We start from the raw sequence: 48499 nt of genomic DNA, 5'->3' as shown, positions 1-48499 counted from the left end.
GATTGGGCGGGCAGGGCAGTGGCGGCCGCGGGCATGGGCGCCGTCGGCCTGCAGGAGCTTGTGGAGGGCGAAGGTGCCCTGGGACGCGGGTGAGGCGGCCGTCCTCGAGGCCGGCCGGCGACGAGGTAGGGCTCGTCGGCCCCGCGGGGTGTTGCCCGGCCCCGAACGGGTTCCGTCCTGATGAGCGGGAGGGTCCGCACTCCAGGCCGGAACCGGGGTGCAGGCCGAGGGGAGTTACTCGGATTCTTCCTGCGGAACAGCACGGCCGTTGATCGCATCGGCGATGACGTAGGCCGTGCGGACGAAGGACTCCGCTTCCTGCGCCGACAGGTTCAGCGCGGAAGTCTCCTCCAGGGCCCGCCACATGGCGGTCAGAGGCTCGCGCATCGCCCGGCCCTTGTTGGTGAGGTGGACGACCATGACACGCCGGTCGTGTGCGGCCGGCTCCCGCACGAGCAGACCGGCGTCCTGCATGCGGCGCAGGGACTTGGAGACGGTGGAGTGGTCCAGGCCGACGCTCTCGAGCAGTTCGGACTGAGTCTGGCCGTCCCGGTCGAGGAGTTGCATGAGCAGCAGCTCCTGTCCGGGGTGCAGGTCCATCTCGCGGAGCATGACGGCGGCGCGGGCGCGGTGGGCGCGGGCGAGCTGGAAGATCGCGTAGCTCATCGGCCCCTCGCCGGCCGTGGAGGGGGTGCGGTGTGTGGCGGGCATGCGGTTCCTCAGACGGTGTGGGTGGGGTAGTCGGTGTAGCCGGCCACTCCGCCGCCGTAGAAGGTCGCCGGGTCGGGGGTGTTCAGCGGCGCGTCAGAGCGTAGCCGCTCGACCAGGTCCGGGTTGGCGAGCGCGAGGGCACCGACAGACACGAGGTCGGCGGTGCCGTTGTCGACGTCCTTGGCGCGGGTGGGCAGGTCGGTGCCGGCCCGGTTGAGGATCAGCGTGGTCGGCCACAGCGTGCGCAGGGTGCCCAGCAGCTCCTCGTCGCCCGCGTGCATCACGTGGAGGTAGGCGAGACCGAGCGGGCTCAGGGCGCGCAGGAGTGCCGGATACAGCTCGGCGGTGTCGGACTCGGCGATGTCGTTGTAGGGGTTGCCGGGGGAGATGCGCAGGCCGGTGCGGTCGGCGCCGATCTCGTCGGCCACGGCGGCGACGACCTCGACGGCGAAGCGGATGCGGTTGTCGAGGGAGCCGCCGTAGCTGTCGGTGCGCTGGTTGGTGTTGTCGGACAGGAACTGGTGCACCAGGTAGCCGTTGGCGCCGTGGATCTCCACGCCGTCGGCGCCTGCCGCGATGGAGGCCGCCGCGGCGCGGCGGAAGTCGTCGACGGTCTCCGCGACCTCCTGCGTCGACAGAGGACGGGGCACCGGCATCTCCTGGGGCCCGGACATGGTGAACATCGCGCCCTGCGGCCGGATCGCCGAAGGGGCGACGGGCTGACGGCCGTGGGGGGTGTTGTCGGGGTGGGCGATACGTCCGGTGTGCATCAGCTGGATGACGATCCGGCCGTCGGCCTCGTGCACGGCGTCTGTGACCTTGCGCCACCCGGCGATCTGCTCGTCATTGTGGATGCCGGGGGTGAGGAGGTAGCCCTGACCGTCGGCGGAGGGCTGCGTGCCCTCGGTGATGATGAGCGCGTGCGAGGCCCGCTGGGCGTAGTACTCGGCGTTCAGCTCGGTCGGTACGCCTTCGGGCGTGGAGCGGTCGCGGGTCATGGGGGCCATGACCAGGCGGTGCGGGAGGGAGATGTCACCGACGGTGGTCGGTGTCCACAGGGCGTTCAGCATGAGGGGTCCTTCGGTGCGGTGATGGTCGAAACAGGGGGGAGGCGGGCGTGGTCAGTCGACGGTGAGGACGAGCTTGCCCCGCACGTGCCCGGCGTCGCTGACCTGCTGGGCCGTGGCGGCCTCGGCGAGCGGGTAGGCGGTGACAGTGGTGACGACCTTGCCGCTCGCGGCGTCCTGCGCCAGCGCGGCCAGGCCGGCGGCGGAGCGTTCCCGGGGACTGCTGGAGAAGGTGATGCCGAGCTGGTGTGCGCGGAAGTCGGAGATGGTGACGATGCGCTCGGTGCCGCCGCGCAGGGTGATGGAGTCCTCCAGGGCGCCCTTCCCGGCCAGGTCGAACACCGCGTCCACGCCGTCGGGGGCGAGCGCCCGGACCCGTTCGACCAGGCCCTCGCCGTAGAGAGTGGCGGTGGCGCCGAGCGAGGTGAGGTAGTCCTGGTTCGAGGCGCCGGCGGTGCCGATGACACGCGCTCCGCGGGCTGTGGCGAGCTGGACCGCCAGGGTGCCGACCGCTCCGGCCGCGCCGTGCATCAGTACGGTCTCCCCGGCGACGACGCCGAGCAGGTCCAGGACCCGCTCGGCCGTCGCGCCCGCCACCGGCAGCGCGGCCGCGTGCTGCCAGTCGAGGCCGGCGGGCTTGGGGGCCACGGTGGTGGCCAGCGCGTACTCGGCGTACGAGCCGGTGTCCGACCAGCCCAGCACCTCGTCACCCACCTGCACGTCCCGCACGCCCTCACCCAGGGCGTCCACCACGCCGGCGAGCTCGCCACCGGGGGCGGCGGGGAGGGCCGTGGGGAACGCGGCCTCCATGGCCCCGGAGCGGATCTTGCCGTCCAGCGCGTTCAGTCCGGCCGCCTTGACGCGGACGCGGATCTGGCCGGGGCCGGGCTGCGGGACCTCGATGTCCGCCTCGTGCAGCACTTCCGTGCCTCCGAAACGGTCGAACAGGATGGCTTTCATGATGACTCCTCTCGTATCGCCACCCATTTAGGTGGCTGGACACATAATCAACGTAACAGCAAACATGTGGCTAGCCAAGTATTTGCTGTCGCTCGCGCTGTGCAAGATCGGCCGCGGTCGCATCGGTCTCCTCGGGGTGGCGGTCGAAGCGGGAGGCGCTCCGTCGGAGCGCGCCTTCCGCGGCCAAGGGCTACGTCGGCTGGAAGGTGGACGACCGGGCCGGCCAGTCCCTAGCGGTGCGCGGCTTCCTTCTGGTTCGGGCCCGGGTCGGCTCGCGGTTGGCCGCCCGGGCGGCCTCCAGCTCCGCGTCCCTCTCCTCCGGCCGCGCCAACAGCTCGGTGTTCGCCTGTTCCGGGCGGGAGACCTGGCGCCCCCGTACGGCCCGACCTGGTTGCGGAGTGCCCTGCCGATGAGCAGTCGTCCAGGGTCAGTACCGCCACCCGTCCGCTTCCTGTGCTCGTGTGGCGACCTCACGGGCCACCAGGTTTCGCCCTTCGGTAGCTGGCAGAACTCGGGTCGCCCTTCTCGTGGAGCATGTGGCCGAGCGCCTGAACGGTTCCTCGGCCAGGAAGGGCAGCAGCGCGTCGTCGGCCTCTCCGTGTAAGTCCACGGCGGCCCGCGCGTCCTCGATTGCCACGTACTCGACACGGTAGCGGCGCACAGCACAGCCGCCTCTTGGCGTCGAGTGGCGGGAGGCGGTCGTCGGCATCGTGCATGATCAGCGGTGGTGCGTCCGCTGCGAGAACGGTAGCCCTCTCCAATTATGATGTCAGTGGTGTATGCTGTAAGTGTAATAAGTGCAGATGGGGGACGTGCCTATGGCTTGGAAGATTGTCGTGGTCGAGCCGGCTCTGTCCTGGCTTCACGGCCTGCGCCGCACTGACCGCGACACCCTGATCCAGGTCAGTCAGGCTGTCACTGCCCTTCAGGAGGAAGGTCCCGCGTTGGGCCGGCCTCTGGTGGACACGATCAAAGGTTCGGCGCTGTCGAACCTCAAGGAGCTCCGACCCGGCTCGGCAGGGGCCACGGAAGTGCGGTTGCTGTTTGTGTTCGACCCGGACCGCCAGGCCGTGATTCTGGTCGGCGGCGACAAGGCGGGCAACTGGTCCGGCTGGTACGGCGTCGCGGTGCCCCAGGCGGAGCAGGCATACGCGGAGCATCTGAAGCGAATCGATGGAGAGGACGGGGCGCGATGACTGATCACCTCAAGGACCCGCAGGCTGTCTCCTGGGGAGACCTGGCCGAGGATTTCGCCTTCACCGATGCCGAGAAGGATCAGATTCAGAAGGGGGCGCAGGCGATGGTTCTGGCCTCCCGTGTGCACCGCCTCGCCGAGTTGCGGAAGCGGCAGCACACCACACAGGTCCAGGTCGCCGAAGCCATGGGTGTCACCCAGGCTCGCGTCTCCCGCATCGAGAAGGGCCAGCTGGAGCGCAGCGAGGTCGACACCCTCGCCGCCTACGTCAAGGCACTCGGCGGCAAGCTGAAGATCGTCGCTGACTTCGGTGATGAGTCCTATGTCCTCGGCTGACCGGTCGACGCGCTGCGACCCACGTCGATGATCGGTCCGGTGGACAAGATCGCGCCTTGACGTCAGGGATGGTGCTCCACTCCGGACAAGGGGTGGAGCACCATCTCGTCGGTAAGGGACTCCGCTGTGCGCAGGTTCCATCCTCTTGGCTGAATTGGGTGGACGCGGTCGCTGCTGTGGTAAACGTCGAACTCATCGGCGTCCAGGGGCCATTGAGGGGCCACAAGGACAGGAACAGACCGACAAGCACTGCACAGGGCTGACACTGATCAGCACGTCTGACCTGCAAGAACGGCGTGAATCGGCAATGATCGGCAAGGGCCGCCAAGATCCCCAAAGGACTCATAATCCGTCGGCCGTGGGTTCGAGTCCCACCCGCCTCACCTGTGTAGGTCTCTGACCTGCGGAAACCTTCCTTGTAAGGTGCCGGAGCGTCAACTTTTGCTCAGCGGACTGAATCCGCTGCTCGTAGGTTTGGTGCCAGGTTGGTCTGCCTCGACTGATTCTCGTCTGACCTGCACGGATGTGCGCGGACGTGCAGCCGGTGAGGCGTGTTCTGGACGGCTCGGCTGCGGTAGAGCCATGTGTTGAGGCCATCCTGAGGCCGGAGGCATCGGGGGATTGCTCGGGAGGTGTTATCCGATGGGTCGTCTTTCGACCGACTCCATCAACGGGCGAGATGCGCGCCGGGGCGCCGCGAGCCGTCGCGCCAGACATGGGGAAGGGGTCGGCGCCGTCAATGAGGATCGTGGGGGAGCCGGTCATGCCGAGCCGTGCGGCCTGCACCTGGTCGGCGACCTCGACCATCTCCACCACGGCGGCCCTCCCGCCGAGCGCCTGGTCGATCCGCTCCAGTGCCTGCTGGGCGTGGGGGTAGTCGGGCACCGTCAGAAGCGTGTGATACGCATGGCCGCCGTCCTCCCAGGTCACTGTGGATGCGACCGACGTCAGACCTTTCGGTGCACTGGAAGGTCAAGGCGTAGCCTCGGCTGCATGCGCATCGGAGAACTCGCCGCCGTGAACTGGCTGACGCCCAAGACGATCCGCTTCTAGAGCAGGCCGGTCTGCTTCCCGCGCCCGCCCCGCACGGCAGGCGGCTACCGCGACTACCCGCCGCAGAGCGGCGCCCGGCTCGCCTTCGTCCGCGACGCCCAGTCGCCCGGACCGACACTCGCCGAGATCCGCTCGATCCTCGCTTTGCGCGACTCGGGCGAGGCCCCGTGCGCCCACATCACGGACCTGATCCAGCGGCACCTCGACGACATCGAGCGGCGCATGGCCCAGTTGCGCAAGACCCGCACCGCTCTGCGTGGCCAGCTGAACGCGCCGCCACCACCGACCCGAGCGTGTGCGGGGACACAGACATTGCACAGGGTCGTCCGGCTCCTGCTCGGCGGTGGAGTCCCTGTCGGCGCGGAAGGCGTCCAGAGACATGTCGGGGGCGGTGCGGGACATGGCGGCGAATTCGCCGCGGGGGACGAATCCCCGGCGTCGGCGCAGGGGGATCAGCTCGCCGATGCGGTGGCCGTCGCGGGTGACGGTGAAGGACTGGCCGCTTTGGACAGCGTCCATGATCTCCTTGGATTTGGTGCGCAGGTCGCGCTGGGCGATCTCGGGTTGGGTCGGCTTGGCTCCACGGTAGCCATCGCGTGCTATCGGGTGCCGCCCTGTAGCACTCCAGGCTTCTGGTGACGTCGGCGGGCGGAGCTTCAGCGCGTTGGAAAGGGAATCCGCTACCGACGCATTGTTCTGGAGCGCGCTCGTGTTCGACGGGATCGGCGACGGGGGCGTCGCGGCGGCGACCGCTGGTCCGGTGGGCAGCCAGACTGTGGGGCTCTTAACGACGTTCATGGGCCGCGCAGTTGCTCCAATCCTGCAGAGTTTGACCTTCCTCTGGTCGTTTTCTTCGCCATTCTGCGTCTGAAGGGAGTCTGGCCTGACTCTGATGACTGTCGTGGATCAGTCTCGTTGTGAGGAGGACTATGAGCAGCCGTACGGTGGGGCCGTATCCGACGCAGCATTACGTGCACCTGGCATCGATCGAGAGCAGTTTCCTGCGCAACGAGGTGCGCAAGACCTTCCACGCCTATCCCATCGACATCCGGCGGCCGGAGCGGGGATACCGGGTGGAGGCGCTGGAATGCGGGACCTGCGGACAGCCCCTGGCCTTCACGGTCCTCAGCATCCCGTCCGCCAAGCGGGCCCGAATGCGGTGGGCAGGTCTGGCCCTGCTGGGCATGGCGACCGTCTTCCTCGGCTTCGCGCGCCTGGCGGAGAGCGATCAGGTGGTCCACGCAGGCGGTCCCGATCTGTCCGCCGTATGGGGGCTGGCCGGCATGGGCGGCATCCTCCTTTTCTTCTACGCGCTCATGAAGCTCGCCGGCGAGGACGGCGTACGTGGTCCGGGATGGTTCTTCGGGTACGGCAAACACGGTCTGCGCTGGCCGCCGAGGGGAGGCCGCGAGGGCGCCTGACCATCACCAGACGCCGCCCTGGCAGTCGACCTCCCCGGTGTAGCACTTGTCCCAGGAACCCATGAGGAACCACAACAGGGCGATACACGCCGCCCAGAACAGCCCCAGCCCCACGATCGGCATGAACAGCCAGCCGGCAACGGAAGGACCGTGATCGGCGAGCAGCCGGATCCAGGGCCGGTTCACATCACGTCCCCGCGTCAGCCACACGGCCCCGCGCAGCACGGCGATGAGTATCCCCAGGACAGCCAGCGTGACGCCTCCCCAGACCAGAAGGAGTCGGTAGCTGAGGCCGAAGAGCCAGCCCAGGTCGTACGGGGCGCTGACACCGGGCAGCCGGGCATCACGCAACAGCCAGGCGATCGCCACAAGCACACCCTCGGCGGCCAAGAGCACCAGGGATGTGAACACGGCCTCCGCAAGCCCGTCGCGCAGGCTCTCGGGTCCCGGCCGCCCGGTCGTATCCCTGCGCGCTCCGGGCTTGTTCTCGGCGCCGGGCATGGCAGGTACCTCCTCGATACGGAGATGGCACGGGGTACGACGGACAGCACCTCACGTTGAAGCAGCGCGGCGCCTTGCGTTGAAATACCGCAGAAAAGGTTGAACAAGGGGGCGGTCGTGCAGGATCCGTTCATCCTCGACGAGATCGACCTGGCGTTGGTGAACGCCCTTCAGGTCGCTCCTCGGGCTTCCTGGTCCGTCGTCGGCCAGGTGCTGGGGATCACACCGACCACGGCGGCACGCCGCTGGGACCGGAATGCCACCTCGGGGGCGGCGTGGGTCACGGCCTACCCGTGGTTGAGCACGTGGGCACGCCACTACTGCCTCGCCTTCGTCGATGTCGACTGCCGGCCTGCGGCGGCGCACAGGGTGGTCCAGCCGCTGGCGGCTCGACGCCCTGGCCCCCGCACAGCGGGCGCAGCTCGCACGGCACGCGCCGCCGCGTACCGGCGAGGGTGTCCTGCCCTTCGCATACCGCCCGTTGCTGGTCGGACTCGCCGACGGCCGCCGGACCGCGACCGAGCTCGCCGCCTTCACCTCGACCAGCGTCTCCACCGCGAGGCGCCGGCTCAACCGGGTCGTCGACGAAGGACTGCTGTCGTTCCGGTGCGACGCGGCCCCGAGGATCACGGGATGGCCCGTCTCGGCGACCTTCCGGGCCACGGTGCCGCCGGAGCAGCTGGACCGGACGGCGTGCGCACTGGCCAGGCTTCCCGGCCGGTCACCCGGACCGACCCGCGTTCACGACCGCCCCGGCCCCGGAAGTACTCCGGGCCCGGCCCATCGATCACACCTGGGTGCGAGCCGGCGACCATCGAGATCCGGAAGTCGATCACCGCGGCCCGTCCACGCCCACGGGAATGACCCGGACGTCCGGGCGAAGCGGTGGTGGCGTCCCGCCGACGGGTGGTGACGATGGTCCGCCCGGCCTCTCCCACAGGCAAACGGACGCCGTTCGCGTGGACGAGGAGCCGTCAGGCGCGACAGGGACGCTGCGGGACACGGGTATTGCGCAGGGCTGCCTTGAGAGATCATCCCGGCCGATTCCACTTCGGCTCCGTGCCTGTGTGGGCTCAGTCCGCGTCGGCGACGATGGAGCCGACGCGTTCGGCCAGGGCCGGGTCGCGGCGGACCAGCAGGGCCGCGTAGCCGACGGCGGCGAGCAGGGCGGCGATCGCGGCGTAAGGGAACCAGTTGTACGGAGCGGGCTGGCCGGGCTTGGCGAGGTAGTACAGAGGGACCAGGATGGCCACCGTGCCAAGCGCGGGCAGGAGGAGGTGCCGGATCACCCGGAACTCCTGCGGGCGATACCTGCGGTAGTACAGCGGCAGGGCGATGTTGGAGGCGAGGTAGACCAGCAAAATCAGGATGGCGCCGAGCGTCGAGGACTCGGTGAAGAAGACCACCGGGTTCATCGGGCCGCCGTCCGGGTCCAGCAGGTGGCCCACGCACCAGCCGCCGATGATCAGCAGCGCCATGGCGGTGAAGGTGATGATCGCGTTGTTCGGGGTGCGGCGGGTGGGGTGCACGTAGCCGAAGAAGGCGGGCAGCAGACCCTCGCGTCCGGCGTTGAACACCAGGCGGGCCTGGGAGTTGATGCCTGCGATCAGCACGCCGAGGGTGGAGGTCAGACCGCCGAGGTAGGCGAGGAACGCCAACGCGCCGAGGGTGTGGTGGGCGACGTCGATGAAGGGGATGCGGGAGTCGCCGAGCCGCTCCACGTCGTAGCCGAAGCCGGTCACCGTGGCGTAGGCGAAGAGGATGTAACTGATCGTCATGATGGCGACGGAGGAGAACACGGCGCGGCCGACGTTGCGCCGCGGATTCTCCGTCTCCTCGGCGAGTGCCGCCGAGTTCTCCCAGCCGATGAACAGGTACACACCCAGGGGGAAGCCCGCTGCCAGACCCTTGAAGCCATCGCTGATGTGGCTCGGCAGGAACGGGTCGACGGACAGCTCACCGCCGTGCTCCACCAGCGCCGCCACCGAGACCACGACCAGCACCAGCATCTCCACGCCGAAGAAGTAGCCGGCCCACTTGGTGGAGACCACCACCCCACGCAGCATCAGCACCACGGCGAGCCCGGTGAGCAGCAGTGTCCAGATGATCCACGGCAGGTCCACGCCGGTGTAGTGGTACAGGGTGATCTGCACGAACCCGCCGGAGATCGAGATGACGCCGGACATCGCGACGATGTAGCCCAGCGTCGCCAGCAGCGCGGTGGTCACCGCGCTGACCGGTCCGAAGGTCTTGCCGACGAAGGTGATGAAGCTGCCCGCCGAGGGGTGCGCCCGGGAGAACTCCGCCAGCGTGTTGCCGAGCAGCGCGACCGCGACGCCCGCGGCGAGGATGGTCAGGGGAGACGCCTCACCGGCGGTGGCGGCCAGGAAGGCGAAACCGAAGAAGAAGCTCATGGCCGGGCCGACGTTGGCCATGGTGGCGGCGGCGATGTCCGCCATGCCGAGGACGCCGCCGCGCAGCCGCTGGGGCGCGCCGCCGACGGGACCGGGCGGAGACAGCGGACCGGCTCCGAGGTTGGGCATGGCGGCAACTCCTCGTGCGGTGTGGAGGCGTGGTGGGTGCGCGGGCTGTTGAGGGTCGGACGGGGACGGACCGGGCGTCAGCGGTGCCGGGAACGCTGGTGCGCCTTCACCGCCTGCACGGCCGGATCGGTCGCACCCCGCCCGAGTTCGGTGAGCAGTTCGGCGTGGCAACCGTTCTGCGCCCGTACCACTTCGGGCTGGGGTGCGGGCAGCAGCAGGCACAGGCGGCCGAGCAGGTCGGCGGCGAACTCGCGGATGCCGGGACCGCCGAGCGCCTCCGCGAGGTCCAGGTGGAAGCGGGTCTCCAACTCGGCCAGGCGCGCCGGGTCGTCGGTCCGTGCCGTTTCCTCGACCAGTACGCGAAGTCCGTCCAGCCGCTCGGCCGGCACCTCTCCCGCACCGTGCGCCACGAGGCCGCACTCGAGCAGCAGATGGAAGGCGTCCAGTGAAGAGGCCTCCTCGGCGTCGTGCATCAGGGCGACGACGGTGTCCCAGCCCTGCGCGACGAAGGTTCCGCCCGCCCGTCCGCGCCGGCGGTCGAGCAGGCCGTCCTGGCACATACCCTCCAGCGCGCGGCGCACGGTGATCTCGCCCACCCCCAACTCCTCGGCGAGGACCCCGGCATCCGGCAGACGGTCCCCCGGCTGCACGGATCGCAGGCGTATCCGCAGCGCGATCCGTGACCGGACGAGATCGGATCCGCTCTGGCCTCCCAGGGACGCGCGGGCGTGTCCCACGCCGATGACCGAGGTCGTAGGAGCGGGGCCTGGCTGGTTGTAAGGCCCGAACTTGCCCGCTGCGTTCACCACGACGCCACCCTAACGGCCTGCTGATCGCGGTCGTGGCCCGGCACGTGACGTCGTCCGGCTGACCGGGACCGGCAGCGCGGGCTCGGCATCACGCCGATCGGCATGCCATGCCGGCTTCCCGGCGTGCGCCCCGCCGAGGGCGGGCTCGTGCTCGGTGAGCGGGCAGGCCGCGGGTGGTTCCCGGGACGACGCCGCGGTGTGGTGCATGGGGGCTCCCAGGATGAGGGAACGTCGGGAGGAGGTTCCGAGTCGGCTCGGAACAGCCGGGGACGGCACTGTGCAGGCGCCGCGACGGGAGTAGCGGTTCGCGATGGAGGAAAAAATTAGAGCAAGGTGAACAGTTAAGCAAGGCCTCGCCTCGACCGGTCCGGAACCAGGGGGGAGGGTCAGGGTCGGCCAGGTAGCCATGGGCCTGAGCAGGGAATTCGCACACGTTGTCGGGATCTCCGTCGGCAGGGTGCGAGGGATCATGCGCGGGGTGCCCTGGGGGCGTACGGATGTCACGGGGCGAACGACAGGACCCCTTGTTCTTAGATCGTCGTGAACTATTTTCCTGACCGTCGGCGGCGCGGCCGGTCCAACAGGCGTCGGGCGCCGCGGTCCGGTCGGCCGCGATGCCGCCGGCCGCCTGCTCGATGGCGCGCACCAACGCCATGACGGCCTCGAACTGGCGGGGCACCGACCGCCCGCTGGTCCATTCGCCGAGCCGATGTGCGTTGACCGCGACCCGGCGCCCTGAAGGCGGCACCACCGGGCCGGCCCGACTTGCCAGGGCCTCGTCCTGCACGTCCGGCAGTCGGTGGCGCGGCCAGGTGGGCTCCGCGGCGAAGACGAGCCGAGGATCATCGGTTCCGTGCCCGCCCGTCTTCGCTGCCCCTTTTCAATCGGAAGGGTGGTCACCTCACGAACGTGGTCAGGCCGTTGCCCAACGACCAGTTCTCTATCGGCGTCTCCACCAGGTTGATGAACACATCTGCGGGAGCGATGCCGGGATCGTCCTTCAGGACCTCGACCATCCGGGCATAGAGGGTCTGCTTCTGCTCGATCGTGCGGCCGACACCGAGATAAATCTGGACGATGACGATGTCGTCGGTGCGCTGGATGCCGAGGAACGTCGGGTGGTAAACGAGTTCGGCGGCCGAGTTCTCGGTGATGATCTGGAATTCATCGGCCTCCGGCACGTTAATGGTCTCCACCATGGCCCGGTGCACTGAGCGGCTCACGGATCGAACGAATTCAGTAGGCTTTCCGGAACGCAGTGCAATCTTTACCAGTGGCATGGCGAGTCCTTGTTCGTCGGAAATTGGTAGTTGAAATCAATGACTGGTTCTAGCTGGTGGAGGCCGGTCCAGATTCGCGGAGCTCCACCTCGACAAACCCGAATTCGTACTCGTTTGTGTTGATGAGATTATGTGCGACACCGGCGGGGCCTGCGTATGAAGCTCCCGCGAGCATCTCAACTTCGCGCTCGTCTCCCGACGGTTCCACCACTCGTACGACGCCGGTTGCCAAGGGGACCACCACGTAATCGTGATCATGTACGTGGTAACCCGTTTCCGCGCCCGGAGTGAAGCGCCATTCCGTGACGATGACCCGACCCGTTTCGATTTGGCGATTTGATGATGCTTCCATTGCGCTCTTTTCTCGCGGCTGCAATCAAATCCCTTTTTCTCGCACAAGCTATAGCCACCCTGGCTACATTGCCTGTGTGCCATTGTGGCCAACTTGCCTGGGTGGATCTGCCGGTTTGGACAGTTCACGGTTGTGCACCTGGACGGCACGCTGCTGGCGGCGTCCACCCGTGGCGCGCCCGGCGGAGCCAGTGAGGTGCGAGGGGGTGTGCGGGCGGCATCCGGAAGACGACCGACGTGCACCCCTTGTTTTTTCTGATCAGGGTGAACTATTTTCCTGTCGGTCAGCCGTCGCTGCTCCCGCAGTACCGGCCAGGAAGCCGCTGCCCGCCATGCCCTGACGGCAGCCATGTTCGCGACCTGCGACGCACCCCGGCTTCCATGCCCGTCCCTCTTCGGCGGAACCTACGCGGTCATCCCCGCACAGGCCCACCGGCGCATGTCCTCGTCCGAACTCCCCCTGGATGTCGAGATGACCACACGTCCCCCTGTCTCCACGACAGATCCACTCACCACCCCGTCGGGCACTTCCTCGGAAGGTTCCGGTCTGCAGGCCGGGCTGAAGAACCGCCACCTGTCGATGATCGCGATCGGCGGTGTCATCGGTGCCGGCCTGTTCGTCGGTTCCGGCTCCGGTATCGCCGCCGCGGGCCCCGGCATTCTCATCTCCTACGCGCTCGTCGGGGTCCTCGTCGTCCTGGTCATGCGCATGCTCGGCGAGATGGCGGCGGCCAACCCCACGTCCGGCTCGTTCTCCGCCTACGCGGACCGCGCGCTCGGCCGCTGGGCCGGATTCACCATCGGCTGGCTGTACTGGTTCTTCTGGGTCGTGGTGCTCGCGGTCGAGGCGACCGCCGGGGCCAAGATCCTGGCCGGCTGGATACCCGCGGTCCCACAGTGGGGCTGGGCCCTGATCGTCATGATCGTCCTCACCGCCACCAACCTGGCCTCGGTCAGCTCCTACGGCGAGTTCGAGTTCTGGTTCGCCGGCATCAAGGTCGTCGCCATCGCCGCGTTCATCGTGATCGGCGGCCTCGCCATCTTCGGTCTGCTGCCCGGCTCCGACCACCCGGACTCCGGCTTCTCCAACTTGACCGCGCACGGCGGATTCCTGCCGAACGGCGCCGGCGCGATCCTCACCGGCGTTCTGATGGTGGTCTTCTCCTTCATGGGCAGCGAGATCGTCACGCTGGCGGCCGGCGAGACCGCCGACCCGCAGGCCGCGGTGACCAAGGCCACCAACAGTGTGATCTGGCGGATCGCGGTGTTCTACCTGGGCTCGATCCTGATCGTGGTGTCGCTGCTGCGCTGGGACGACCCGGCGATCCTCAAGGACGGCTCGTACGTGGCGGCGCTGAGCTCGATCGGTATCCCGCACGCCGGGCAGATCATGAACGCGATCGTGCTCACCTCGGTGCTGTCGTGTCTCAACTCCGGCCTGTACACGGCCTCCCGCATGGCGTTCTCGCTGGGTCGGCGCAGTGACGCCCCGGCCTCGTTCGGGCAGACCACCGGTCGGGGTGTGCCGCGGGCAGCCATCCTGGCGTCGGTGGTGTTCGGGTTCGTCGCGGTCGCCTTCAACTACCTGTGGCCGGACACGGTGTTCCAGTTCCTGCTCAACTCCTCCGGAGCGATCGCCCTGTTCGTGTGGCTGGTGATCTGCTTCTCCCAGCTGCGGATGCGGAAGATCCTGCAGCAGGAGGCGCCGGACAAGCTGATCGTCAGGATGTGGCTCTACCCGTACCTGACCTGGGCCACCATCGCGGTGATCACATTCGTCCTGGGCTACATGCTCACCGACACCGCCGAGGGCGGTGGCCGCGACCAGGTGCTCCTGTCCACCCTGGTGGCTGTGGGCGTGGTGGCCGTCGCACTGGTCCGCGACCGCCTGGGCCGCAATCGGTCGCACGACGCCGTCACTCCGTCCTAGCGGCCGGGCTCGGTAGGGCGACAGCCTGCCCTCGACCGGCGGCGGTGGTGCGCTCCCCCTTCCCCGCACCGCCGCCGCCCCATATGGCCCGGACCGCTGATGCAGAACTGCACCCCGGACCCCTCCATGCCCATCACGTAAGGATTCACCGAGCAGGTCGTGCCCGAGCCCCAACTCTCTTAGGTGGTTATGCATGTCATTCCTGTCGACTCGCCGCAAGGCCTCCCGCATCATGCTGGAGCTTGACGACGTCCACCTCGGAAAGCTCCTCAAGTCGCTGCGCACGACGATGCGATCGGGCGCGATCGCCAGCACGGACCTGCGCGCGGTGCAGATCGCCGACTTCCTGAAGCACCACTCCCAGGACTGGGATCGCCGCACCTTCCGCCTGGCGGTCCTGGCGCACTTCCTGGCGGATACGCCGGTGCCCTCGAGGTGGGCTGAGCGGGAGCCGGACAACGCCACCGCCCTGGCTCTGCACGCATGGTCCGAGCTCTTTCGGGCACGTGCAACGGGAAATGCGGAAGGCGTCCCGAGAGCGAGGAGGAACTGTCTGCGCGCTGCGGACCTCGCCCCGCCGGACCCCACGCCGTGGATTGTCCTGCTGGAGACATCCCGCCTGGAGCGCCACCGCGCATCTGAAACCTTCTACGTCTGGAACGAGATACTGCTACGCGACCGCTGGAACCGCGAGGCCTACCTGAGCATGATGCGCTACCTGACTCCGGACGAGGCCGGTTCGCGACTGCAGGTACTGGAGTTCGTCGACTCCCTCCGGTCGCGCATGCCCGTGAACGTGCCCTGCACGGCGACGGAACTCACCTCCCAAGTGCTGCACTATCGATCGATCCGGACCCGGCGAGGACTGGAGGGCCTCATGGCACGCAACTACTGGACCGATGTACATGTCACGGCGGCGCTCGACCGCGCCTTGCACCACTGGACACAGCCCTCGTTCCTCAGCCATGCCGCTGCGCTTGCCGACCTCAACACGCTCGCCTACGCACTGACGTCCGCCGACCGCCACCGCGAGGCCCTTCCCGTCTTCCAAGCCATCGGCGGTGCGGTCACCACCTGGCCCTGGCGGTTCGAAGGAGACCCGCTGATCGCGTTCCAACGGGCGCAAAATCGTGCCCAAGCCAGCCGGTGACACCATCTGGAGATCTTTGACGGTGCGGGTTACGTGACGGCTGTCCTGGGCACCGCTGTGCCGGGAGGAGCGGGTATCCCGATGGCGGTGAGCGTTGGCTTCCGGGCGGTCGGCAGGCCCTGGCCTCCAAGGGCCCCGGCGGCGCCCGATGCAGGCAGCCAGTGCAGAGGGCTGCACGTCCTACCTCGGCTCACTGGCGACCGAACCTTCCGCGCCCACCCTTCGAAGCCGGCCAGCCGCCATCGCAGGGCAGGAGGAACGGCAATCCGGCGCCGGGCCAGGCGCGAGATCGCCGACCACACCGTTGGGACTCGGAGTGACTGCTGATCAACCCGTTAGCTCGATGCCGCCAAAGCAGGTTGCGCCTCGCGCGCTCTCGGCCACCGGGGCGGAGATCCTGCCCTTTGGAACGGGGATCCGCTGCGCGAGGTTCGAGACTCGTGCTTGAGCTGGCCGGTCGTCCCGCCTGCCTCCAGCTGGATCGTGACGGGCCTCATTGAGGCCGCGTTGAGGCCGCAAGGACAGGAACAGACAGACAAGGGTTGAGGGGCGCCGACACTGCTCACCCAACCTGACCTGCGAAAACGCCATAGGCCGACGTTGATCGGCAAGGACCGCCAAGATCCCCAAAGGACTCATAATCCGTCGGCCGTGGGTTCGAGTCCCACCCGCCCCACCAGGCGCTGGTCAGGGAAAAACGTTCTGACCTGCGCAATCTTGGCACGTCGGCATGACGTCGCGTCAGCTTCGGCGGGGCTGGAGTGGCCTGTGAGCCCGATGTGAGCCCGGAGCGGTCTCACGCGCGTCGCGGGACGACACGCGCGGTGGCCTCGGCCGCGTCAAGGGACAGGTCGTCCAGGACCGACTGGTAGATGTCCTGAGTGATCAGCACGGTGCTGTGACCGAGCATCTCGGACACGATCTTGATGTCGACGCCGGCGGCGAGCGCGAGGGTCGCGGCACCGTGACGCAGATCGTGAAGTCGGATCGGAGGCAGCCCGATCTCGGACACGATCTTCTCGAAGGCCTTCGAGACCCGGTCCGGGTGCAGCCACGAGCCGTCGGGTTCGGTGAAGACACGGTCGGTGTCCACCCAGGCTTCGCCCTGCTGGAGGCGTTCGGCGGCCTGGCGGGCGCGGTGGGCACGCAGCGCGCTGACCGTCTGGGTATCGAGGGCGAGGGTACGGAAGCCCCAGTCGGTCTTGGGAGCGGAGTCCTCCAGAGCCCAGCCATCGACGACGATGGTCTGGTTGGAGATGGTTACGCGCTGGGCGTCGAGGTGGGTCTCGGACCAGGCCAGGCCACAGACCTCGCCGCGCCGGGGGCCGCGGTAGGCGAACAGGTGCCACATCGCGTAGAGCCGGTCGGTGGCGACGTGGTCGAGGAACTGACCGGTCATCTCCGGAGTCCAGACCATCACTGGACTGGGCCTCTGGCCGGTCTTGCGCCAGCGCTCGACGCGCTCGGGTGTCCAGACCAGGGCCCGGGGTCTGCGGGCGGAGTCGAGCTCGACATGGGCGGCCGGGTTGAAAATGATCAGCTGCTGGGCCATAGCGCTGTTCAGGGTGGCGCGCAGGGTCGCGCGTATGCGCTGGCGGGTGGTGGCCTCCGTCGGGCGCCGGAACGGCGGCATCTGCGCGATGGACTCCCGGATCGCGGCGCGTCGGGCACGGTTGCCGGCGCCCTCGGTGGGGATCTCCTTCAGCAGGGCGAGAGCCTGGTGGCGCCGGGCGTTCTGTTCCCGGATCTCCACGTTGGCGTCGGCGATTGCCTGGAACATCTCCGACAAGTCAGCCACACGCAGCTTATCGAGGCGGATATGCCCTATTCGGGGTGCCAGGTGGTTGCGGATGTGGCCGGCGTAGCTGCGGTGGGTGCCCTTGCCGACCTTCTTGCCGGCCAGCCACTCCTCCAGGAACCCGCCGACCGTCAGGCGCATGACGAGCGCCTGCCCAGACTTCAGGCGGCGGGTGGTGTCCTCGATGCTGGGAAACGTTTCCTTATTCCGCACCGCTGCCTGGAGCATGTCGGCGACAGTGCGCTGGCCCTCGATGTCGGAGGCGTCGGGCAGGGCGAGCAAGGACTGAGCCAGGCGGAGATCGTCCTGCGCGTCGGTCTTGGACGCGTAGCCGCCTCGCCTCAGAGTCTGGCGTTCGCCGTCCGCGGTGTCGGGCAGCTCCTGGCGCAGATACCACTTGCCGTGCTTGCGCTGCTTAAGCCTTTCGCTCGAACGAGCGGGAGTGGACCGTACTACTGCCGCTGCGTCCGCTCGGCCAGCGGCCCTTCCTGCCAATGCGGGGGAAGGACCGCTGTGGAGGGCGTCGGTGATGAAGAAACGCCGGAAGCCGTCGCGCCGCGCAGCAGCGAGAGCAAGAGCGGTAATGCGAGCATCCGTCGGACCCTGGGTGAACGTGGTGGCGCGACGGGGCTGCATCGCCAGCCTTTAGTGGCTCTTGAGGAACGCCTCGATCTCGGTCGCGAGTGCTACGGGAACCTCGTCCATCGCGTAGTGCCCGGCGCTCGGGAGTACCTGGAGCTCGAAGTTCGGGTACCACTTGCCGAACGTCTGCGTCATAAAGTCCGAGTTGAGATCCGGGTCGTTGGCGCCGATGATGACCTTGACTGGCACACGATTGCCGGCGATCTCGCCGTGGAAGTCGGTCTTGGACCAGGAGTGCAGGTAGTCGGAGTACGCCTCGAGGTCGGACTCGTCCACGGAGCGCTGCGTCATCGCGTCGAGCCAGGTGCCGGTCAGGTGGCCGCCGGTGGATCGGTCGATGATCGCTCGCCGCAGGCTCGGGTCGTGGACTGCACCGCTGAAGAACTGCCAGGTGGCGTCGTCGAAGGGTACGCCGCAGGCCGGAACCGGGGAGACACCCACAAGTGCGCGAACGCGGCTGGGGGCTTTCAGCAACGCCTGCTGCATGACCGATCCCCCCATGGAGTGACCGATGATGGAGAAGGTGTCCCAGCCGAGCTTCGTGGCGAGTTCCAGCACGTCGTCTGCAGCCTCGGCCACAGTGTGGACTCCCGCCTCATCCTTCCGGTTTCCGTATCCGCGGTAATCCGGGAAGACGTACTGGAACGACTCGCCATCCAGGTGGGGAAGCAGCGGTCCCCACGACTCGGCACAGCCGAACCAGCCGTGCAGCACTATGACAGGGTGATCGCCGTGCCCAAGCAGATAGGGCCGATCGTTCTGGGTGCTCATCGTCGCGATCTCCTCAGGTCTTTTCTCCGCGATCCGGCGGTATACGGACTGCGACTCGGGTGTTCTGCCGGGTAGATCTCAGCGCCGTCGAGCGCTGCAAGGTTCGCGTGTATTCACGGCGTTCCTGGCCGGTGCTGTGGCCGGTCGGAACGTAACCCGGACATGGATTGATCGTCATCACGCTATTCCGATAGACGAACACGCGTCGCAGTCTTTCTGTCTGCGGGGGCGCGGACCGCTGGTCAGTCGGCGATGACCGCTGAGGGGCGTGTGGCAAGGGCGGCTTCCGCGGAGAAGAGCGACAGTTCGATGCGACTGGCGGCGTTCTCGAGCGCTTGGGCGACCTTCGGGATGCGGGCGGGCGGCATCCGGGCGGCTGGGGCTGCGATGCTGAGCCCGCCGATCGGCTGTTTGAAAGAGTTGAGGATCGGCTTGCCTACAGCGTAGACGTCGGGGGTCAGTTGGCCTTCGATGTAGGCATATCCCCGCTCTCTGGAGTCGGCCACCATCTGCCGCAGCTCAGCCTCGTCGATACCCCGCTCTGCGGCCAGAACGGGAGCGACGTCGTTGATGGCGGCCTCGCGCTGGGTTTCGTCGAGGAAGGCCAGGATCGCCAGGCCGCCGGCGCCGAGACCGAGTGGCCGCCTGCTGCCGATGCGCAGGGTGACGACGCGGACGGGGGCGGGCCCGAAGACGCGGTCGAGGCAGACCGCCTCAGAACCGCTTCGGAGAAAGAGATAGGCGGTGTCGCCCATCTCGTTGGCCAGGCTGGTGACCGCCTCGCGACTGCGCCCCCTGATGTCGAACTGCTGAGCTGCGGCTACACCAAGCTCGAAGGCCAGGGGGCCCAGAGCGTACCGACCATCCGGTGCCGTCTGGCAGACGAGTTGGGCCGCGCGCAGTTGCTGCAGCACCCGGTGTACCGATGAGTGGGGCAGTCCGCACCGCTGGCTGATGTGTGTCAGGGCCATGCCGCTTTCCCCGGTGCTGGCCAGGGCTTTGAGGATGACGACTGCGCGATTGAGTGAACCAGCGGGTTCCTCTGTGACCATATTCCGGATAGTGGACCGCGTCGTCACGTATGTCAACCCGGTGTCATCAAGACCTCGGGGAGCTGGGTAAATGCCGAGCTTAGGGGCCGTTCAAGAGGGTGAAGACGGCGCAACGTGGCGGTGCCCGCGCCAGAGGTGATGTCCGGTTATCGGAAATGGCCGGTGACGCGGTGCTGTGGCGGCCCTTGAATGTGTGTTTCGACGCCGCCTGACCGAGACCGGCTGGGCTGCTTGAACCGATCCCGGAAGGAGCGTGGCGACGTTGGTGTCCTACGACCCGCTGGTGTCACGGAGCACGCCCACGACTGTGGCGCTCCAGCAGTGGTCCGCACTCCCGAGGCCGACGGCCGTCGCCGTGCGGCCTGGAGCTGAGGAGGTGGCTCGGCCATGACTCGGCGTACGAGCATCGACCTGCCCGGCTTCAGCCACGCCAACCCGATACCGGCAGCCAGCCGCGTCGGCCCCTTCCTGGCCTCGGGGGCGATCACCGGTCGCGATCCGGAGACCCGCGAGATGCCGCCCGGTCTCGATGAGCAGTGTGCCCACGTCTTCCACCACGTCCGCACGTTGCTGGATGTCGCAGGTGCCACGACCGACGACATCCTCAAGATGACGTTCCACCTCGTCGACTATCGCGATCGCGACGCGCTCAACCGCGAATGGCTCGCGATGTTTCCCGACCCCGCGAGCCGGCCCGCCCGGCAGGTGATCGCGACACAACTCGACGGTGCCGCCCTCGTCCACTGCGACCTCCTGGCCGTCCTCACGGACACGCCGGAACGACCGTAAGGAAGCCCGATGACCCGTACCGACCCGACCCCGACCGACGAGGCCGGCCTCCTGTCGTCAGTGCGTGACGGTCTCTACATCGGTGGCCAGTGGCGACCGGGTTCCGAAGGCGCCCGCCTCGACGTCGCCGACCCGGCCACCGGAGAGATCCTCAAGACCGTCGCGAGTGCTTCTGTGGCCGACGGCACCGCCGCACTCGACGCGGCCTGCGAGGCGTTCCCCGCCTGGGCCGCTACCCCGTCGCGGGAGCGCGCCGAGCTGCTGCGCCGCGCCTTCGACCTCCTGATGGAGCGCAAGGAGGCCTTCGCGCTGCTGATGACCCTGGAGATGGGCAAGCCGCTCGCCGAGGCGCGCGGTGAGGTCGCCTACGGCGGGGAGTTCCTGCGGTGGTTCAGCGAGACCGCAGCCCATGTCCAGGGGCGCTACGGAGCCAACCCCGAGGGCACCGGCCGGATGATCGTCACCCAGCATCCGGTGGGTCCCTGCTACCTCATCACTCCCTGGAACTTCCCGCTGGCGATGGCCACGCGCAAGATCGCGCCCGCGCTGGCGGCCGGATGCACCGTGGTCATCAAGCCCGCGGCCCTCACACCGCTGACCACGATCTTCTTCGCCCAGCTGCTGGAGGACGCCGGCCTTCCTCCGGGTGTCGTGAACGTCGTGACCACCACCGCCTCCGGGCCGGTGTCGGACGCGATCATCACCGACCCGCGCCTGCGCAAGCTGTCGTTCACGGGTTCCACCCCGGTGGGGCAGCAGCTGCTCGCGCAGGCCTCGACCGGCGTGCTGCGTACCTCGATGGAGCTGGGCGGCAACGCCCCGTTCGTGGTCTTCGAGGACGCCGATCTCGACAAGGCGGTCGACGGCGCGATGCTGGCCAAGTTCCGCAACATCGGCCAGGCGTGCACCGCCGCGAACCGGTTCATCGTGCACTCCTCGGTGGTCGAGGAGTTCACCCGCCGCGTCACGGAGCGGGTCGACGCCCTCGGGGTCGGTCGCGGTACCGAGGCGGGCGTGACGATCGGCCCCCTGATCGACGCCAAGGCAGTGGCGAAGACCGATGAGTTGGTGCGTGACGCGCTGGACCATGGCGCGACCCTCCAGACCGGTGGCAAGCCGGTCGAGGGGCCCGGCACGTTTTACGCGGCGACGGTGCTCTCGGAGGTGCCGGCGGACAGCGCGCTGCTGCGCGAGGAGATCTTCGGTCCCGTGGTGGCCATCGTTCCCTTCGACGACGAGGACGAGGCGGTCGCCCTCGCCAACGGCACCGAGTACGGCCTGGTGTCCTACGTCTTCACCGAGTCCCTGGCCCGAGGTCAGCGCATGATCGAGCGGCTGCAGACCGGAATGATGGGCCTCAACGTCGGCGTGGTCTCCAACGCGGCGGCCCCCTTCGGCGGCTGGAAGCTCTCCGGGCTCGGCCGCGAAGGCGGAGACGAGGGCATCCACGAGTACCTCCAGACCAAGTACACCCTCACGCCCGACCCGTTCGGCCGCTGACTCGGCTCACGATCCCGTCACGCCCTCACGGAGAACCCATGACCGACCACACCACGGCCCTGCCCCCCATGAACCACGAGGCGCCGACCACCATCAAGCGGATGATGTTCTGCACGTGGGCACTGCTGGACTCACTGAGCCCCGACCTTCGTGCCCAGATGCACATCCCCGCCATGGACGATCCGCGGCGGCTGGACTGGGACTTCATCCCCAAGCCGGACCGCACCGGCGTGCCGATCACGAAGCTCGACCATCACCAACGCGTCCTGGCCCAGAGCCTGCTCAAGTCCGGTCTGAGCATGCGCGGTTACAGCCAGGCGCTCGCCATCATGGCGACCGAGAACATGCTGCGCGAACTCGAGGTCGTAGAGCGCGGCTTCGGCGTCATCGCCGGCGAGTTCCGCGATCCGGACGCCTACTGGATCACCGTCTTCGGGCGCCCCGGGTTCGAGGACACGTGGGGGTGGCGCGTCATCGGCCACCACCTCTCGCTCAGCTTCACGATCGTCGCGCAGCGGTACCTGACGATCACGCCCCTCGCCATGGGCGCCCAGCCGATGCCCGCAGGCGTACTGGACCCGCTCGGCCGGGAAAGGAGCATGGCGTTCGAGATCCTGGACTCCTTCTCGCCGGACTTGCGGGCTCAGGCGGTCATCCATGATGTCGCCCCGGCGGACTACGTCACGCGTCAGGTGCCGCAGGTCGGCGCCGAGGAGTGGCCGGACCACGTCGACCTCGGTATCGCCGGCTACGAGACCACCGACCATGACCGGGAGCGGCTCCGCTTCGTCAAGGCCGCCCCGTCCGGAGTGAGCGGTGCTGATCTGGACGGGGCCCAGCTGACCGCGGTCCGCGAGCTGCTGCTGCGCTACGTCGAGACCGGCCCCGAGGAGATCACCCGGCAGTACCGGGAGCAGGTGCTCGCCGAGGACCCCGCGAAGCTGCGCTTCGCCTGGGCCGGCGGAGTCACCCCGGACACGGCCCACTACTACCGCGTCTCGACCTCCGGCCTGCTGGTGGAGGCGGACAACGCGGTCGCCGCCGGCCAGCACAAACACACGGTCTGGCGCGACCTGAACAACGACCTGGGCCACGACCTGCTGCTCGACCACTACGCCCGGCACGGCGCCAACGGCGAGCACTTGCAGCGCCGCCTCGTCTCGAACCGCCCCACCGAGGACTCACCTGCCACGACCGACTCCTGGTACGTGCCCCAGGTCTACAAGAAGCACTGAAGGGATCGACCGATGCAGTTCCATCACCACGGCTACGTCACCACCGACCCGCGGATCCAGCCGGCAGCCGGGATCGGCCTCGACCGCCCCGAGGATCTCCCCGACGAGGTCGATGTCCTGATCGTCGGCGCGGGCCCCGCCGGCACTCTGCTGTCGGCGCAGCTCTCGCAGTACCCGACGATCAACGCGCGCCTGATAGAGCGGCGCCCGGGTCGACTGGAGTTCGGTCAGGCCGACGGCATCCAGGCTCGTAGCGTCGAGACCTTCCAGGCCTTCGGTTTCGCCGAGCGGGTCATCGCGGAGGCCTTCAACCAAACCGCGATGAACTTCTGGGCCTCCGACCCCGACGACCCCTCACGGATCATCCGCACCCAGCGCGCCCCCGACGACCCGGACGGGTTCAGCGAGTTCCCCCACCTCATCATCAACCAGGCGAGGGTCATCGACTACCTCGCCGAGGCGGCGGCCTACGGGCCCGGCCGGATCAAGCCCGACTTCGGCTACGAGTTCCTCGACCTCAAGGTCGTGCAGGGCGAGGAGTACCCGGTGCGGGCGCGCGTACGGCACACCGCCGGTGAGAACGAGGGTCAGGAGCGCACGATCCTGGCCAAGTACGTGGTCGGTGCCGACGGCGCCCGCAGCGCGGTGCGGGACGCGCTCGGCATGCGGCTCGAAGGGAAGCAGGCGATGCACGCCTGGGCCGTCATGGACGCCCTGACCGTGACCGACTTCCCCGACATCCGCACCAAGTGCCAGGTGCAGACCCCCCACGGCGGCGTCCAGCTGATCCCCCGCGAGGGCGGATACCTCTACCGCATGTACGTCGACCTGGGCGAGGTCACCTCGGAGGACAGGGGCGCCGTCCGCAAGACCACGGTCGAGGCCGCGATTGCCAAAGCGAACCAGATCATGCACCCGTACACCCTCGACGTCCGGCACGTGCCCTGGTTCAGCGTCTACGAGGTCGGCCATCGGCTCACTCAGAAGTTCGACGATGTCCCGGCCGCGGAGACCGGAACGCGTGCGCCGCGGGTCTTCATCGCCGGGGACGCCTGCCACACGCACAGCGCGAAGGCGGGCCAGGGCATGAACGTGTCGATGCAGGACACCTTCAACCTCGGCTGGAAGCTCGGCCAGGTGCTCACGGGTCTCAGCCCCGAGAGCCTGCTCGACACCTACGCCGTGGAGCGCGAGGAGGTCGCCCAGAACCTCATCGACTTCGACCGCGAGTGGTCGGAGATGCTGACCAAGGACCCGAAGGAAATCCCCTCGGACGAACTGGCCGAGTTCTACGTCAAGACCGCGCAGTTCCCGGCCGGGTTCCGCACCCACTACAAGCCGTCCGTGATCACCGGCGAGGACACCCACCAGGACCTCGCGACCGGATTCCCGATCGGCAAGCGGTTCCACTCCGCCCCCGTCGTCCGGGTTGCCGATGCCAACCCGATGGAACTCGGGCACCACGCCCGCGCCGACGGCCGCTGGCGTATCTACGCCTTCGCCGACGGCGCCACCGAGACCAGCTCGGTGGCGCTGCGGGACTGGGCCGAGTGGCTCCACCACTCGCCGGAATCTCCCGTCGTTCGTCACACGCCCGCCGATGGTGAGCTGGACGCGCTCTTCGACGTCAAGGTCGTCTTCCAGGGCACCCACGAGACGGTCGGCATCGGGGGAGTCCCGCCGCTGTTCCTGCCCCGCAAGGGGCCCTGGGAGCTGATCGACTACGAGAAGGTCCACGCCACCGACCCGGAGCAGGACTTCTTCGAGCTGCGCGGCATCGCCCGCAGCGGCTGCGTCGTCGTCGTACGGCCCGACATGTACGTCGCTCACGTCCTGCCGCTCAGCGCCCGCACGGAGCTGAGCGACTTCTTCGCCCGCTCCATGAGCCGATAGCCCGTGAGTACGGCGGAAGGGGATGACAGCATGAAGACCGATGTCCCGTGGGAGAAGCACCCGGGGAAGATCATCACCGTGCGTGCGGATCGCGCCGTGAGCACGCAGGAGGGCGGCGGCCACCCGGCGCGGCTGACCTACTCTCTTAAGCCGTCCAGCTCCGCGGCCACGTCGGGAGGACAGGCGGCGATCCCCCCGGGGATCGAACAGCTGACGTGTGAGCCCGGGATCACCCTGGTGATGGGAGCCACGGCACGCTCCGTCAGCCGCGCCGAGGCCTGGAGCCGTGTCGGCTGGGTCACCGCCGGCGTCGACCTCGGGCTGTCCGAGCCGGGAGCCAACGATGATGTCTCCTTGCTGCGTTCGAGGGGCCGTGACGGATTCACACCGCTGGGCCCCGGGTTCGTGGCGGCCGGCGAAGTCGATCCGTCCGGGCTGCGCGTCCGCACCTGGGTCAACGGGCAGCTCGTCCAGGAAGACACCAGCGCTGCCCTGCCGTTCGGATTCGACCAGGTCGTCGCCGACCTGTCCCAGCACCTCACTCTCGAGCCGGGTGACGTCATCATCGCCCCGTCGACCGCGGGCTCCGTCTTGTTGGAGCCCGGAAGCATGGTCGCCGTCGAGGTGGATGCCCCGGAGGCGTCGGGCGCCCCGACCTCGGGCGCGCTGCGCACCACTGTGACCCACCAGGACACTCCGCTTGATCCCACCGTCGGATCGCTGTCGACATACCCGGCAAACCTCGGGACGTTGCGGCCCGAGGTGCGGGAGAAGCTGGCCATGGCCCCGGTCGCCGGGCTGTCAGCTCAGCTGCGCAAGCGGGGTCTGGAGAACGTCTTCATCGACGGCCTCCGCCCGCTGACCCCGGGGCAGAGCTTTGTCGGCACTGCACGGACGCTGCGTTTCGTGCCGAATCGTGAGGACCTGTTCAAGAAGCACGGAGCCGGATACAACGCACAGAAGCGGGCCTTCGACTCGGTCGCGCAGGGCGAGGTGCTCGTGATCGAGGCGCGCGGGGAGACCGGCTCGGCCACCCTCGGCGACGTACTGGCCATCCGGGCCTGGGCCCGTGGTGCCGCGGCGATCGTCACCGACGGCGGGGTTCGCGACAGCGCGGCGGTGGCCGCCGTCGGAATCCCGGTGCACTATGCCGGACCGCACCCCGCCGTCCTGGGACGCAAGCACGTGCCGTGGGACGCCGATCTCACCATCGCTTGCGGAGGCGCCACCGTGCAGCCGGGCGATGTCATCGTCGGTGACGCCGACGGTGTGATCGTGATTCCGCCCGCACTGGCGGAGGAGGTCGCGGATGCGGCACTCGCCCAGGAGGACGAGGACGCCTGGATCGCCGAGCAGGTCAAGGCAGGCCATCCGGTCGACGGATTGTTCCCCATGAACCCCGAATGGCGGGCCCGTTACGAAGAGTGGCGCGCGAGCCGATAAGCCAGAGCAGCCAGGATTGAAGGAGTGCGCATGCTGCCCCCCGACGCGATCACCGGGCTCGCCGCCGAGCTCGCCACCGCTGACCGCGAGCGTTCCGTGATTCCCCGGATCACCGGCCGATACCCCGAGACCACGGTCGAGGACTCCTATGCCATTCAGGCGGTGTGGCGGGACAGCAAGCTGGCCGACGGCCGCCGCCTGGTGGGCCGCAAGATCGGGCTCACCTCCAAGGCGATGCAGTCCGCCACCGGCATCACCGAGCCCGACTACGGCGTCATCTTCGACGACACCGTCTGGGAGACCGGTTCGGTGATCCCCTTCGACGACTTCTCCAACGTCCGCATCGAAGTCGAGCTCGCCTTCATGCTCGCGACACCTCTCGAAGGACCGCACTGCACGGTCTTCGACGTCCTGCGGGCCACCGAGTACGTCGTGCCCGCCCTTGAGGTGCTCAACTCCCACATCGAGTTGGAGGGCCGCACCATCGTCGACACCATCGCGGACAACGCCGCCTACGGCGGCGTCGTGGTCGGCGGTAACCCGACTCCGCCCCACGCCGTCGACCTGCGCTGGATCTCCGCGCTGCTCTACCGCAACGAGACCATCGAGGAGACCGGCGTGGCGGCGGGTGTGCTCAACCACCCCGCCGCCGGTGTCGCGTGGCTGGCCAACAAACTGCACCAGCACAAGACCCGGCTCGAAGCCGGAGAGCTCATTCTCGCCGGCTCCTTCACCCGGCCCATGTGGATCTCACGCGGCGACAGCGTGCTGTGCGACTACGGACAGATGGGAACCATCACATGCCGCTTCCAGTGACCCCGCCCGTGACGATCCCCACCCTGCGTGACGCGATCCGTTCGTCAGACCGACCGCTCGCGGGGATGTGGGTGTGCAGCGGCAGCCCGCTCGTCGCCGAGATCTGCGCCGGCGGTGGCCTCGACTGGCTGCTGATCGACATGGAACACAGCCCCAACGGACTCGAGTCGATCCTCGCGCAGCTCCAGGCGGTGGCCGCCTACCCGGTCGTCCCCGTCGTGCGTATCCCCGAGGCCGACCCCGTCGTGATCAAGCAGGTGCTCGACCTGGGTGCCAAGAACCTCCTGGTGCCGATGGTCAACTCGGCCGAGGAGGCGCGCGCCGTCGTGGAAGCCGCCCACTACCCGCCGCTCGGCAGGCGTGGCGTCGGCTCCGCCCTTGCCCGGTCGGCCCGATGGAATCGCATCGACAACTACCTCGTCAACGCGGCAGCACACGTTTCGATCTTCGTCCAGATCGAGACGGCCGAGGCCGTCGACGCCGCCGCGGAGATCGCGGCGACCGATGGCGTCGACGGTGTCTTCGTCGGACCGTCCGACCTGGCCGCGTCGATGGGTTACCTCGGACAGCAGACACATCCCGAGGTAACGGCAGCTGTGCGCCGGGCGTTCGTCGACGTCATCGCCAAGGGGATTCCCGTCGGCGTCAATGCCTTCGTTCCCGAGGTCGCCGACGGCTACCTCGCGGCCGGGGCGTCGTTCGTTCTCATCGGCGCTGATGTCGCGCTGCTGGCCCGAGGATCGGAGGCGTTGGCAGCCCGCTTCGTGGAAACGGAGCGCGATGATCAATGAGCAGGTATGTCCAGTACCAGCGTCGCCGGATCGTCACCCTCGCCGCGTTGATTACGCCAATATTGTTGACGATTTCGCTGACTATTTGAGTGATCTGTAGGGCGTACGTGGTGGTTGCCCCAGGGCAGAGCTCCGGACGGCGGGTGGCCGGTTCTTTTCGCTGCCACCGGGTGCGCACAAGCAATCCTCAGCAACGACTGTTGCACTCCAGCTGTGCCCGCACCCGACTGCGTACGGCACATGGCAGGTTTCCAGGAACCGCGAGGACAGGAGACGGAAGTGCAGCGCAGGACAATGGTCATGGGACTCACCGCGGCAGTCGCAGTGCCGACGGCCGGATTCGGCTTCAGCGCCCAGGCCGACGGCAACGCCGCCGTACCATCGGCCTCCATGGATCCGTCGTTGGTCTTCGCCCCGGACAGCTACAGCGAACTCACCACGAGCATCACGGATGCCGACGGCAGCGCTCACGAGGTGGTCTACCGCTTCTACAAGGTGGCCTCGTACGTAGCGAACCCGGTCGACGCCACGTACCAGTCCCTCAACGTCAGCGTCCCCGTGCAGATCGACGGCACCGCAGTGGAAGCCGCCGGCGCGCCGATCCTCTTCGTGAACGGCGTCGGTGGGTATATGCCGTCGTCCGTGGCCGGCAACACCGGAATAGGAGGGAACCCGTTCGGTGGCGGGACCAGCCGCGGCCAACTGGCCCTGGCCGCGGGGTACGTCGTCGTCGAGGCCGGTGCCCGTGGCCGTTCCCTGGTGGATTCCAGCGGCGTCTACTACGGCACCGCGCCCGCTGCGATCGTCGACCTCAAGGCCGCCGTGCGTTACGTGAAGTCCAACAAGGGGCGCATCCCCGGCAACGTCGAGCGGATCGTCACCTCTGGCACGAGCGCGGGCGGTGCCCTGTCGTCTCTTCTCGGCGCCTCCGGCGACAGCCCGCTCTACGACTCCTACCTGGCCGAGTTGGGCGCGGCCAATGCCTCCGACGCTGTCTTCGCCGTCGGTGCCTGGTGCCCGATCATCGACCTCGAGCACGCCGACATGGCGTACGAGTGGTGCTACGGCTCGCTCCCGCTGCCCAGCGGCTCACTCGCCGACCGGACCCTTTCCAAGGAACTGAGCACCGCCTACGGCGACTACGTGGCCTCCATGAAGCTGAAGGCCAAGGGCTTCGGTACCCTCACCACCCGCAACCTTGATGAGTACCTGGTCAAGACCCACCTGGAGCCCTCCGCCACCAAGTACCTCTCCGCTCTCTCGGACACCGACCGCGAGACCTATCTGGCCGCGAACGCGACCATCGGGTGGTCCGACGGCAAGGCGACCTTCTCCTGGACCGATTTCCTCACCCACCAGGGAACTCGCTCGAAGGACGTGCCCTCGTTCGACGACTTCGCCCTGTCCACACCCGAGACCAACCTCTTCGGCACCGGCACCACCAAGGCGCGGCACTTCACCTTGTTCAGCCTGCGCCACGAGAACGGCGACAGTGCCCGCCTCGACGCCGACATTCCCGCCAAGCTCAACCTGATGAACCCGATGTACCACCTCGTCGAGGACGTCAACCGCAACCGGGCCAAGCACTGGTGGATCCGCGTCGGCGCCGAGGACAGCGCCACCTCGCTCTCGGTGGTCGGCAACCTCCACGCCCGCCTGAAGAACTTGGGCGACGACGTCGACACCTCCTACTACTGGGACGCCGGCCACGGTGCCGACGAGGACCCCGGCGACTTCATCAAGTGGATCGCCCGCGTGACCGGCTACAAGCGAGGCGTCGCGCGGTAAAGGCCGCCCCGACACCTGGAGTCTCCTGCCCAGTCACGTCGGGCAGGACTCTTCGCGGGATTCTCCTCCCGAGCTTCGAGTTCTCTACTGCGAATGCAGTACATGCGGCCTTGTCAATAGCTGCCCTGATGAACTGACCCTCCTCTTCCTGCTGGAATCACAGAATCCCCATAGGAAAGTTGCGTCCTGTTCTCTTTGCACCTGGTGGGGTGACGGCATGATCGATCCAGTCTCTTAACTCTCAAGTATTTCATGGGGTTTGAGGGACACCGGGCGTACAAAGTGGCGCCCTGGTTCGATCCGTGCAAGGAATCGCATGCCTACCACCCCCCACGTCTCCCCGGATCCGGGCGTGAGACGCACAACCCGCATAGCCATGGCCGCCGGTCTGGCCGCCATCCTCACCACGAGCGGACTCATACCCCTGGCCTTCGCCACCGAAGGCCCTTCCGCGACCACGACCGCCGAGACCTCCAAGTCCGCGCACGACAAGCTTGGTTCGGCGGATGCCGAGCAACTCGCCGAAGCCAAGTTCACCGGCGAGAAGAACGTCACGATGATGATCGCCACCGCTCCCGGGAAGACCGAGCAGGTCGCCAAGGAGCTGGGTGGGATCAAGGGCGGCTCTGTCGGCCGCAGTTACGACAGGCTCGGCTACGTCCGGGCGACCGTCCCGACCGGCCGGGCGGACGCGGCCATCAAGGCCGCGACCAGGCTGTCCTCGGTGCACGGCATCGACCTGCGGCGCGAGATTCCGCTGGAGGACCCGCTCTCCGACGCGCGCGCCGTCAAGGGCGCCGCCACGAAGGCGACTTCGAAGACCTACCCGGCGCCCGGCAAGGACACCCCGGCCGAGAATCCGTACAACCCGTCCTTCGAGACGGGCGCCGTCGACTTTGTGAAGAGGCACCCGAAGGCAGACGGCCGAGGTGTCACCATCGGCGTGCTCGACACGGGTGTCGACCTCGCGAGCCCCGCGCTGCAGAAGACGACCACGGGCGAGCGGAAGATCGTGGACTGGGTGACGTCCACCGACCCGATCGTCGACGGTGACGACACCTGGCAAGCGATGACTGCTGAGGTGTCAGGTGCCAACTTCACATACGACGGCCAGAGTTGGACATCACCGGCGGGCTCTCACCGCATCAGCGTCTTCCGGGAGTCCGTGACCGCCGGTGGCACCGTCGAAGAAGGCGAGCCCGACGGCGATGCGAATCGCGACGGCGACACCACCGACAGCTGGGGCGTCCTCTATGACCCGCAGGCCGGCACGGTGACCGTCGACCTGAACGACGATCACGACTTCACCGACGACACTCCGATGAAGCCGTACAAGGACGGCCACCAGATCGGCTGGTTCGGTACCGACAACCCGGACACGGCCATCGCGGAGCGGCAGCCGTTCGTCGTGGAGATCCGCAAGGACGTCCCGATGGACCCGATGGGCGGCGATTGGGTCGGCAAGAAGTCCGACTTCGTCAACATCGGCGTCGTCAACGAAGCTCACGGGACCCACGTCGCCGGCATCGCTGCGGGTAACGGCCTGTTCGGCGGCAAGATGAACGGTGCCGCCCCGGGCGCGCAGATCGTCTCCTCCCGCGCCTGTCTCTTCGGCTCCGGCTGCACCAACGTGGCGCTGTCCGAGGGCATGATCGATCTGGTCGTCAACCGTGGTGTCGACGTCGTCAACATGTCCATCGGCGGCCTTCCCACGCTGAACGACGGCCAGAGCGCGTTCGCCGAGCTGTACAGCCGTCTGATCGACACCTACGGCGTCCAGTTCGTGCTCTCCGCAGGCAACTCCGGCCCTGGCGCCAACACCATCGAGGACCCGGGCCTGGCCGACAAGGTGATCTCGGTCGGCGCAGGTGTGTCCAAGGAGACCTGGGCCGCCAACTACGGCTCTGAGGTGGAGAAGAAGTACGGGCTGTTCACCTTCTCCTCCCGCGGCCCGCGCGAGGACGGCGGCTTCACCCCGACGGTCGTCGCCCCCGGTTCGGCGGTGTCCCCCATCCCGTCGTGGATGCCCGGCGCCCAGTCGTACAAGAATCTGACGGGCTGGGACCTGCCGCCCGGGTACGGCATGTACAACGGCACGTCGATGGCCTCCCCGCAGACGGCGGGCGCGAGCGCGCTGCTGCTGTCCGCCGCGAAGCAACAGCACACCGACCTCAGCCCGCAGCAGCTGCGCACGGCCCTGACCTCGACGGCCCGCCACATCAAGGGACTTCAGGCCTACGAGGAGGGCGCGGGCCGTATCGACATCCCCGCCGCCTGGAAGGCGATTCAGAAGGGAGTGAGCGCCCACGACTACACCGTCAAGGCCCCGGTCGACACGGCACTCGACCAGGAGCTGAAGACGCCGGGGTTCGGCAGGGGGATCTACGACCGCGAGGGTGGCCTGAAGGCCGGCCAGAAGAAGACGTACGACGTCACCGTCACTCGTACCTCCGGTCCCGACGAGCCGGTCACGCACATGCTGCGACTCAAGAACAACAAGGCCCGCACGTTGTCGATTCTCGGCTCGCAGACGGTCGCACTGCCGTTGAACCAGCCGGTCACCGTCAAGGTCCAGGCCGCGCCGTCGTCCGCGGGAATCAAGAGCGCCCGTCTGGAGATCGACGATCCGGCCACCGTGGGCGTCGACAAACAGGTCATGACGACCGTGGTGGTCTCCACCCCGGTCGAATACACCTACTCGACCTCGGGTTCGGTACAGCGCAACAGCGCGAAGACCTACTTCGTGACCGTTCCCGAGGGAGCCAAGGCGTTGGAGGTCGCGCTCGGTGGCCTGAAGGAAGGCAGTTGGACGGTGGCGAGCGCGGTCCAGCCGTACGGCGTCCCCGTGGACGAGGATGATCCCGACACGCCGGATGTGGCCACGTACACGGATCCGCAGGCCGGTGTCTGGGAGATCGTGGTCCAGTCGTACTTCGCCTCGGAACCGCTCGACAATCCCTACGACCTCGATGTCGTCGTGTACGGCGCCACCTTCGCCCCGGAGACCGTCACGCTGCCCGAGGCCAAGGCCGGCACACCGTCCCCGGTCTCCTGGACGGCGACGAACAACTACGCGACCGTCGAGGCGGGCACCGCCAAGGGCGGCTCCCTCGGCTCCTCGAAGCAGACACGGCCGACCATCGCCACCGGCGAGAGGCAAACCACCACCGTCGTGGTGCCTGAGGGCACCGCATCCCTGGATGTCGCCATCGGCAACCCGGCCGATGCGGCCGCCGACCTGGACCTGGCGGTGTACGACGCCGATGGCGACCTGCTGGGCTGGGACGCCGACAGCGACTCCGACGAGTCCGTTTCCGTCACGAAACCGGCCGCCGGCACTTACACCATCGAGGTACTGGGCTACGACGTCCCGTCCGGCTCGACGGCCTACGACTACCGCGACGTGTTCTTCTCGACCGCCCTCGGTTCCCTCACGGCGGACGACCTGGGAGCGGTGAAGCTCGCCAAGGGCGACTCGACGACCGTGTCCGCCCACGTCACCGCTGCGGCAGTGGCCCCTGAGGGCCGTGAGCTTTTCGGCGTGGTGCACCTGCTCACCGACCGCGGGACACCCGTGGGCGAGGGCACAGTGAAGATCCAGAAGGTTACGCCGTAACCGCAGGCGGCACCGTTACGTGACCCGTGTCTGTGATCCGCACCCTGATGCCCGGGACAACTTCGTCTCTCCCGGGCATCAGGGTGTTGCCATTGCCCGACGGTAACCCTCAGTCGACGAGGAGCCCGGTATACAACGGCACGATCGCTGCCCCACATCCGACAGCAGGGCTCTCAGTGGCGAAGGCAAGCATGCGGGCGGCGACACACACCCGCATGCTGCCCCCTATTTCGCCCTGCCCGGCCTGAGCCCGTCCGCGATGAATCCGAGGCGACGCCACTGCTCCCGCGGAAACGCCCTCAGTCCGCCCGAAGCGAGCACCTGGAGGCAGACATGGTCGGCACCGGCGGCGAAGTGTTCGTCCACCCGGCGTTTGATCGCCTCCTCGTCGCCCCAGGCGATCAGGGCGTCGAACAGCCGGTCGCTGATACCCGCGATGTCCTCGGCGGAGAATCCCAGGCGTTGCACGCTACCGGCGTAGTTCGGCAGAGCGAGGTAGCCGCGTAGCCAGTCCGTCCCGATGGCCCGGGCCTCGTCCACGTCCGCGCAGAGGATGACCGTCTGTTCCACCAGAACAAGTGCCCCCTCGCCCAGCGCTTCGCGGGTTCGCCGGGTGTGCTCCGGAGTGACGAGGTAGGGGTGAGCTCCTCGGGCCCGTTTGGCCGCCAGCGCCTGCATCTTCGGACCGAGAGCGGCGAGTACGCGTGCGTCGGTCGGCACCGGTGGGTCCGCGGTGTCCAGGCCGTCCAGGAAGGACTCCATGGCCGCCAGCGGCCGACGGTAGCGACCCGGCTGGGACGCGTCGACCACGGGACCATGGCTGACTCCGATGCCCAGCAGGAACCTGCCTCCATGAGTGGCGGACAGCGACGAGTAGGCGGCGGCGGTCTCCGCGGGAGTGTGGTTCCAGAGGCTCAACACGCCCGTCGCGACGGTCATTTCACGAGTCGCCGCCAGGAGCCTGTCCGCCGTGTCGAACACCGGCCCGCCCCCATCCGGAAACCAGATCCCGGTGTATCCCAACTCCTCGAGTTCGGCCGCCGCCTCCGCGGCTTCGGCCGGGTCCGCACTCGCCAGTGGGATGCTCCAGACACCCACTCCTGAGAGGCCCATGGACGTCCTTTCTCCTTCTGTATCGCACGCCTACGACGTCGAGACCCATGACGGCGCAACGCGCTCTCGGACAGTTCTCCAACCGAGTTGGTCGGTTCAACGTGGACAGGCAGGCTCCGGGCTACCGCCCGTGCCGGTCGAGCCAGGCGAAGGCCTCGTCCTGCATCTCCCGGGTGAAGACGTGGCCCAGTCCTGGCCAGCTCTTCGTTCCGAGGTGCCCGGCCGCGCGCTGTGACGCCCAGACCGCCCGCATCTTGGCGTACGCGGCTGTCACGCCCGCGTCGGCGAACGCCGGGTCGTCCTCGCCGTTGAAGAACAGCATGGGTTTCGGCGCCGCGATGCTCGCCACGTCCGGCATGTCGAGATGGCGGTTCAGGCCGGGATGCTGCATGAAGAACGCGGACTGCCCCAGGTCCGTGAAGGGGCCCGGCACCATCATTTCCTTCACCGTGGTCATGCAGGACACGGCTACAGCCGCGGAGATGTGATCCGACAGGGCGGCGACCTGCCAGGCTCGGAATCCACCATGGAGAAGCCCACCGCCGAGATCCTTTCGGCGTCGACTTCGGGCAGGTCCGCGAGAAAGGCCGCGGCTCGCAGGTCCTCCCGGGCAACGAGGCCGGCCATGGACGAGCCCAGGTTGAAGAAGTTACTGGCCAGCGCCTGCTGCCCGTCGGCGCTCAGACCGGACCTGTCACCCCAGCCCAGGGCGTCCACGCAGAGCACCGCGTACCCACGGGCGACGAGTTCGTCTCCGACGAAGCGGCCCCCGTACATCTCGTCGGCCCAGGAGCGCGCCGACTCCAGCCGCGTGTCGTCGTACCACGGCTGGATCAGCTTCTCCTTGCCGATGTCGAACTTCGAACCGTGGTCGTGCAGCAGAAGTACGGCGGGGAAGGGGCCGGGGCCGTTGGGAAGCAGCATCTTGGCGCGAACACGGCTGTACTGCGTCACGTTGAAGACGAGGGAACGTCGGCGGTGGCCGTCGGCCGCCCGGTCGTCGATGATCTCGGGGTCGAACCGCGTGGTGTCGACGGGCTGGAAGAGGAATTCCTCGACCTTGCCACGGGCAGTCCTTTGCCAGGCACGAAAGCTCCTGGACCGCGACTTCTCCCAGCTCAGCGGAAATGTGAGCTGGTCCTTGAGTTGTTCGTAGAAGGCCGGAAAGCTTCCCGGCACAACTCCGGGAGACTCGAAGGCAGCTTTTTGTGCCGGCCCTGGAGAGAGCGGCCACGGGGGACGGTCCCGCGGGACGGGTGGCCGCTTCCGCCAAGCGTGGCTGAAGCAGTGCCAACGGTGCCGTCAGAACAAGGGTCCGTCGTTTCATCTGGTGACTACCGCCCAACAGGCAGGTTGCAGGGGCCGTGCAGGAACATGTCGGTGCGGACCTTCGGTTCCCCCGGGCTGGGGCCACGCGATCGGGAATCCGCTGGACTGCCTGAACGCGACTGGTTTACCGGCGGACGACGGCGCCGCAACAGCGACACCGGCAGGCGGGGTCGGGGCACGAATGGTGGTTCTCCGTACGGCGAGGCGAAGGGCGCCACCGCAGCCACCCGTCGTGGAACGGGGTGCTGCGGTGGCGCCGGTCGGTTCGCCGTGTGGTCCGCAGAGTGCGGACGGTACGTCAGCCAGAGGCTCTGGTCACCAAATGACAGGAACCCGTTCGACCACGTTGTTGAGCCGGTACGAGTCCATTTTGATGTCGTCGACGTCGACGGCCAGGCGCATCGTGGGGAAACGCCGGAACAGCGCCGGGAAGACCAGCCGAAGTTCGGAGCGGGCGAGATTGGAGCCCAGGCACACGTACATGCCGTGCGCGAAGGCCAGGTGGGTGTTGGGCTTGCGGTCCATCTTGAACTCGTGGGGATCCTCGAAGACCGCCGCGTCACGGTTGGCGGCGTCATTGGAGATCAGGACCAGGTCACCGCGGGCGATGGTGACCCCGCCGATCTCGACGTCCTCCTGCGCGTACCGCGGCAGGCCCAGCCCGAAGGCCGCGGACATCCGCAGCACCTCTTCCACCATGGCGTTCACCTGGCCGTCGGGATCCTTGAGGAACTGGTCCCGTCGGCTCGGCTCGGAGAGCAGGAACATCACCCCGAGGTTGATCCGGGTCGAAGTCGTCTCGTGTCCGGCGAACAGCAGGCCCGCGGCCAGACGGCTCATCTCGGTGTCGACGAAGGTCGGGTCCTTTTCCTGCATGGCCACGAAGTCGGAGATGACGTCCGTGGTCGGGTTCTTCCGCTTCTCGGCGGCGAGCGTCAGCATGTAGGAGCTCAGCTCACCCATCGCCACCCGGGCGTCCGCGGTGGCACCGCCGAGCCGCTCCGACAGCCCGGTGAAGAAGTCACGGTCCTCGTAGGGCACTCCGATCAGCTCGCAGATGACCCTGACCGGGAGGTTGAAGGCCAGCAACTCGTGCAGGTCCACCGGCTCGCCGGGGCGGGCGTCGTGCGCGGCCTGCATGTCGTCGAGGCACTCGACGACCAGCTCCTCGATGCGGCCGCTCAGCAGCCGCATCCGGCGCGCGGAGAAGGCCGGTGCCAGCATGCCGCGCATGCGCTCGTGCCGGAACCGCTCGTTCTCCGGGTCCTGGGTCGGGCCGGCGGCCAGCGCGCCGTCGGTCACCCGGGAAGCCTTCTCCGGCTCCGGGTGCGACCGCACGAACCGGGAGTCGGCGTATATCTGCCTCGCCTCCTGGTACGAGGTCACGAGCCATGCGGGGTCACCCACCGGCGTGGTGACCCGGGTGACCGGCGCCTCCCGGCGCAGGGCCTCGTACATGAGGGAGACATCAAGCGCGTTGGGTCGGTCGAATGGCAGTTGGGAGGCAGCGGAGTCGCTAGTGGTGGTCATGCGCCTTCCTCGGCTTCGTGGTGGGGGATGCGAGGGGTGCTGGGAGTGTCGGGGAGGCTCGTCCTCGGGCAAGTCCGAGCGCACCCGTGTTCCTCCGCACGCGAAGAACACGGGCGATACCGAACCGCACCTGTGACCACCCTGGCCCGGCCCGTCCCCGCTGCCGTCCTTCAGGTTCAGGCACTTCGGCTACCGAAGATGCGGTATGCCCGGCCCACGACCTACCACGGATTCAGTAGGGAACCACGACGGAAGTCGGCTTGTGCTCACGGCGCAGGGAGTACTTCTACGGTGGAAGCGGCCGAGTCCGCCGGACTGACACGCGTCGTCAAGGTGTCGTCCTACGCGGCGGGTGTACGTCCCCTGGTCCCCTCGGCCGCCACGCACGTCGAGATCGAAGCTCGGCTGTGGCGGTCATCGTTGGCGTGGCCGCTGCTGCGCCCGGACTGGTGGCTCGACAACGTCCTGGCGCAGATCGCCCGTGTGCGCAACGGGGAGATCTTCTTTCCGGCGGGCGACGCGACCATCAGCGCGGTGGACGCCCGTGATCTGGCAGACGTCGCCATCGCCGAACTCCTGGCCGACTCGCAGTTCGGCGGAACTCTGACCCTCACAGGCTCCGACAGCGTCACGGTCGCGGAGATCGCCGAACGTCTGAGCCGCGCCGCGGACATACCGCTCTCCTACCGCGACGAGTCGGCGCCGGAGTGGCCCGACTACTACGTGGCGGGCATGCGCAAACTGTTCGCGAGCTTCCGCGCGCGAGGATTCTCGCCCCGCACTCACACCATCGAGGAAGTGCTCGGCAAGCCACCCCGCACCATTGAGCAGTTCGGCTCAGAGGTGCTCACGGCGGTGCTTCGGTCGTAATGGCCCCGGACGCGTCCCGCAACCGCAGCAACCCTGCTGCGGGACGCGCGGTGTGCAGTGCCTGCTCCACCCGCGCCCGGCGGCGCGCGCCGTCGGCTGGCCACGTCCCGCCCTGTGCTTGTGATCGGACAACAGCATTCACCCCGGTCGCCGTCGGCTCGAGTGACACCGAGGAGGTCAGGCCAGGAGCCGCTCGGAGGTGTGCCAGAGCTGCTCCGCCGCCTCCGGGTCGAGGGCGTGCGCGGCGACTCCGGTGAGGGTGCCGGGCTGGTGTGGCCCGGCCTCGGCGCAGTCCTCGAAGTATCCACCTGTCACGCCTTCGACCTCGGGCGATCCGGCGAGCAGGACGGATGTCGCCGCGCCCTGTTCGACGGACTTGAAGGACATCTCGGGCAGCGGGCGGTCCTCGCCGACAAGGGTCTGGAGGTGGGCCATGAACTGCGCCATCTCGGCATCCCCGGTATAGCGCCCCAGGTTGGTCTGGATCCCGCCCGGCATCAGTGCGTTGGCGGTGATCCCGTCGTCGGCCCAGCGTCGAGCGGCTTCGACGGCGAACAGGACGTTGGCCGTCTTGGACTGCGCGTACGCCAGCCACGGGTCGTAGGGCCGCTCGGTGAAGTGCAGGTCGTCGAAGACGACAGGGGAGAGGAGATGGCCGCTGGAGCTCACCGACACCACGCGTGCGCCGTCGGCCGCGGCGAGCGCGCCGTGCAGAGCGGTGGTGAGAGCGAAGTGCCCGAGGTGGTTGGTGGCGAACTGCAGTTCCCAGCCCTGAGGCGTCCGCGTCCGCGGACTGGCCATGATCCCCGCGTTGTTGACGAGGATGTGCAGTGGTCCCTGCCAGTCGTCCGAGAACGCGCGGACCGACGCCGGATCCGTCAGATCCAGTGGCGCGACCCGCACGCTGTCGTTGCCGGTCGCGGTACGGATGTCGTATGCGGTGCGGTGACCGGTGTCGGTGTTGCGGACGGCCAGGGTGACCTCCGCCCCGGCGCGGGCGAGTGCGCGCGCCGTCTCCACACCGATGCCGGATGCGGCGCCGGTGACGACGGCGCGGCGACCGGTGAGATCGACCCCTGCGATGACCTCGGCGGCCGTCGACCGAGCGTCGAACGAAGTGGTGAGACGTGCTGTTGTGGCCATGGCTGTGCACTCCTGATTTGCTACGCTCGGAAACGGAGGAGCCTCCGAATTGCTCCAAACCTAAGCGGAGGCGCCTCCGATTGTCCAGAAGGAAGGATCTTTGTGACCGGCACCCCACGCGGGCTGCGCGCCGACGCGCGGCGCAACCGACAACGCCTGCTCGATGTCGCCGCGCGCGCCTTCGCCGAGCAGCGCGCGGACGTCTCGCTCGAAGCCGTGGCGAAGGAGGCCGGGGTCGGCATCGGCACGCTCTACCGGCATTTCCCCACCCGTGAGGCGCTGGTCGAAGCCGTCTACCGCAATGAACTCGCCCGCGTCTGTGACAGTGCCACCGAGTTGCTCGCCGCGTATCCGCCGGACAAGGCGATGCGGCTGTGGATGGACCGGTTCTTCGACTATCTGGCGGCCAAGCAGGGCATGGCGGAGGCGTTGCGTGCCGTGGTCGCCTCAGGCGCGGATCCGTTCGCCGAGAGTCTCGAACGGATCGGGGCGGCCATCAGGACACTGCTGGAGGCCGGGGCCGCAGCAGGGGTTCTGCGTTCCGACGTCGATCCTCTCGACGTGGGGTTCAGTCTCGGTGGGGTTCTGCTGATCACCGGTGACATCGAGCAGCGAGACCGAGCGGGCCGGATGCTTGACCTGCTGTTCGACGGGCTCCGCTACCGCGCTGGCTGAGCCAGCGGGTGGAGACGGCGCACGGGGTACAGGTGCGGTGCGCTCGTCACGCCGAGCGCTCCGACGGGCACCCTGCAGATACTCCCGCCCTGCTCACCCTTGTGTACCGTGGAGCGTTCTGCGGAAGGAGAGCGGGCTCTTTCCGATGTGTCGGTGGAAAAACTTGCTGAAGTTGGTGGCGCTGGAGAAGCCGAGAAGGCCGGTGATACGGGCGGCGGATTCGTCGCTGTGGGCAAGGAGCCGCTTGGCCTCCACCAGGACGCGGCGGTCGATGAACTCCTTGGCGGTGACGCCGTCGGCCGCGAGCGTGGCACGCGACAGTGTGCGGGCGGAGTAGCCCAGGGCATCGGCATAGTCCTCGACAAGTCCTGTCCCTGGCCGTGGAACGGCTGCAACCCAGCAGGGCGATCTACTCGGACCCGGCCTGGCTGTCCGCCGCCACGGTCGCGGAGCCCGGCCCTGAGGCGTTCGTTCCCTTCAAGCACTCCACCCGCGAGCAGCTCATGGAGCGCCATCCGCTCTGGGCCACCGAGGACATCGAGCTGGAACTGCGGACTCTGGCCGCCTGGGACTCGGACAGCACCCTCTTCCTTCGCGGCAGCACGATCACGACCTTCGTCCCCGGACATCCGGCAGTGCCGTCCGAGGACCCGCTTGGGGGGCGACGGGTTGGTCTTCGCGAACAACACGTCGACCAGCAGGTGACGACGGCGTTCGTGACGGTTCACACGCGGAACAGTAGGGGAGCCGACACCACGACAGAGGCAAGACCATCTGATCGCAGGCAAGCCCTTCCCATGAATCTGACGGGTGTCGGCGGCAGGCCTGCATCGGCTGCTGACCGCCACTCCCCGCCTGGGCGGCCTGGCAGGTCAGAGGGTGGCACGCAGATGGCTGACGGTGACGAAGTGGTAGCCGTCGGCGGTCAGCGTGCGCAGGATCTGCGGGACGGCGGCGACCGAGGTGGGGTGGATGTCGTGCATCAGGACGACGTCGTTGCGTTCTGCCTCGGCGACCACGGTCCGGGCGACCTTGGCGGCGTCGCGGTATTTCCAGTCCTCGGTGTCCACGTCCCACAGCACGGGCGAGAGCGTGGTCGCGGCCTTCACCTCGACGTTGATCGCGCCGTAGGGCGGGCGGAAGAGAGTGGGCGCCTTGCCGGTGGCTGCCTTGATGAGGGCACTGGTCCGGCCGAGCTGAGAGGCGATCTCGTCGCGGGTGAGCTTGGTGAGATCCGGGTGGGTGAAGGAGTGGTTGCCGACCTCATGGCCGGCCTTCGCCTCGGCGCGCACCAGCTCGGGGTGGGCTGCGACGTTCTGGCCGACGACGAAGAAAGTGGCTCGCGCCTTGTACTGGGCCAGGTAGGTCAGCAGAGTCGCGGTCTCCGGGGCCGCCGGTCCGTCGTCGAAGGTCAGCGCGATGCACTTGACCTTCTTGCAGTCGGTGTCGTCGTCGCCGGAGGCGGTGTGGGTGGGGACGGTCACTTCCGGGACGTTCGTGGCGCCCAGGTCGAGCGGACCACTGGGCGCCACCGCCTGCCGCTGGGCACGCTTGCCGAACGGGGACAGCCATGGGGCGATGGTCCCCTTGTCCAGGGTCACCACGTAGGTCCCGGCGGCCGGGACGCCCACCTCGCCGCGGTCGAAGGTCACCCGCAGTCCACCGTCCCCGGTGAAGTCCATGTCGTCCAGGACCGTGGCGCGGGACGCCGGGTCGGAGAACGTGTCGCCGAGGCTGGCGACGTCCACGCCCTCACGACCCTTGAGCCGGTCCTTGAGCGCGTTGACGAAGGCGTCCCGGGATCCTTCGGCGATGAGCGCGAGGGGTTTGCGATAGGCGCTCGCCTTGCCGTCGTACCAGTACGTCCGGGAAGACAGCCCTGACCCGACGCCGTTGCGGTCCTGCGTGGTGAGCCGTACGCCGAGCACGTCGCCGGAGGCGACCAGGAACTGGTGGCTGATGTTGAGCTCGCCCGCCGGGCTGTCCGTTTCGTCTGCGCAGACCCCGGTGTGGAAGACGGACAGGCGGTTGTCCACGTCCTTCTTCATCGCGGCCGTCATCGCCTCGGCGCCGGGCACGTCGGGGTAGCTCGTCGCGAAGGGGCACGAGCTGTGCTCGCTGCTGTCGCTGACGATCTCCAGGCCCTTGATCTTCGAGGGGTCGACGCTCCGGACCGGCGAGGGACTCGCGCTGGACTCGGACCGAGTGTCCGCAGGCGCCTTGCTCGATGCCGTGTCCGATCCGGACGAACAGGCCGCCGTGAGGGAAAGGGCGCTGAGCAGCAGAAGGGAGGGGAGGACGTGAGTGCGCATGAGACCAGAACCTGACTGAGGGGATTCGCTGACGCCGCCGGCGGGACGCCGCGGCCGTTCTGGCCCTGATCCTTCGGTGTGGAGGCGTTTTTAGGCGACCCGCGGGGCCACCCCGAACAATCAGCTCAGCCGCTCTGGCACAGCTGTTCGTACGGCGAGTCAGGTACGTAGGTCCGCCATTGCGCCTTCGTCAGCCCGCCGCCGGTACGCGCGCAGATGGTGCGGACGGCGCGTTCAGGGGCGACGACGAGACGTTGCAGCGGTACGGAGGGACCACTGGCGTACACCGTTCCGCCGTCCTCGGTGAAGGCGAGGGAACGGATCTCGTCGCCGGACGTGGGCAGGTCCGAGCCGAGGAGTTGCTGGCCGCCGGCGTCCCACAACCGCAGGGTCCCGTTGGTACTGCCCACGGCCAGCGTGTCGCTGTCGGAGGAGAAAGCGAGGGCCCGCACCGCCTCCGGCTCGCCCCGGGAGTCCGTGTCGGAGGTACCGGTCAGCGCACCTGTGCGATGCCGCAACTCGGCGTCCCAGAGGGTGACGTGCCCGGTGGAGTCGCCGACGGCGAGCCGGGTGCCGTCGGGGCTGAACGCCAGCGCTGTGACGTCGCGGCCGTCGGCCAGCGCCCGCCCGCCGACTTTTCCGGTACCCGGGTCGGCGTACTGGTCGTCGGATCCGACGAGTATCCCGCCGTCCGGCCGCACCGCCAGGGCGGTGCCGGACAGACCGGGCACCGTCCGCGACCGCCGGTGGCTTCGGGTGTCCCAGATCTCCGTGGTGTCACCGCCGGCGGTGGCGCGGACTGCGAGCAGCGTGTGTCCGTCCGGTCCGAGGGAGAGGGCCGTGACCGGGCGGTCGGCCGCGCCGGAGGTGGCGATGACCGTACGGACGTTGCGGGTTCGTACGTCCCACTCGGTGAAGCGCAGCCGCAGTGAAGCGCCTGAGGACATGGTGTCGGCGGTGGCCACCGTGCGGCCGTCGGGGCTGAAAGCCACCAGGGGTGTCTCGTCGCCGGACTGGTTCGGCAATGGGCCGAGTGGTGCACGGGTGACCACCGTGCCGGTGTTCGTGGAGCGCAACTCGAAGCGGTAGCGGTTGCCGGACCGGGTGACCGTGGCGAGGGCGGAACCGTCCGGGCTGAGCACACCCGCGTCGACCGGGGTGCTGTGCCACTGCGGGGTGAGCCGGTCGGCGAGGCCGAGGGTGTGGACCGTGGCGCCGTCGAGGTAGCGCAGGAGACGATCCCTGCCCGGGTCCCAGGTCAGCCCCGACACCGCGTCCCCGGACAGTGGCTGGTGGAAGACTTGCGTGCCGCCGGTAACCAGCCGCCACACGGCGAGTCCCTGGTCGTCCGCCGTGGCGAGGAACTGGCCGTCGGGTGAGAGGGCGGCGTCCGTGAAGCCGGTGACGCCGTCACCGGCGAATTCGGCGAGCCTGCGCCCACTGCGGGCGTCCCAGACCAGAACACTCGTCCCGTACAGAGCCGCCAGCCTGTTGCCGTCCCCGCTGAACGTCAGCAGGCGCGAGCCGCCGTCCGCGCCCGAGCCGGTGCCGCACACGGTCTTGTCCGCCTTTTCCCAGTCTCCCGGCAGCCGTTCGCCGTCAGCGGTGTTCCACACCTGGAGCGGCCCCTCGGAAGGGCAGAGCGCGAGCAGACGGCCGCCCGGACCGACGGCCGTCGTGGACAGCGAGCGTGCGACAGCGGTGCTGAAGAGGGCTTTGCCGTCGTCCGTGCGGTACACCTGGACCGTGCCGGCGCCGTCCGCGGGCCCGGTGAGATACGCGCTTCCGTCGGAAGCGCTGCCCAGCAGCGGCGTGTCGCCGAGCTCGGCGACGGATCTGCCTGATGGAAGGTTCCACAGCCGCTCGCCCCCGTCCGGTCCGAGGACATCGAGGAGCTGGGAATTGGGGCCGGCACCGTTCGCCTCTGTGCCGGACGGCAGGCGGTAGGTGGCGACAACCTTGTGGTCAGCCACGTTCCGGGCGGTCACCGTGGTGCCGTCGACGCTGAGCAGGGTCCGGCCGTCGGTGGAGAGAAAACGCCGGACGTCTTTCCCGGTCCGGGGATCGGTGAAGGCGTCACGTTCTGGTTGCGCGAGGGCGGCCAGCAGCGCCGAGCGGGACTCGGTGAGCGGGGCGATCTTCCAGGACGCGACTCCCAGCAAGGCGGCAGTGCGCGGGTCGGTGGAGCGCAGACCGTCGGCCACGGTGGCCAGGCGGCGGGCGGCGGCCTTGGAGGCTTCTTCCTGGCTCACCTCGTTGCGCTGCCAGGCGACCAGGCCGGCGGTCAACGCCAGCACGAGGAACACGGTCAGGCCGACGACCAGCGAACGCGTTCGCCGTCCGGCGCGGGCCACGGCCTCCCGCTCGGTGTCCCGGGCCGCGAGGGAAGCGGTGAGGAAGGACCGCTCCACGGAGGTGAGTTCCTCGTCCGACTGCTGGGTGAGGTCGGTGTCCCGTCCCGGGGCGAACAGGTCCTGTGCCCGTGCCAGCCGCGTACCCCGGTACAGCGCCCCCGGGTCGTGGTCCAGTTCCTCCCAGGCGTGGGCCGCCTCGCCGAGCCTGCGCTGCACGCGCAGCCGCTCCCGGCTCTCCTCGATCCAGCCCGCCAGGCGCGGCCAGCCGGTGATCAGCGCCTCGTGCGCGAGTTCCACCGTGTCGCCGTCCAGGGTTACCAGACGGGCGGCGACGAGCTGCTCCAGCACTTCCCGGACCCCGCTGCCGAGTTCCGCCCGTGACGCCGGACGGCGCGTGTCGGCCGTGCCGTCGCCGGGGGCGATGAGCCGCAGCAGGATGCGCCGGGCAACACTGCTCCGCTCCGCCGACAACCCGCCGTACACCTGCTCCGCTGTGGCGGCGATGGCACCGTGCACCCCGCCCGTCTCCTCGTACCCGGCCAGGGTCAGAAGCCGTCCGTGGCGGCGGCGCCAGGTCTCCAGCAGGGCGTGGGAGAGCATGGGCAGCGCCCCCGGGCGGTCGACGACCTCCTCGATGATCCGGGCGGTGAGGGCGCGTTCCACGTTCAGGTCGGCGGCGGTGGCCGGGCCGGTGATGGCCTCACGCAGCTCGTCCCGGTTCATCGGACCCACCAGCAGACTGGCCCGGCGCACGGCCTCGGCCAGCTCGCGGTGGTCGGCGCAGTGGCCGTAGAAGTCGCCGCGGACCGCGACCGCCACCCGCAGTCGGCTCTCCGGTCGTCGCGCCGCGAGCAGCAGATCCAGAAAGCGGTCGCGCTCCGCTCGGTCATGGCACAGGGTGAACAGTTCCTCGAACTGATCGACGATCACCCAGGTCGTGGATTCGCCGTCCAGTGGAACGAACGCCTTCTCGTGCGTCCGCGCGGGCTGCGCCCCCGGGGCGAGCACCCGGATCACCGCCGGCCGCTCCGTCCCGTCCGCCTGCCGCAGCCGCGGGATCAGTCCCGCACGCAAGAGTGACGACTTACCGCTGCCCGACGCGCCGAACACCGCGGCGAACCGGTGCTCGCTGACCAGTTCCAGGAGGTTGTCGACGAGTGCCTTCCGCCCGAAGAAGAGGTCACTGTCGGCAGGTTCGAAACGGGCCAGTCCCCGGTACGGCGGCCTCTCGTCCGGCGCGGGCACCCGGATCTCGGCATCCGCCTCCCGCCAGCGCTGTTCCCACTCGTCCGGATCGGCCTCCAGCGCCTCGGCGTAGGCCCGCACCACCGCCAGGGTCGGCAGCTGGTCACCCGCCGCGGCCTGGGACAGCGTGGTCGTGGAGTAGCCCGCCCGCTTGGCCATCTCCCGGTACGGCGGCTTGCCGGCCTTCTCCCGCAGGACACGCAGCTCATGCGCGAGCCGCTGCACGGGACCGGCGTCGGGATCGACCGGCTTCTCGTGTCGTCCCACTGAGGACACCCTTCAAACGATCAGCTCAACCGCAAGGGCTTCAAACTAGGTTTTCGCTCGATACCCGTGCAATCCCGGCCGGTGGTGAGAAAGCCCACGGAACAGGCCGGGCGACCGTGCGACCCGGATTGTTCGACGCCCGAAGAGGGCTACTGACCAATCCTGTATCCGCCAAGACTCTCTCCCAGCCGGTGGCACCCCATGCCGCCGGCGCCCCCACCGCGAGCGGCCCCAGGCATACCCCCTGCCAGGGGCCGCTTCGCGCACCGACGCGCGACACGCCTCACCAACCGGGGAAGAGAGAACTCCTTTGCGCAACAAGCACAGGCGGCCAGGGCGCCACCGACACCTGGCCTACGGAACCGCCGCGCTCCTCGCCGTGGCCGGACTCGCCGCCACCACGGCCCTGGTCGCCCCCACGTCCGCGGGTGCGACACCCGACGCGGCGACGGGCAGTTCGGCCGGATCGACCACCAAGGTCACCCTGATCACCGGAGACACCGTCGGCGTGACCGGCGGCTCCCGAGTGATCGGCGTCGACCGGGGCAAGGGGCGGGCGAAAGTGCCGTACTCGGTCCAGAGCCTCGGCGGGCACACGTATGTGATCCCCGACGACGCGGCCCCACTGGTGGCGAGCGGACGTCTGGACCGGCGGCTGTTCGACGTGACCCAGCTGGTCGCCGACGGCTACGACGACTCCCACCGCCGTACCCTGCCGCTGATCGTCTCCTACCGGGGCTCCGCGCGTACGGCGGACGACGCCAAGCGGGCGTTGTTGTCGGCGGATGTCGAGGTGAAGCGCCAACTGCCTTCCCTGCACGGCGAGTCCGTGACCGCCGACAAGCCGGACGCCGTCTCGGTGTGGGCCGCGCTCACCCGACCGACCCAGGAGGCCGTCACCACGGAACGGGGTATCGACCGGGTCTGGCTGGACGGAAAGGTCGAGGCTCGGCCGTCGCAGGACGAAGACCCGGACCCCACCCAGGGCACGGCGCAAATTCACGCGCCTGACGCCTGGAAGGCCGGGTACGACGGCAAGGGCGTCAAAATCGCCGTCCTGGACAGTGGACTCGACGCCACCCACCCCGACCTGAAGGGCTCAATCGCCGGCTCGAAGGACTTCACGGGTGAGAACTCCACCGACGACCGCCTCGGCCACGGCACGCACGTCGCCTCCACCCTCGTCGGCTCCGGCGCCCGCAGCGGCGGCAAGTACAAGGGCGTCGCGCCCGGAGCGAAGCTGCTGGTCGGACGGGTGCTGAACGGCGAGGGCGACGGCGGCGAGTCGGGGATCATCGCCGGCATGCAGTGGGCGGTGAAGCAGGGCGCCAAGGTGATCAGCATGAGCCTCGGCGGCGACGACACCCCCGGCGTCGATCCGATGGAACAGGCGGCGAACGACCTGTCGGCCTCCTCCGGCGCCTTGTTCGTCATGGCCGCCGGCAACGAGGGCCCCAAGCCGGGGACCATCGACTCGCCCGGCGCCGCCTCCGCGGCGCTCACCGTGGCCGCCGTCGACTCGCAGGACAAGCTCGCCGACTTCTCCAGCCGCGGCCCCGACACGAGCCACGAGCTGAAGCCCGACATCTCCGCCCCCGGCGTGGACATCATCGCCGCGAAGGCGACGCACGGCTCCCTGGGCGACCCGGCCGGCCCGGGTTACGTCCGCATGAGCGGTACGTCGATGGCGACTCCGCATGTCTCCGCTGCCGCCGCGATCCTCGCCCAGGAGCACCCGGACTGGACGGGGCAGCGCATCAAGGCCGCGCTGATGGCCTCCACGGTCGCAATGAACGGCTCCGACTCCCCGTACGAGCGCGGCACGGGCCGCGTCGACCTGGCGCGCGCCATCCGTCAGACGGTGATCGCCGACACGCCGTCGATCTCCTTCGGCCAGCAGCTGTGGCCGCACAACGACGACCAACCGGTGACCAAGACGCTGACCTACCGCAACACCGGGACCGAGCCGGTCACTCTGGACCTGTCCTTGGCGGGCGACGCCCCGGCCGGCATGTTCACCGTGTCGCCGAGCCGCGTGACCGTCCCGGCCGGGGGCACCGCCACCGCCGCTGTCACCGCCGACACCCGCGTCGGTACCGAGGACGGCGCCTACGGCGCCACGATCACGGCGAGCGCGCAGGGCGCCAACGGCGAGAGCGTCCGGACCACCCTCGGGGCCGTCCGTGAGGCGGAGTCGTACGACCTGACGCTCAAGGGCAT

At 68.5% G+C, this 48499-nt stretch carries 35 protein-coding genes and 3 pseudogenes (1 of these 38 running past the window's edge); 19 read left to right on the top strand and 19 right to left on the bottom strand.

Going from position 1 to position 48499, the window contains the following annotated elements; translation table 11 throughout:
• Window positions 1-234: 234 nt before the first annotated feature.
• From FNH04_RS00415 to FNH04_RS00405, 3 genes are read right to left on the bottom strand one after another with little or no spacing between them, the layout of a single operon-like run.
• A complete protein-coding gene (locus FNH04_RS00415; RefSeq protein WP_152779151.1) occupies window positions 235-711 on the bottom strand; it encodes a MarR family winged helix-turn-helix transcriptional regulator in 477 nt (158 codons plus the stop codon).
• 8 nt (window positions 712-719) lie between these two features.
• The gene (locus FNH04_RS00410) at window positions 720-1781 is read right to left on the bottom strand and encodes an alkene reductase (RefSeq protein WP_152779150.1); all 1062 of its coding nucleotides are present in this window, start codon (window positions 1779-1781) and stop codon (window positions 720-722) included.
• Window positions 1782-1832: 51 nt separating this feature from the next.
• The gene (locus FNH04_RS00405) at window positions 1833-2738 is read right to left on the bottom strand and encodes an NADP-dependent oxidoreductase (protein ID WP_152779149.1); all 906 of its coding nucleotides are present in this window, start codon (window positions 2736-2738) and stop codon (window positions 1833-1835) included.
• 818 nt (window positions 2739-3556) lie between these two features.
• Between FNH04_RS00405 and FNH04_RS00400 the strand changes: the two genes are divergently transcribed.
• From FNH04_RS00400 to FNH04_RS48475, 3 genes and pseudogenes are all read left to right on the top strand, one after another.
• A complete protein-coding gene (locus FNH04_RS00400; protein WP_152779148.1) occupies window positions 3557-3934 on the top strand; it encodes a type II toxin-antitoxin system RelE/ParE family toxin in 378 nt (125 codons plus the stop codon).
• Window positions 3931-4269 (top strand): helix-turn-helix domain-containing protein, encoded by a 339-nt coding sequence (locus tag FNH04_RS00395; protein WP_104780727.1) that lies wholly within the window; start codon window positions 3931-3933, stop codon window positions 4267-4269. Before FNH04_RS00400 ends, FNH04_RS00395 begins: the two co-directional genes overlap by 4 nt.
• Window positions 4270-5448: 1179 nt before the next feature.
• Window positions 5449-5523, top strand: a pseudogene (locus tag FNH04_RS48475) (heavy metal-responsive transcriptional regulator); the annotation flags it as partial.
• 117 nt (window positions 5524-5640) lie between these two features.
• Here FNH04_RS48475 and FNH04_RS00385 read toward each other — a convergent pair.
• Window positions 5641-5841, bottom strand: a pseudogene (locus FNH04_RS00385) (prevent-host-death protein); the annotation flags it as partial.
• A gap of 410 nt (window positions 5842-6251) precedes the next feature.
• Between FNH04_RS00385 and FNH04_RS00380 the strand changes: the two are divergent.
• Window positions 6252-6743, top strand: a complete 492-nt coding sequence (locus FNH04_RS00380) for a hypothetical protein (protein WP_152779147.1) — start codon at window positions 6252-6254, stop codon at window positions 6741-6743.
• A gap of 3 nt (window positions 6744-6746) precedes the next feature.
• On the opposite strand, the gene FNH04_RS00375 is transcribed toward FNH04_RS00380, so the two are convergent.
• Entirely contained in the window at window positions 6747-7244 is a 498-nt protein-coding gene (locus tag FNH04_RS00375) for a hypothetical protein (RefSeq protein ID WP_152779146.1), read from the bottom strand.
• Between the two features lie 117 nt (window positions 7245-7361).
• Between FNH04_RS00375 and FNH04_RS49225 the strand changes: the two genes are divergently transcribed.
• Entirely contained in the window at window positions 7362-8108 is a 747-nt protein-coding gene (locus FNH04_RS49225) for an AsnC family protein (RefSeq protein WP_194236484.1), read from the top strand.
• 209 nt (window positions 8109-8317) lie between these two features.
• Here the strand turns inward: FNH04_RS49225 and FNH04_RS00365 are convergent, their stop codons facing one another.
• The 3 genes from FNH04_RS00365 to FNH04_RS00355 all read right to left on the bottom strand — a co-directional run bounded on the left by FNH04_RS00365 (window position 8318) and on the right by FNH04_RS00355 (window position 11876).
• Window positions 8318-9787 carry an APC family permease gene (locus FNH04_RS00365; protein ID WP_152779144.1) on the bottom strand — a complete coding sequence of 490 codons (1470 nt, stop codon included), beginning with the start codon at window positions 9785-9787 and terminating at the stop codon, window positions 8318-8320.
• A 77-nt stretch (window positions 9788-9864) separates the two neighbouring features.
• The gene (locus FNH04_RS00360; RefSeq protein ID WP_322722174.1) at window positions 9865-10596 is read right to left on the bottom strand and encodes a FadR/GntR family transcriptional regulator; all 732 of its coding nucleotides are present in this window, start codon (window positions 10594-10596) and stop codon (window positions 9865-9867) included.
• Window positions 10597-11492: 896 nt separating this feature from the next.
• A complete protein-coding gene (locus tag FNH04_RS00355; RefSeq protein WP_152779143.1) occupies window positions 11493-11876 on the bottom strand; it encodes a tautomerase family protein in 384 nt (127 codons plus the stop codon).
• Between the two features lie 823 nt (window positions 11877-12699).
• Between FNH04_RS00355 and FNH04_RS00345 the strand changes: the two genes are divergently transcribed.
• Both FNH04_RS00345 and FNH04_RS00340 read left to right on the top strand, forming a co-directional pair.
• Window positions 12700-14157 (top strand): amino acid permease, encoded by a 1458-nt coding sequence (locus FNH04_RS00345; RefSeq protein WP_152779166.1) that lies wholly within the window; start codon window positions 12700-12702, stop codon window positions 14155-14157.
• Between the two features lie 193 nt (window positions 14158-14350).
• Window positions 14351-15307, top strand: a complete 957-nt coding sequence (locus FNH04_RS00340; protein ID WP_152779141.1) for a hypothetical protein — start codon at window positions 14351-14353, stop codon at window positions 15305-15307.
• 796 nt (window positions 15308-16103) lie between these two features.
• Here FNH04_RS00340 and FNH04_RS00335 read toward each other — a convergent pair.
• From FNH04_RS00335 to FNH04_RS00325, 3 genes are all read right to left on the bottom strand, one after another.
• A complete protein-coding gene (locus tag FNH04_RS00335; RefSeq protein ID WP_194236483.1) occupies window positions 16104-17600 on the bottom strand; it encodes a tyrosine-type recombinase/integrase in 1497 nt (498 codons plus the stop codon).
• Between the two features lie 150 nt (window positions 17601-17750).
• Window positions 17751-18518 (bottom strand): alpha/beta fold hydrolase, encoded by a 768-nt coding sequence (locus FNH04_RS00330; RefSeq protein WP_152779139.1) that lies wholly within the window; start codon window positions 18516-18518, stop codon window positions 17751-17753.
• A gap of 242 nt (window positions 18519-18760) precedes the next feature.
• Window positions 18761-19570 (bottom strand): IclR family transcriptional regulator, encoded by an 810-nt coding sequence (locus FNH04_RS00325; protein WP_152779138.1) that lies wholly within the window; start codon window positions 19568-19570, stop codon window positions 18761-18763.
• Between the two features lie 387 nt (window positions 19571-19957).
• Here FNH04_RS00325 and FNH04_RS00320 point away from each other — a divergent pair, with 387 nt between their 5' ends.
• From FNH04_RS00320 to FNH04_RS00280, 9 genes are all read left to right on the top strand, one after another.
• Window positions 19958-20359, top strand: coding sequence for a RidA family protein (locus FNH04_RS00320; RefSeq protein ID WP_152779137.1), 402 nt, complete (start codon window positions 19958-19960; stop codon window positions 20357-20359).
• 9 nt (window positions 20360-20368) lie between these two features.
• Window positions 20369-21859, top strand: coding sequence for an NAD-dependent succinate-semialdehyde dehydrogenase (locus FNH04_RS00315; protein WP_152779136.1), 1491 nt, complete (start codon window positions 20369-20371; stop codon window positions 21857-21859).
• Between the two features lie 38 nt (window positions 21860-21897).
• On the top strand, window positions 21898-23094 hold the full coding sequence (locus FNH04_RS00310; RefSeq protein WP_152779135.1) for a DUF3500 domain-containing protein: 1197 nt from the start codon (window positions 21898-21900) through the stop codon (window positions 23092-23094).
• 12 nt (window positions 23095-23106) lie between these two features.
• The gene (locus tag FNH04_RS00305; protein ID WP_152779134.1) at window positions 23107-24987 is read left to right on the top strand and encodes an FAD-dependent monooxygenase; all 1881 of its coding nucleotides are present in this window, start codon (window positions 23107-23109) and stop codon (window positions 24985-24987) included.
• Window positions 24988-25017: 30 nt separating this feature from the next.
• The gene (locus tag FNH04_RS00300) at window positions 25018-26430 is read left to right on the top strand and encodes an RraA family protein (RefSeq protein WP_152779133.1); all 1413 of its coding nucleotides are present in this window, start codon (window positions 25018-25020) and stop codon (window positions 26428-26430) included.
• Between the two features lie 30 nt (window positions 26431-26460).
• Window positions 26461-27246: a 2-oxo-hept-4-ene-1,7-dioate hydratase gene (hpaH, locus tag FNH04_RS00295; protein WP_152779132.1), complete on the top strand. Its 786-nt coding sequence runs from the start codon at window positions 26461-26463 to the stop codon at window positions 27244-27246.
• Between the two features lie 8 nt (window positions 27247-27254).
• Entirely contained in the window at window positions 27255-28037 is a 783-nt protein-coding gene (locus tag FNH04_RS00290) for an HpcH/HpaI aldolase/citrate lyase family protein (RefSeq protein ID WP_322722162.1), read from the top strand.
• 294 nt (window positions 28038-28331) lie between these two features.
• Complete coding sequence (locus FNH04_RS00285; protein WP_386573477.1) at window positions 28332-29825, top strand: subtype B tannase; 1494 nt, start codon at window positions 28332-28334, stop codon at window positions 29823-29825.
• Window positions 29826-30141: 316 nt separating this feature from the next.
• Window positions 30142-33441, top strand: coding sequence for a S8 family serine peptidase (locus FNH04_RS00280; RefSeq protein ID WP_152779130.1), 3300 nt, complete (start codon window positions 30142-30144; stop codon window positions 33439-33441).
• Window positions 33442-33666: 225 nt separating this feature from the next.
• Here the strand turns inward: FNH04_RS00280 and FNH04_RS00275 are convergent, their stop codons facing one another.
• From FNH04_RS00275 to FNH04_RS00265, 4 genes are all read right to left on the bottom strand, one after another.
• Complete coding sequence (locus tag FNH04_RS00275; RefSeq protein ID WP_152779129.1) at window positions 33667-34554, bottom strand: TIGR03620 family F420-dependent LLM class oxidoreductase; 888 nt, start codon at window positions 34552-34554, stop codon at window positions 33667-33669.
• Window positions 34555-34675: 121 nt separating this feature from the next.
• A complete protein-coding gene (locus FNH04_RS48815; protein ID WP_194236482.1) occupies window positions 34676-35011 on the bottom strand; it encodes a hypothetical protein in 336 nt (111 codons plus the stop codon).
• A gap of 11 nt (window positions 35012-35022) precedes the next feature.
• The gene (locus tag FNH04_RS00270; protein ID WP_194236481.1) at window positions 35023-35733 is read right to left on the bottom strand and encodes a dienelactone hydrolase family protein; all 711 of its coding nucleotides are present in this window, start codon (window positions 35731-35733) and stop codon (window positions 35023-35025) included.
• A gap of 465 nt (window positions 35734-36198) precedes the next feature.
• Window positions 36199-37413, bottom strand: a complete 1215-nt coding sequence (locus FNH04_RS00265; protein WP_152779128.1) for a cytochrome P450 — start codon at window positions 37411-37413, stop codon at window positions 36199-36201.
• Window positions 37414-37704: 291 nt separating this feature from the next.
• Here FNH04_RS00265 and FNH04_RS00260 point away from each other — a divergent pair, with 291 nt between their 5' ends.
• Window positions 37705-38283: a Rossmann-fold NAD(P)-binding domain-containing protein gene (locus tag FNH04_RS00260; protein ID WP_152779127.1), complete on the top strand. Its 579-nt coding sequence runs from the start codon at window positions 37705-37707 to the stop codon at window positions 38281-38283.
• 177 nt (window positions 38284-38460) lie between these two features.
• Here FNH04_RS00260 and FNH04_RS00255 read toward each other — a convergent pair whose 3' ends face one another.
• Window positions 38461-39426: an SDR family NAD(P)-dependent oxidoreductase gene (locus tag FNH04_RS00255; protein WP_152779126.1), complete on the bottom strand. Its 966-nt coding sequence runs from the start codon at window positions 39424-39426 to the stop codon at window positions 38461-38463.
• 102 nt (window positions 39427-39528) lie between these two features.
• Between FNH04_RS00255 and FNH04_RS00250 the strand changes: the two genes are divergently transcribed.
• Window positions 39529-40101 carry a TetR/AcrR family transcriptional regulator gene (locus FNH04_RS00250; RefSeq protein ID WP_322722155.1) on the top strand — a complete coding sequence of 191 codons (573 nt, stop codon included), beginning with the start codon at window positions 39529-39531 and terminating at the stop codon, window positions 40099-40101.
• A gap of 93 nt (window positions 40102-40194) precedes the next feature.
• On the opposite strand, the pseudogene FNH04_RS00245 reads toward FNH04_RS00250, so the two are convergent.
• The 3 genes and pseudogenes from FNH04_RS00245 to FNH04_RS00235 all read right to left on the bottom strand — a co-directional run.
• Window positions 40195-40473, bottom strand: a pseudogene (locus FNH04_RS00245) (helix-turn-helix transcriptional regulator); the annotation flags it as partial.
• A 500-nt stretch (window positions 40474-40973) separates the two neighbouring features.
• The gene (locus FNH04_RS00240) at window positions 40974-42413 is read right to left on the bottom strand and encodes a polysaccharide deacetylase family protein (protein WP_152779125.1); all 1440 of its coding nucleotides are present in this window, start codon (window positions 42411-42413) and stop codon (window positions 40974-40976) included.
• Between the two features lie 125 nt (window positions 42414-42538).
• Window positions 42539-46279, bottom strand: a complete 3741-nt coding sequence (locus FNH04_RS00235; protein ID WP_322722153.1) for an nSTAND1 domain-containing NTPase — start codon at window positions 46277-46279, stop codon at window positions 42539-42541.
• Between the two features lie 310 nt (window positions 46280-46589).
• Here FNH04_RS00235 and FNH04_RS00230 point away from each other — a divergent pair, with 310 nt between their 5' ends.
• On the top strand, window positions 46590-48499 hold the 5' portion of the coding sequence (locus FNH04_RS00230) for a S8 family peptidase (RefSeq protein ID WP_152779124.1). It continues 1522 nt past the right edge of the window; 1910 of the gene's 3432 nt are visible here — the first part of the coding sequence; its start codon is at window positions 46590-46592; its stop codon lies off the right edge, out of view.

This window comes from Streptomyces phyllanthi, assembly GCF_009377205.1.
In the GTDB taxonomy this organism is placed as follows: Bacteria; Actinomycetota; Actinomycetes; order Streptomycetales; family Streptomycetaceae; genus Streptomyces; species Streptomyces phyllanthi.
The sequence above is the reverse complement of the archived record's forward strand: the minus strand, read 5'-3'. Positions and strand labels throughout refer to the sequence as shown.

Bases quoted from the DNA above. Each gene is read 5' to 3' on its own strand.
- FNH04_RS00255 (WP_152779126.1), bottom strand. From the start codon at position 39,426: ATGGCCACAACAGCACGTCTCACCACTTCGTTCGACGCTCGGTCGACG.
- FNH04_RS00320 (WP_152779137.1), top strand. From the start codon at position 19,958: ATGACTCGGCGTACGAGCATCGACCTGCCCGGCTTCAGCCACGCCAAC.
- FNH04_RS48815 (WP_194236482.1), bottom strand. From the start codon at position 35,011: ATGACCACGGTGAAGGAAATGATGGTGCCGGGCCCCTTCACGGACCTG.
- FNH04_RS00265 (WP_152779128.1), bottom strand. From the start codon at position 37,413: ATGACCACCACTAGCGACTCCGCTGCCTCCCAACTGCCATTCGACCGA.
- FNH04_RS00345 (WP_152779166.1), top strand. From the start codon at position 12,700: ATGACCACACGTCCCCCTGTCTCCACGACAGATCCACTCACCACCCCG.
- FNH04_RS00415 (WP_152779151.1), bottom strand. From the start codon at position 711: ATGCCCGCCACACACCGCACCCCCTCCACGGCCGGCGAGGGGCCGATG.
- FNH04_RS00280 (WP_152779130.1), top strand. From the start codon at position 30,142: ATGCCTACCACCCCCCACGTCTCCCCGGATCCGGGCGTGAGACGCACA.
- FNH04_RS00355 (WP_152779143.1), bottom strand. From the start codon at position 11,876: ATGCCACTGGTAAAGATTGCACTGCGTTCCGGAAAGCCTACTGAATTC.
- FNH04_RS00310 (WP_152779135.1), top strand. From the start codon at position 21,898: ATGACCGACCACACCACGGCCCTGCCCCCCATGAACCACGAGGCGCCG.
- FNH04_RS00315 (WP_152779136.1), top strand. From the start codon at position 20,369: ATGACCCGTACCGACCCGACCCCGACCGACGAGGCCGGCCTCCTGTCG.
- hpaH (WP_152779132.1), top strand. From the start codon at position 26,461: ATGCTGCCCCCCGACGCGATCACCGGGCTCGCCGCCGAGCTCGCCACC.
- FNH04_RS00325 (WP_152779138.1), bottom strand. From the start codon at position 19,570: ATGGTCACAGAGGAACCCGCTGGTTCACTCAATCGCGCAGTCGTCATC.
- FNH04_RS00340 (WP_152779141.1), top strand. From the start codon at position 14,351: ATGTCATTCCTGTCGACTCGCCGCAAGGCCTCCCGCATCATGCTGGAG.
- FNH04_RS00395 (WP_104780727.1), top strand. From the start codon at position 3,931: ATGACTGATCACCTCAAGGACCCGCAGGCTGTCTCCTGGGGAGACCTG.
- FNH04_RS00380 (WP_152779147.1), top strand. From the start codon at position 6,252: ATGAGCAGCCGTACGGTGGGGCCGTATCCGACGCAGCATTACGTGCAC.
- FNH04_RS00410 (WP_152779150.1), bottom strand. From the start codon at position 1,781: ATGCTGAACGCCCTGTGGACACCGACCACCGTCGGTGACATCTCCCTC.
- FNH04_RS00365 (WP_152779144.1), bottom strand. From the start codon at position 9,787: ATGCCCAACCTCGGAGCCGGTCCGCTGTCTCCGCCCGGTCCCGTCGGC.
- FNH04_RS00400 (WP_152779148.1), top strand. From the start codon at position 3,557: ATGGCTTGGAAGATTGTCGTGGTCGAGCCGGCTCTGTCCTGGCTTCAC.
- FNH04_RS00240 (WP_152779125.1), bottom strand. From the start codon at position 42,413: ATGCGCACTCACGTCCTCCCCTCCCTTCTGCTGCTCAGCGCCCTTTCC.
- FNH04_RS00300 (WP_152779133.1), top strand. From the start codon at position 25,018: ATGAAGACCGATGTCCCGTGGGAGAAGCACCCGGGGAAGATCATCACC.
- FNH04_RS00275 (WP_152779129.1), bottom strand. From the start codon at position 34,554: ATGGGCCTCTCAGGAGTGGGTGTCTGGAGCATCCCACTGGCGAGTGCG.
- FNH04_RS00305 (WP_152779134.1), top strand. From the start codon at position 23,107: ATGCAGTTCCATCACCACGGCTACGTCACCACCGACCCGCGGATCCAG.
- FNH04_RS00330 (WP_152779139.1), bottom strand. From the start codon at position 18,518: ATGAGCACCCAGAACGATCGGCCCTATCTGCTTGGGCACGGCGATCAC.
- FNH04_RS00375 (WP_152779146.1), bottom strand. From the start codon at position 7,244: ATGCCCGGCGCCGAGAACAAGCCCGGAGCGCGCAGGGATACGACCGGG.
- FNH04_RS00405 (WP_152779149.1), bottom strand. From the start codon at position 2,738: ATGAAAGCCATCCTGTTCGACCGTTTCGGAGGCACGGAAGTGCTGCAC.
- FNH04_RS00285 (WP_386573477.1), top strand. From the start codon at position 28,332: ATGGTCATGGGACTCACCGCGGCAGTCGCAGTGCCGACGGCCGGATTC.